The organism is Streptosporangium sp. NPDC049078 (assembly GCF_040648855.1).
In the GTDB taxonomy this organism is placed as follows: Bacteria; Actinomycetota; Actinomycetes; order Streptosporangiales; family Streptosporangiaceae; genus Streptosporangium.
Genome location: NZ_JBEZEL010000013.1, coordinates 1 through 57,671 on the forward strand (window position 1 = coordinate 1; position 57,671 = coordinate 57,671).

Annotated in this window: 46 protein-coding genes (1 of these 46 running past the window's edge); 18 read left to right on the top strand and 28 right to left on the bottom strand. The window is 65.4% G+C overall.

The features are described from left to right. The 5 genes from AB0B90_RS22545 to AB0B90_RS22565 all read left to right on the top strand — a co-directional run. Nucleotides 1-216 (top strand): hypothetical protein (locus tag AB0B90_RS22545; protein WP_362924474.1); only part of this gene is annotated, 216 nt, incomplete at its 5' end. A gap of 109 nt (nt 217-325) precedes the next feature. Then, a complete protein-coding gene (locus AB0B90_RS22550; RefSeq protein ID WP_362924476.1) occupies nt 326-1,066 on the top strand; it encodes a Crp/Fnr family transcriptional regulator in 741 nt (246 codons plus the stop codon). A gap of 78 nt (nt 1,067-1,144) precedes the next feature. Then, on the top strand, nt 1,145-1,930 hold the full coding sequence (locus AB0B90_RS22555) for a hypothetical protein (RefSeq protein ID WP_362924478.1): 786 nt from the start codon (nt 1,145-1,147) through the stop codon (nt 1,928-1,930). Further along, the gene (locus AB0B90_RS22560; RefSeq protein ID WP_362924480.1) at nt 1,927-4,110 is read left to right on the top strand and encodes a hypothetical protein; all 2,184 of its coding nucleotides are present in this window, start codon (nt 1,927-1,929) and stop codon (nt 4,108-4,110) included. Before AB0B90_RS22555 ends, AB0B90_RS22560 begins: the two co-directional genes overlap by 4 nt. A gap of 3 nt (nt 4,111-4,113) precedes the next feature. Next, on the top strand, nt 4,114-4,887 hold the full coding sequence (locus AB0B90_RS22565) for a hypothetical protein (RefSeq protein ID WP_362924482.1): 774 nt from the start codon (nt 4,114-4,116) through the stop codon (nt 4,885-4,887). Between the two features lie 54 nt (nt 4,888-4,941). Here AB0B90_RS22565 and AB0B90_RS22570 read toward each other — a convergent pair whose 3' ends face one another. Together AB0B90_RS22570 and AB0B90_RS22575 are read right to left on the bottom strand one after the other, a co-directional pair. After that, the gene (locus tag AB0B90_RS22570) at nt 4,942-5,457 is read right to left on the bottom strand and encodes a hypothetical protein (protein ID WP_362924484.1); all 516 of its coding nucleotides are present in this window, start codon (nt 5,455-5,457) and stop codon (nt 4,942-4,944) included. Between the two features lie 432 nt (nt 5,458-5,889). Continuing rightward, the gene (locus AB0B90_RS22575; RefSeq protein WP_362924845.1) at nt 5,890-6,288 is read right to left on the bottom strand and encodes an ATP-binding protein; all 399 of its coding nucleotides are present in this window, start codon (nt 6,286-6,288) and stop codon (nt 5,890-5,892) included. Here AB0B90_RS22575 and AB0B90_RS22580 point away from each other — a divergent pair. Next, entirely contained in the window at nt 6,211-6,402 is a 192-nt protein-coding gene (locus AB0B90_RS22580) for a hypothetical protein (RefSeq protein ID WP_362924486.1), read from the top strand. The genes AB0B90_RS22575 and AB0B90_RS22580 overlap by 78 nt on opposite strands. Before the next feature lie 57 nt (nt 6,403-6,459). Here AB0B90_RS22580 and AB0B90_RS22585 read toward each other — a convergent pair whose 3' ends face one another. Further along, entirely contained in the window at nt 6,460-6,843 is a 384-nt protein-coding gene (locus AB0B90_RS22585; protein WP_362924488.1) for a hypothetical protein, read from the bottom strand. A 773-nt stretch (nt 6,844-7,616) separates the two neighbouring features. Between AB0B90_RS22585 and AB0B90_RS22590 the strand changes: the two genes are divergently transcribed. Continuing rightward, entirely contained in the window at nt 7,617-8,894 is a 1,278-nt protein-coding gene (locus AB0B90_RS22590) for a helix-turn-helix domain-containing protein (protein ID WP_362924490.1), read from the top strand. Further along, nucleotides 8,891-10,639: a prolyl oligopeptidase family serine peptidase gene (locus AB0B90_RS22595; protein WP_362924492.1), complete on the top strand. Its 1,749-nt coding sequence runs from the start codon at nt 8,891-8,893 to the stop codon at nt 10,637-10,639. The genes AB0B90_RS22590 and AB0B90_RS22595 overlap by 4 nt, the downstream gene beginning before the upstream one ends. Before the next feature lie 3 nt (nt 10,640-10,642). Here AB0B90_RS22595 and AB0B90_RS22600 read toward each other — a convergent pair whose 3' ends face one another. After that, on the bottom strand, nt 10,643-11,443 hold the full coding sequence (locus tag AB0B90_RS22600; RefSeq protein ID WP_362924494.1) for a hypothetical protein: 801 nt from the start codon (nt 11,441-11,443) through the stop codon (nt 10,643-10,645). Between the two features lie 355 nt (nt 11,444-11,798). Here AB0B90_RS22600 and AB0B90_RS22605 point away from each other — a divergent pair, with 355 nt between their 5' ends. Then, nucleotides 11,799-12,482: a DUF4352 domain-containing protein gene (locus AB0B90_RS22605; protein WP_362924496.1), complete on the top strand. Its 684-nt coding sequence runs from the start codon at nt 11,799-11,801 to the stop codon at nt 12,480-12,482. Nucleotides 12,483-12,552: 70 nt separating this feature from the next. Here AB0B90_RS22605 and AB0B90_RS22610 read toward each other — a convergent pair whose 3' ends face one another. From AB0B90_RS22610 to AB0B90_RS22670, 13 genes are all read right to left on the bottom strand, one after another. Next, entirely contained in the window at nt 12,553-12,741 is a 189-nt protein-coding gene (locus AB0B90_RS22610) for an ATP-binding protein (RefSeq protein WP_362924498.1), read from the bottom strand. Between the two features lie 111 nt (nt 12,742-12,852). Then, the gene (locus AB0B90_RS22615) at nt 12,853-13,098 is read right to left on the bottom strand and encodes a hypothetical protein (protein ID WP_362924500.1); all 246 of its coding nucleotides are present in this window, start codon (nt 13,096-13,098) and stop codon (nt 12,853-12,855) included. Between the two features lie 4 nt (nt 13,099-13,102). Continuing rightward, complete coding sequence (locus tag AB0B90_RS22620; protein ID WP_362924502.1) at nt 13,103-14,212, bottom strand: hypothetical protein; 1,110 nt, start codon at nt 14,210-14,212, stop codon at nt 13,103-13,105. 2 nt (nt 14,213-14,214) lie between these two features. After that, a complete protein-coding gene (locus AB0B90_RS22625) occupies nt 14,215-15,183 on the bottom strand; it encodes a thiopeptide-type bacteriocin biosynthesis protein (RefSeq protein ID WP_362924504.1) in 969 nt (322 codons plus the stop codon). After that, complete coding sequence (locus AB0B90_RS22630) at nt 15,165-16,331, bottom strand: lanthionine synthetase C family protein (RefSeq protein ID WP_362924506.1); 1,167 nt, start codon at nt 16,329-16,331, stop codon at nt 15,165-15,167. Before AB0B90_RS22630 ends, AB0B90_RS22625 begins: the two co-directional genes overlap by 19 nt. Continuing rightward, on the bottom strand, nt 16,328-19,408 hold the full coding sequence (locus tag AB0B90_RS22635) for a lantibiotic dehydratase (RefSeq protein WP_362924508.1): 3,081 nt from the start codon (nt 19,406-19,408) through the stop codon (nt 16,328-16,330). The genes AB0B90_RS22630 and AB0B90_RS22635 overlap by 4 nt, the downstream gene beginning before the upstream one ends. An 83-nt stretch (nt 19,409-19,491) precedes the next feature. Next, on the bottom strand, nt 19,492-19,683 hold the full coding sequence (locus AB0B90_RS22640) for an FxLD family lanthipeptide (RefSeq protein WP_362924510.1): 192 nt from the start codon (nt 19,681-19,683) through the stop codon (nt 19,492-19,494). A gap of 58 nt (nt 19,684-19,741) precedes the next feature. After that, entirely contained in the window at nt 19,742-20,980 is a 1,239-nt protein-coding gene (fxlM, locus tag AB0B90_RS22645; protein ID WP_362924512.1) for a methyltransferase, FxLD system, read from the bottom strand. A gap of 243 nt (nt 20,981-21,223) precedes the next feature. Continuing rightward, complete coding sequence (locus AB0B90_RS22650) at nt 21,224-22,072, bottom strand: DUF5753 domain-containing protein (RefSeq protein ID WP_362924514.1); 849 nt, start codon at nt 22,070-22,072, stop codon at nt 21,224-21,226. A 25-nt stretch (nt 22,073-22,097) separates the two neighbouring features. After that, on the bottom strand, nt 22,098-22,622 hold the full coding sequence (locus AB0B90_RS22655) for a DUF6879 family protein (protein WP_362924516.1): 525 nt from the start codon (nt 22,620-22,622) through the stop codon (nt 22,098-22,100). Further along, entirely contained in the window at nt 22,591-22,830 is a 240-nt protein-coding gene (locus AB0B90_RS22660) for a hypothetical protein (protein ID WP_362924518.1), read from the bottom strand. The genes AB0B90_RS22655 and AB0B90_RS22660 overlap by 32 nt, the downstream gene beginning before the upstream one ends. Before the next feature lie 317 nt (nt 22,831-23,147). Beyond that, the gene (locus tag AB0B90_RS22665) at nt 23,148-23,774 is read right to left on the bottom strand and encodes an ATP-binding protein (RefSeq protein WP_362924520.1); all 627 of its coding nucleotides are present in this window, start codon (nt 23,772-23,774) and stop codon (nt 23,148-23,150) included. 48 nt (nt 23,775-23,822) lie between these two features. Then, nucleotides 23,823-24,104 carry a hypothetical protein gene (locus tag AB0B90_RS22670; protein ID WP_362924522.1) on the bottom strand — a complete coding sequence of 94 codons (282 nt, stop codon included), beginning with the start codon at nt 24,102-24,104 and terminating at the stop codon, nt 23,823-23,825. Nucleotides 24,105-25,056: 952 nt separating this feature from the next. Between AB0B90_RS22670 and AB0B90_RS22675 the strand changes: the two genes are divergently transcribed. The 3 genes from AB0B90_RS22675 (at nt 25,057) to AB0B90_RS22685 (ending at nt 28,405) form a co-directional block, all read left to right on the top strand. Continuing rightward, nucleotides 25,057-26,280: a helix-turn-helix transcriptional regulator gene (locus tag AB0B90_RS22675; protein WP_362924524.1), complete on the top strand. Its 1,224-nt coding sequence runs from the start codon at nt 25,057-25,059 to the stop codon at nt 26,278-26,280. A 143-nt stretch (nt 26,281-26,423) separates the two neighbouring features. Beyond that, nucleotides 26,424-27,248: a BtpA/SgcQ family protein gene (locus tag AB0B90_RS22680; RefSeq protein WP_362924526.1), complete on the top strand. Its 825-nt coding sequence runs from the start codon at nt 26,424-26,426 to the stop codon at nt 27,246-27,248. 74 nt (nt 27,249-27,322) lie between these two features. Then, a complete protein-coding gene (locus tag AB0B90_RS22685) occupies nt 27,323-28,405 on the top strand; it encodes an SIS domain-containing protein (RefSeq protein WP_362924528.1) in 1,083 nt (360 codons plus the stop codon). A 126-nt stretch (nt 28,406-28,531) separates the two neighbouring features. Here the strand turns inward: AB0B90_RS22685 and AB0B90_RS22690 are convergent, their stop codons facing one another. The 7 genes from AB0B90_RS22690 to AB0B90_RS22720 form a co-directional block, all read right to left on the bottom strand. Then, entirely contained in the window at nt 28,532-28,732 is a 201-nt protein-coding gene (locus AB0B90_RS22690) for a hypothetical protein (protein WP_362924530.1), read from the bottom strand. Nucleotides 28,733-29,425: 693 nt separating this feature from the next. Then, complete coding sequence (locus AB0B90_RS22695; RefSeq protein WP_362924532.1) at nt 29,426-31,180, bottom strand: DUF1998 domain-containing protein; 1,755 nt, start codon at nt 31,178-31,180, stop codon at nt 29,426-29,428. Next, nucleotides 31,177-34,332, bottom strand: coding sequence for a helicase-related protein (locus tag AB0B90_RS22700; RefSeq protein ID WP_362924534.1), 3,156 nt, complete (start codon nt 34,330-34,332; stop codon nt 31,177-31,179). The genes AB0B90_RS22695 and AB0B90_RS22700 overlap by 4 nt, the downstream gene beginning before the upstream one ends. Continuing rightward, nucleotides 34,329-36,149 carry a UvrD-helicase domain-containing protein gene (locus AB0B90_RS22705; protein WP_362924536.1) on the bottom strand — a complete coding sequence of 607 codons (1,821 nt, stop codon included), beginning with the start codon at nt 36,147-36,149 and terminating at the stop codon, nt 34,329-34,331. Before AB0B90_RS22705 ends, AB0B90_RS22700 begins: the two co-directional genes overlap by 4 nt. Continuing rightward, nucleotides 36,142-40,848: a DEAD/DEAH box helicase family protein gene (locus AB0B90_RS22710; RefSeq protein WP_362924538.1), complete on the bottom strand. Its 4,707-nt coding sequence runs from the start codon at nt 40,846-40,848 to the stop codon at nt 36,142-36,144. The genes AB0B90_RS22705 and AB0B90_RS22710 overlap by 8 nt, the downstream gene beginning before the upstream one ends. Before the next feature lie 229 nt (nt 40,849-41,077). Further along, the gene (locus AB0B90_RS22715; RefSeq protein WP_362924540.1) at nt 41,078-41,722 is read right to left on the bottom strand and encodes a hypothetical protein; all 645 of its coding nucleotides are present in this window, start codon (nt 41,720-41,722) and stop codon (nt 41,078-41,080) included. Nucleotides 41,723-42,160: 438 nt separating this feature from the next. Beyond that, the gene (locus AB0B90_RS22720) at nt 42,161-43,252 is read right to left on the bottom strand and encodes a DNA cytosine methyltransferase (protein ID WP_362924542.1); all 1,092 of its coding nucleotides are present in this window, start codon (nt 43,250-43,252) and stop codon (nt 42,161-42,163) included. A 200-nt stretch (nt 43,253-43,452) separates the two neighbouring features. On the opposite strand from AB0B90_RS22720, the gene AB0B90_RS22725 reads away from it, so the two are divergent. The 3 genes from AB0B90_RS22725 to AB0B90_RS22735 all read left to right on the top strand — a co-directional run bounded on the left by AB0B90_RS22725 (nt 43,453) and on the right by AB0B90_RS22735 (nt 47,150). Next, nucleotides 43,453-43,896 (top strand): very short patch repair endonuclease, encoded by a 444-nt coding sequence (locus AB0B90_RS22725; protein WP_362924544.1) that lies wholly within the window; start codon nt 43,453-43,455, stop codon nt 43,894-43,896. A 71-nt stretch (nt 43,897-43,967) separates the two neighbouring features. Next, nucleotides 43,968-44,753 carry a hypothetical protein gene (locus AB0B90_RS22730; RefSeq protein WP_362924546.1) on the top strand — a complete coding sequence of 262 codons (786 nt, stop codon included), beginning with the start codon at nt 43,968-43,970 and terminating at the stop codon, nt 44,751-44,753. Nucleotides 44,754-45,620: 867 nt separating this feature from the next. Next, a complete protein-coding gene (locus AB0B90_RS22735; protein ID WP_362924548.1) occupies nt 45,621-47,150 on the top strand; it encodes a 3'-5' exonuclease in 1,530 nt (509 codons plus the stop codon). Between the two features lie 135 nt (nt 47,151-47,285). On the opposite strand, the gene AB0B90_RS22740 is transcribed toward AB0B90_RS22735, so the two are convergent. After that, entirely contained in the window at nt 47,286-48,092 is an 807-nt protein-coding gene (locus tag AB0B90_RS22740) for a hypothetical protein (RefSeq protein WP_362924550.1), read from the bottom strand. A gap of 646 nt (nt 48,093-48,738) precedes the next feature. On the opposite strand from AB0B90_RS22740, the gene AB0B90_RS22745 reads away from it, so the two are divergent. Continuing rightward, on the top strand, nt 48,739-49,614 hold the full coding sequence (locus tag AB0B90_RS22745) for a phosphotransferase (protein ID WP_362924552.1): 876 nt from the start codon (nt 48,739-48,741) through the stop codon (nt 49,612-49,614). A 103-nt stretch (nt 49,615-49,717) separates the two neighbouring features. Here the strand turns inward: AB0B90_RS22745 and AB0B90_RS22750 are convergent, their stop codons facing one another. After that, nucleotides 49,718-51,112: a hypothetical protein gene (locus AB0B90_RS22750; RefSeq protein ID WP_362924554.1), complete on the bottom strand. Its 1,395-nt coding sequence runs from the start codon at nt 51,110-51,112 to the stop codon at nt 49,718-49,720. 393 nt (nt 51,113-51,505) lie between these two features. Between AB0B90_RS22750 and AB0B90_RS22755 the strand changes: the two genes are divergently transcribed. Continuing rightward, nucleotides 51,506-53,092, top strand: coding sequence for a hypothetical protein (locus tag AB0B90_RS22755; RefSeq protein WP_362924556.1), 1,587 nt, complete (start codon nt 51,506-51,508; stop codon nt 53,090-53,092). A gap of 79 nt (nt 53,093-53,171) precedes the next feature. Here the strand turns inward: AB0B90_RS22755 and AB0B90_RS22760 are convergent, their stop codons facing one another. Then, the gene (locus AB0B90_RS22760; RefSeq protein ID WP_362924558.1) at nt 53,172-54,053 is read right to left on the bottom strand and encodes a TIGR03619 family F420-dependent LLM class oxidoreductase; all 882 of its coding nucleotides are present in this window, start codon (nt 54,051-54,053) and stop codon (nt 53,172-53,174) included. A gap of 657 nt (nt 54,054-54,710) precedes the next feature. Here AB0B90_RS22760 and AB0B90_RS22765 point away from each other — a divergent pair. Continuing rightward, complete coding sequence (locus tag AB0B90_RS22765; RefSeq protein WP_350945655.1) at nt 54,711-55,301, top strand: hypothetical protein; 591 nt, start codon at nt 54,711-54,713, stop codon at nt 55,299-55,301. 206 nt (nt 55,302-55,507) lie between these two features. Here the strand turns inward: AB0B90_RS22765 and AB0B90_RS22770 are convergent, their stop codons facing one another. Beyond that, nucleotides 55,508-57,671, bottom strand: partial view of a tetratricopeptide repeat protein gene (locus tag AB0B90_RS22770; RefSeq protein ID WP_362924560.1) — the 3' portion only. The gene runs 710 nt beyond the window's last position; only the last 2,164 of its 2,874 coding nucleotides appear in the window; its start codon lies off the right edge, out of view; its stop codon occupies nt 55,508-55,510.

Genomic DNA, 57,671 nt, shown 5'->3' on the forward strand with positions numbered 1-57,671 from the left:
CGGCCTGCCCAACACCGCGACCGGCAGCAACGGCTCCAGCACCGCCCACTGCTCATCAGAAAGATCCCCTCGCCCCACACCGAGATCATTACGGTGCGGAGCAAAGGACAGCGTCCACTTCTAAAACACGCCCTAGCCGATCCATCCGGTTATATTGATCTTTCTTGCGAAAAGAAGGGGTGCAATGGGCTCGCGATTTCTGAAAAGGAATTCTAATATCTGCAAATAAGGGTGCCCGTTATGGCGAAAAGGTATCGTTGATTCTTTTCCTGGATATCATATTCGCGCTGAAAGCGCGTTCGCCTTGTCTCCTGGGAGGGCCTCCATGCGGCGGGTTCCGGCTTCATCGGGAACATCCCCTTGGCCGTCGGGAACCTTCCTGAAGCGGCTATCGGAGCCATCCCGACAGGCCTTACTCGCGCTGGGGGTTACCCGAACGTATCCGGCTGATCATGTATTGATCCGCCAGGGCGATGCCGGAAACCTCGTCTTCGTCCTCACGCATGGCCTGGTCAAGGTGACCGCGCGCACGGAAAACGGCAAGGAGGCGCTGCTGGCGGTGCGGGTCCGGGGAGATGTGATCGGTGACATGGCTGTGCTAGACGGCTCGGCCCGCTCGGCGACCGCCCTCACGAGCGCGGCGACCGTCATCAAATTGATCAAGGGCGAAGTTTTCCTGGAGTACTTGCGGCGCTACCCTTCCGCCGCTCTGACACTTAGCACTCTGATCAGTGACCGGCTGCGCTGGGCCAACCAACGTCGACTGGAGTTCGCCGGATACGACAGCGACGTATGCCTGGCCCGACTGCTGCTGGCCGTGGCCGCCAGGCATGGCCGCCTCGGCCCTGAAGGTGTGGACCTGGGCGTCCCGCTGACCCAGATCGAGCTCGGCGGCCTGATCGGCGCCAAGGAGAGCACTGTTCAGAAGATCCTGCGTGCTCTGTCAGCGCGAGGGCTGGTACGCACCGGCCATCGGCGAGTGATCGTCACCGACCTTGCGGGCTTGACGGCTTTTGCCAATCTCCCTCCACTTCCTTTGGGAAATCATCCGGCAAAACCCTATTAATCCGGGTCTTCGAACGCCGATCGTCCGCACAATCGACGCTGGCACGCGACCGCGGAGCCGAGAATCCAGGAGGGGCAAATGCGCGATGAGCGAGAATACCGTCTGATGATCACCTCGGATATCGAGGACTATGGGAGTCGCCGCGATGGCGACCAGGTGGAGCTGCAAAAGACACTCATCTGGGTGTTTGACCTGGCTGCTGTGGCGGCGGGGCTGGCGTCTCTAGAGTGGAAGCGGCAACCACAGGGAGACGGTGAGTTCACCGTCTTACCGTCGGGGACCGATACCACGGCCGTCCTGGGACCCTTCGTCACCGCTCTCGCGCAAGGCATCGAGGCTGTCAATCGAGGACGGTTTCGCACGCGCCTACGCCTGGCTGTGCACGGCGGGCACATCCATGTAGACGGCGCGGCCGGGTCGCCGGGCGGCCACGCCGTGCAGTCGGGGCGTTTGGTGGGGGCCGATCCGCTGCGCGCTGCCATGAGCGCGTGTTCGGAGGCCAACCTCGGCGTGATCGTTTCAGATCGGATATTTGAGGACTTCGTTGGACAGGGCTACGGTGGCCCCTCCCCCGAGGACTTCCGTCACGTGCAGGTGAAGGCCAAATCCCAACAGTACCGCGCTTATGTCCATCTTCCCGGACACAACGTGCACCGGCTTTCGGAACTGGATGACTACGACGTCGTCTCCAGGACAGGTGGTGCGGGGGATCCGGAGGAAAGCACCGGCACCGGCAAGGTCAGCGCCGGCCGCGATTACTACGGCGGAAGCATCAACACTGCCAGCGGTAACGGCGTTGTGGTCTCGGGCGGCAGAGACGCCTTCTTCGACGGGAATCAGCGGCGGGAAAGGCCCCCTCGATGAGTGAGCCCGCACCTGGACCGGATGCCCCCACCACACAGAGCCGCGGGCAGGAAGATACGCCCCCGCCGGCCGCAGAGCCATCGCAGGTATCCGATCGCGACGAGCACGACCATCAAGACCAGGATGACCAGGATGACGATGAGCGCGACAGCCACGATGAGTACGAGGAAGACGACGCGTTGGCCAGCCGTATCCGGAAGGAGAAGGAACACCTGCGGCTGCGGCTGGCCAGCCTGCGAAAACTGAAGGCCGGACAGGACACGACAGCGGGACGTGATTGGTTCGGTGGCCCCGTCAATCACGCCAGCGACTACGCCCGGGTTTATGGCGCCGGCCGCGATTTCTACAACGTCTCTTCATCCGACGGCCCGCCTGTGCAGAGCGCCCCGGTCACCGCAGAGCGCCTGGAACGCCTCAAAGCCTGCCTGGTTCCCACCGAATCGCAGACTCAGCTGGCCAAGCTGCTGGTCGACGAACCCCTCTTGCTGCTGCGCGGCCCCCGCAACACCGGCAGGACTATGACTGCCATCGCTGCGCTGCTGGAGGTCACCCAATCGTGCCACCGACTGATGGTCAGAGGGGAACCCATCCACGTCGACATGAGCCATCTGGACAAGGGCATCGGATACCTCCTGCTCGCCGATGAAAGCTCCTGGACAGCGCAGTTGGAAGAGGTCGCCGACTATCTATCGGCCGTGGCGGCGCGCCGTGACTGCCGCATCGTCGTTTTGGTCGGCCCCGGCTACGATCTTCCCCACCGGGTGGTGGACCACACACCGCCCACCGCCGACCAGGTCTTTCGAAAGACCTTCGCCTACCTGCTCAGCGATCCGGACGCCTGGCAGGCGCACAGGCTGGACGAGCATGACATCGTCGGGCGACTGGCGGATTGCCAACCGGCCGAGGCGTTGCAGCTCGCCCAGCAGTTGGCCAATGGCGTACAGCGAAACCAGACCATAGCCGATGTGCTCAACGCTCAGCCGCTGTTCACCCGCACGCGGTTTCACAAGCATCTCGACAAAGAACCAACGAGATTCGGCCGGTATTTCCTGGTGAGCAGCGCCGTGCTGCACGGCCTGTCCGAACCGGTTGTGTCCCGGGCCGCCCTTAGCCTCTCCCAGCAAATTCGCGACGGAAAGGAGGAAAGTGAGGACGACGACACTTCGATATGGGAGCGACTCGGCAACTGGCTGAGCTACTCGGGGATCAGCACAGTGCAGGGAGATCGACGAGGTGAAGGGCGTCGCCTGCAACTGCGTGATGAGCTCGCCCCGTTGCTCTTGCCGATGATCTGGGAAGAGCTGCCTGCCGTTCGCGACCACCTCTACGTGTGGTTGCGCCATCTCGGTGAAAGCACCGACGAACATGTGCGGATCAAGGTCGCGCACGCCGTCGGCCTGCTCGCGACCTGCGATTTCGATCTGATTGAAAGAGAGTTCCTCGACGAATGGAGCCGCTCCACCAAGGTCAGACCGAAACAACTCGCCGCGTGGGCGCTGGAGGCCGCAACCAGCGATCCGGAGATGAGAGATCGGGTGCATGCGTTGCTCCGGACATGGTCCGAAACCGGCCCTCATCAGCGGCGAATCACGGCGGCGATCGCCTACGGTTCGCGAACAGGGATGCAGAACATCGACGAGGTGTTCAAGTCGTTCCGCGTGATCACACTGACCACGAAAAACTACTGGCTCTGCGATGCCGTGGCCCGCTCCATCTCCGATATCTATGGCGCCGACACCGCGCGCCCCATCGCCGAGGAGCTGGCCGGATGGGCGCGCGCGGACAAGTTCGGCGGATGGCTCGCCGCCGCACTCGCGCTCGCGCGGCTCAGCCCGCTACGCCACAACGGCGCCCGGCCTGTCCTGCTCGACCATGCCGCCGAGGCCGACCTGATCGCCTTGTGGACCCGCTCTTTGGAACTGAGCCTGTCTCCTGACGAGATGGCAGGGCGAGGATCAGGCCTGGCCGGCCAGCTATGGCAGCTGTTCACCGACTGGGTGAGGGAATGGGAGGAGCGGCCGTCGCTGCGGCCGGTCCTCGAAGGCGTCTTCAGAGCCAGCAGGTCAGGCACCCTCCGGCTGCGCCGCACCTACCAGCTCTACCTGCTGCTATGGCAGCACGACCAGACTATTTCCGCCCCGCTCTTTCACCATCTGACTCGCATCCTGAAGGACGGTTGACCGATGTCGTTCCTCATCCAGCGCTTCAACACCGCCCCCGAACCCTCCCGTCCTGAGGTGAGCGATGCTCTGACCTTCTCCGCACCCGCGTCAGGAGAGGCGTTCGACTTCACCGTGGCAGTGCGCCTGTCTCGGCTGCCCAGCGGCAGACGCAGCGCATGGACACCCGACCGAGAAGAGATCGACTGCGTTTACGACCTCGTGCGGCAGACAGTCCGTGCCACGACACGCAACCACTCCATCTTTGAATCGAGCGCAGCCGAGAAGGCGGTCAACGAGGTCCTTGAGCGCCGCCTCGCCACAGCACCGCACGCTGACAACGCGATCATCTCCCGCTGGAGAGCAAAGGCCGAGCTCGGACTGCCTGAGGAGGTGAAAACGATCAGTCGTGCCCACCTGATCAACATGTACGAGATCGAGGCGCAAGCAGAGGCCACGAAGTTGCGTGTGAAAAAACTCAGAGAGTCCAGCGAGGTCTATGCGGAACTCCTGTCAGAAGCCACCAAGAGCTCGTTAGCCCGCTACGCAATACGGCTGACCGAGAACCCCGGTAACACCGCCGACATCTTCGAGCAGATGCTCGAAACCCGCCGGGAGGACGCCGAGAAACTTCTCACTCTTGTCGCAAAGATCGTGGATGCCCAGCACTCGGCGAACGTCTACGATCTCGTACTCGCCAGCGACAGCGCGCTGCGTGAGGCCTTCGCACGACTCGGGATTCCACTGCCGGCGGCTGGCCCCGACTCCCTGTTCGCTCCTCTCGAGGAGATCTCCTAACCTAGCGACCCACGACCTCGCGCAGAAGTAGCTGCATTCTCACCCAGCGGATGGTCAACCGATCAGTGCCGTCAGCGCCAGCCAGGCAACAGTGGCAAAGGGCATCAAGGCCAACCAGGGCAGGCTGCGCCGAATCCGCTCGTGCTTGCGTAGCGCGATGTCAGCGAGAGTAGAGATCAGCGACCACACCTCACGCTGCTGCTCCGCCGCGCCGGCGGGCGAGGGAACCTCTGTCGGCCGGATCAAGCCGAACCTGTTGGGTCCTGCCGGGCCAGTGAGACGAGGACGCAGGGCGGCAACGAGGTGGTGTCCGGAGACGAAGCACCCGACCGCAAAGAGCACAGTCAAGATGGCCGTGGCGACCGCCAGCGGCGGACCACTCTTCCACGCCCCACCCAGGTCACCGGCCTGGGTGGCGGCGACTGCGGTGAATCCGAGATGGACGGTAGCCATCGTGGCCAGCTTGGCATCAGCCTGCTGAACGTAACCATGGAAGATCGTGAGAGTTTGTAAAGCGATGTTCAGAGACTCGACCGCTTTCAGTTCATCGTGCGCTTTGCGTCGTACCACCGTGACCCCCAGAGAGCAGTTCTACCGAGACATTTCCAGCCTCAGCTCTTCTCCGGCGCGCACACCCGCATTTCTGCTGCCTTGCAGCCACTTCTTACTTTTCGATTGTTACGGCAGGGCGGGCCCGTACCTCAGGGGCTCTGGCTCACTTTCGATGGTGACCGAGCGCGGTCACAGGTGATGAAGACGCGCTTGAGACGAATCAGCTGGCAGGGAGGGTGTCGTGGCGCGGTCCGACGATTCGGTTGTCAGCACGTCGTGGCCGAGCTGACCCCGCTGCACGACCGGCTCGCTCGCAGCCGATCCGCCCAGCCGAAAGTCGGTGAATTCCGCATGATACCCAGGTAGGTGTGGCCATTGCCGGTGCTCGACCGCCGAGCGGGACCGGGTGGCGGCGCGGCTTCTTCAGGCTCGCGCCGCCACATCGGTTTGTCAGGTGAGTTCGAACCAGATGACGGTTGTTGTGGGGGCGCGGTGGAAGCCCCAGCGGGTGGCGAGGTCGTTGACGAGGAGGAGTCCTCGGCCGCCGGTGGCGTTCAGGCTGGGGTTCTTGACGTGGGGGATCTGTGTGTAGCCGGGGTCCTGGACGGTGATGATGACACCGTGCGGGGTGAAGGCCACCGTGACGACGAACTCCCGTGGTGGGGCCTTCGGCTCGGGGGCGGCTGTTCCGGCGTCGGCTGGTTGGGTGCCGGTCGGTTCGGTGTCGACCGGCTGGATGTCGGTCGACTGGGTGTTGGTCGGTTTGGTGGTGTGTTCGACAGCGTTGGTGGCGAGTTCGCTGGTGAGGAGGGTGGCGTCGTCGCGGAGTGGGTGGTCGTCGCCGAGGATGTCGGCGACGAAGGTACGGGCGCTCCTGACCTGGTCAGGGGTGGCCGGGAACCGCTGGGAGATGACAGGGGGTGGTTCGGCGTCGTCGACCAGCCGGGGATCCGGCCCGGGTAGGGCGGCCAGATGGTGGTGGCCGGTCCGTTGGGGTCGTAGGTCGCCGTCCGGAATCGGTCAGCGAGCACTCCGGCGAGTACGGACAGCAGTCGTACGGTCATCCCGGTCACCTCCCTTGCCGGTGGTCTCGTTGCCTGTGTTGTCTTCGTTGTCTTCGGCGGCACTGAGGTCCCCGTTGGTCGTCTGGTGGGTCTGTTCGGGGTGGGGATGGAAGTCCTCGATGTGCTGTATCCGGGCGGCGAGTTCGGCGGGGGTGTCGGCTTCGAGGAGGCCGATGCGTTGGCGGTATCGGGTGGGGGAGAGTGCCCACCAGCGTCCGGTGGCGTGGCCGTACCAGGGGCGCCAGTCGGGGAAGCGGAGCGTCAGGGTGCGCAGCGCGCGGGGATCGTCGCCGGGTTCGTGCCGGAGGTTCTCCGTTTCGAGGGAGAGGGTGCTGCTCATGCCGTCACTCCCTTCCGGTGCGTCTCGCGCCTGCCGGGCCGAGTACCCGGCGGCGATTCACGTCCGTACGGCGGGGTGGCCGGTCGCGCGTGGCGTCCCCGGCTGATGGGGGAGCCTGGGAGGGGGTGGATCGGTGGGCGTGGGGTCATGGTGGCCGGTGCGGAAGGCGCGGGCAGTCGGCCGCAGAGGCCGAGGCGGCGCCGGGCCGTCATGCGGGTACGGACCTGGGCCGAGGTGGGCTGCTCCCACAGGTGCCCCGGCCGGTGCGGCAGGCTGGCGGCGTCGTGCGCGTACGGGGGATGACCGCACCAACGGCAGCCCAGGGGCGAGGGCGGACGCTCGGCATGCCAACGGATACGGATGATTTTCGGAGTTCTACTACTGTGAGACACAGATCGCGCACCTCCAGAGTGCGGTCGAGGCTCTGCCAGGCGACGCCATTCGCCAGGCAGAGCCGTTTTTGATGTTCTTGGGCTCGCCGGTCGTGAGCGCCCGCCGTTCCCCGCCGGATCGGGTCGCTGTTCTTTCTCGCCGCTGCTGCGGGCAGTGGATACGCGCGGAGAAGTTCTCGCCGTACCTCGGCGCGCTTCGTCGGGCAGAGCGGCGTCGCCCGCGTGCTCGGAGGCGCGTTTCTTCAGCCGATCGAGGGCATGTATCGAGGCGGTGCTCATGGGCGTCCATCTCTCACGATCCAGCTTGCTCAAGGTGCTGACAGCAGACCGCACGACCTGATTTGTTCGCAACGAACAGCAAAAACAGCAGGGAGTGTTCGGATGGCTACCGAAAGGAAAGGCGGTCGCGGGCGGCCGGCCAAGCCCCTCGACCCAGGCTCGTCACTGCTCGCCGCGCTGGGATCCAGGATGCGCGAACTCCGCAAGGCGCGCTCGCTCACGCTGATGGACCTCGGCGAGCTGACCGGATACTCCTGGCAACACCTCGGCGCCGTGGAACGGGCCTCGGTCGCTCCCTCGGAATCCGTGGTCCTCGCATGCGACACCGCCCTCGGCGCGGGCGGAACGCTCAACAACATGCTCCCGGGTGTCATCCGGGAGCAGGCGCATCTCCGTCACCGCAGCGAAGCCGCGCGCAGGCCCAGTTCGGAGGCACCGGATTCCGGTGTCGACTGGGGACGGCTCAGCACATGTGGCAAGCACGCTTCGGCGATCACCTCCGCCGTGGTGGAGGACATCGAAATGATCACCGTGCGCCAGCGCCGCCTCTACCACGAACTGACATCGGCCGAGATGCTCGTCCCGGTCGACGGACACCTCGCCCTTCTGTGCTCTCTCCTGGAGGCTCCCGCCCCTGACAAGCTGCGACGGCGAATCGCCTACGCGGCGGGAGAAGCGGCCGGGTTCGCGGCGTGGATCTGGTTCGATCTCGGTGACCACTTCGCGATGGGACACAGGTACGCCACCGCCTTGGACGCTCTTGGGGAAGCGGGCGACAAAGGGCTTCGCTCCTACGTCAGCGCTTACCGTTCCATCACCGCGGATACGGCCGGACGGGCCGATGAAGCCGTTCGACACGCTTCAGCGGCTCTGGACACGGCCGGTCGTTCTGTGACCCACGTGACGAGGTCCTGGCTGCACGCCGTGAGCGCCACCGCACGCGTCCACGCGGGCGACGGCAGAGCGGCACTGGCCGAACTCAACAAGGCGAACATGGCCCTGGAACGGGCCGGTGACGAGCGGGACGAATGGATGTACGACTTCGACCGCGAGCGACTGCTCGGCTACCAGGGCAACTGCCTCCTCGAACTCGGTGACTACACCCAGGCCTCCCGTTCCTTCGAGCAGGCCATCGGCGGGGTTCCCGCCACGTGCGTGCGCCGCAAGGCGGAACTCACCGTGGACCTGGCGCAGGCACGCCTCGGAGAAGGCGAACCCGCCGAGGCCGTACGGCTGGCCCAGGAGGCGATCGTCGTGTTCGCCCGGCGAGGATCGGTCGCCGGGATGTCCCGGGTCCACCGCTTCCGGGACCGGGTGGCGCCCCGGCAACCCGGGGTCGCTCGCGAACTGGATGACTTCGTCCGATCATTGCAAGAGTGAGCCCTATCCCCGCTGAGGTCGTCGCCCGCGCCACCATCTCGTACGACGCGGTCCAAGCGGTCGGTGAGACCGTCTACTGGATCGAGGGACGGTCGGACGGGGATGTGCTCGTGCGCTGGACCGCTGCCGAGGGCCGCCAGGACGTGCTGCCGGAGGGCTTCCACGTCGCTTCCTACGTGCATGAGTACGGCGGAGGTGCCTATCTGGCCACCGAGCGGGATCTGTGGTTCTGCAACGCGGATGACCAGCGGGCCTATCACGTACGCGACGGCGGACACCCCGTGCCGGTGACTCCCGCGTCGTCGGGAACCTGGCGCTATGCCGACCTTCGTCTTCTTCCGGGCACCGGCGAGTTGGTCTGTGTACGGGAACGTCACGAAGAGAACGGCATCCACAACGAGCTGGTCGTTCTGTCGGCCGAGCCGTCGATCATCGCCTCCGGCGAGGACTTCTACATGTCCCCGGAGCCCAGCCCTGATGGGAAGCAACTCGCCTGGGTCTCATGGAACGTGCCGCTCATGCCGTGGGACGGTTCCCGGCTCTGGCTGGCCGACATCGGGCCTGATGGTGCGCTTACCGGTACGAGGCTGGTCGCGGGCGGGGATGAGGAGTCGGTGTGCCAGCCGCGGTGGAGCGACGAGGGGGTGCTGCACTTCGTCTCCGACCGGTCGGGCTGGTGGAATCTGTACGCCTGGCGCGACGGCCATGCCGAGCCGGTCATCACGGGGGCGTTCGAGGTCGCGGCGGCTCCCTGGGAGTTCGGGTATCGCACTTATGTTTTTCAGGGTGACCAGGTCATAGCCGTCGTCCAGCAGGGGGCGCTGCACTCCTTGGTTGTGAAGCGCTCTGGCGGTGATGTGGAACGGCTCGCGTTGCCGTACACCTCGATCAAGCCTTACCTGGCGACGGCAAACGAGAAAGTCGCCTTCATCGGCTCCAGTCCCACTCAGTTACCTACGGTCGTGTTGGCCGAGATCAGCGGTGCCGTTCGTGAGCTCACACCGGCCGACGTCGCTCTTGACCAGGCATCGCTCGTCCGGCCGGAGCCTTTCACTTTCGGCACCCGCGACGGGAGTGAGGCGCACGGCCTCTACTACCCGCCCTTGGGAGGAAGCGATGGGCCTCCGCCACTGCTTGTACGGGCTCACCCAGGGCCGACAGCGAACTGGCCGCTACGGCTGGATCTCCACGCGCAGTACTTCACGAGCAGGGGTTTCGCCGTCGTCGATGTCGACTACCGGGGGAGCACCGGGTACGGCCGCGCGTATCGGTTAGGTCTTCGTCATCAGTGGGGGATGGTCGACGCCACCGATTGCGCCGATGCGGCTCGTCAGTTGGTGTCCGCCGGTCGGGCGGATCCTGGGCGGGTGGCGATCTGGGGGGCCAGCGCCGGCGGGTACACCGTCTTACGGGCCTTGGCGATCACCGATGTGTTCGCGGTCGGGATCGCCAGGTCGGCCGTGGTCGATCTGGAGAGCTGGAGCAGAGCCGCACCTAAGTTCCAGGCTCATCACGCGGAGTTGCTCCGGGATGAGCTCTCCGGCGAATCAGAAGCCGCGATTCGACGTCCGTTGCTTCTGATCCATGGAGATGAGGATCGGGTAACCCCACTTGACCAGGCTCGGACTCTTAGTCGGCACTTGGGTTCCGGCTCGCGTCTGGTCGTTGTCACCGGGGCAGGACACAGCCTGCGGAGAGCTGCTGACATCCACCATGTGCTCCGCCTGGAGTTGGAGCACGTTTGATTGTCACTCCTCGTCTCTGTCCTCAAGCTTGGTCGTCACCTTGTTCACGGGCGGCGCCTTAATGGAGACCTTGCCGCCCCAGCCGGTGAAGCGGGTCTCGACACTGATCGTATTGCCCTCCCACCCGGTGCTGTCGTAGATGCCAGTGGGTGGGAAGGACGTGGTCAGGCGCTGTGGCAGGTGGTTTCTGTCCAGGGTGAGCTTGAACGTCACCACGGTCTTGTCGCTCGACCGGAGCGGCAGGGTGGCACGGAACCAGGGCGAGACCTTGGCGAGCTTGCCGAAGGTGGTGGTGCCGCTGTAGGTGGTACGTGACTTCTTGGCGCCCTTGAGCAGGCTTGCCAGGGTCGCCGGCTCTGCGACGTTCACCAGCTGGCTGAACCAGCCGCCCACGCCGCCCGTCATGCCGTCCGAGCCCTTGTACCAGCTTTTACCGCTCGGCATCTTGTCGCGGTAGGTGCCGCCCTGAGAGTAGCTCGTGGTGCCGATCCGGATCGTCCGCCCGGAGACGGACGAGGTGAAGACTTCATCAGCTGGGCCGGGGCCCTTCGAGCTGATGTCGGAGGCGACGATCCCGCCTCGGCCAAACTGGAAGGAGCCGGTGCGCCGCAGGTAAGGCTGCCCCTTGCCCTCTTCGATCATGGTGGTCCGGTCGGTGAACCTCACCCCCTTGCCCGGAACGAACTGGCTCTTTAACGCCTTGACCGGGTCGGCAGGGGCGGCTTGAGCGTGGGCTTGGGCGGGTGCCCCGGTCACGAGCGCGACGGCCGTGACCGCGGAGATGCTCGCGATCATTCGCTTCATAGGGGTTCCTTGATAGTCCGGGAAAGGAAGGGCAATCTTCCCCGACCTTGATCACGGACGTGTCTCACCCCTGTGGGCCGTCATAGCCGAGCATCAGGAACACGGCTCGTTTCACAGGTGTCGGTCGTACCGATGCCTCGACCTGCTCGTAGGACGGCACGTCGTCGGTGATTGTGGCCCCTTTCCTCCCCGCCGCCGTGTTCGGTGAGATCCGCTCGGCCGTAGGCGGGGTCCACGGTTGGGCAGATGGGACGGCGAGAGGCACCTCTGAGAAGACCGAACGGGCATCCTTGCTGGTACCCCTCGGAACTGAGATGGACCTGGCCGAGTAACCTCGCTCGAACCGAGGTCGCGCATGCCGTACCTTCTCCATCTCCGAGGTATGAGGGAAGGAACCACCATCCACAACTACCAGCAGCCTGCGAAGAAGCCGGGAGGCGGATGCCTGAAACTCCTCTTGCTCGGTGTGGCGGCCCCCGTGGCACTGCTCGTGTACGTACTCATCGGGGCCGGTTCGAGGGACGAGCAGAGTCTCGCGTACACGCCCGCGGGTACCCCATCGCCCACTTTCTCGCCAGGCGTGCCCGTGCAGAAGGCGGAGGAGGTCCTCGCTGAGATGTCGACCCCGAAGCCGACCCCGAAGGCGCCCGGAATCGGGGATGTGGTCAGGGACGGGAAGTTCTCATTCAAGGTAACCAAGGTAGAAAGGCGGTCGGCGGTGGGACAGGGACTGCTCGCCAAGAAGGCTCAGGGGCAGTTCGTTCTGATTCATGTGACGGTGAAGAATGTCGGGGGCAAGGCCGCGACGTTCTCCGATTACAACCAGAAGCTGTTCGACAGCAAGTACCGGGAGTTTAAGGCCGACTCTGGAACTGCGGTTATGCTCCTGAAGAACTCCAACGCCTACCTCAAACAGATCAACCCCGGCAACGGCGTCAAGGGGATTCTGCTGTACGACGTACCCAAGAGCGCCAAGCTCACCACGCTGGTGCTGCGTGACTCCGTCTTCTCCGCCGGTGCCAGGGTCGGCCTTCGGTAATCGGTGGTAGGCGTTCACTCACTCTCGAAGAGGCGACGCTTGTCCAACCTCGCGTCGTCATGTCGGTCTGTCAGGTGAGCTCGAACCAGACGGTGGTCGCGGTGGGGTCGCGCTGAAAGCGCCAGGGGGTCGCGAAGTCGTTGACGAGCATCAGTCCTCGACCACCCGTGGCGTCCAACCCGGAGTTCTTCACGCAGGGAATCCGCGAGGAGCCGGTGTCCTGGACGGCTATTAGCACGCCGTGCGGGACGAAGGCCACCGTGGCGACGAACTCTCTCGGCTGTTCGGCCGGTTCCGTACCGTCCCGGGCGGTGTGGGCGGTTGCGGTATCGGTCGGTCTGGTGGCGTGTTCGATGGCGTTGGTGGCGAGTTAGCTGGTGAGGAGGGTGGCGTCGTCGCGCAGGGGGTGGTCGTCGCCGAGGATGTCGGCGGCGAAGGCGCGGGCGCCTCTGACCTGGTCGGGGGTGGCGGGGAAGCGCTGGGAGATGACGGGGATGTGCTTCGGTGTCGTCGACCAGCCGGGGGCAGAGCCGCGGCCCATCACGCGGAGCTTCTCCGCGATGAACTCTCCGGTGGCGGCGTAGTCCGGATGACGATGCTCCTCCAGTGGAGGCAATGGCTCATATCGACGCGGCCAGTGCCTCTTTCGCGATCCGTGTCGAGTTGATGAGCGAATCGAGCAGCGGCTCCGGCAAGATCCCGGATCCCAGACCGGAGCGGGTCACCAGCTCCGACAGTGCCTCGCGTCGCACGTCGGTCAGCCCTATGCGAGGGCTACGGTATCCGAGCACGTCGCGTGCGGCGTATCCGTCGCCGGCCTCGACCGTCTCCGCGACTACCTGGGCGAGTACGCGGTCGGCCGCATCGGCGTCGGCGACGTCGGCGAGGGTGGCCACGGTCAGCCCGAGCCGGGCACGGAAGACCGCGTAGCCGGGCACAGGCTCCCGCCCGAGAAAGTGCCCGACCATCGCCGTGACGTCCCGGCTGATCGATGCGTCGTTCGGGGCCGAGCACATCACGTTCAGGCAGGAGTAGACCTGCTGTTCCCACGGTTGCGTCGGAGTGCTCTCTTCCAGTTCCGCGCGCGCCGCCAGCGGAGCTCCGCGCAGGCAGTGGGCGATGATCGCGGCTTGCCGCCCCTCCATGAGGTGCAGTCCGACGCCCCTGTGTGCCCTGGCGTGCGCGACCGCGTCGTCCCAGCGCCCGGCGAGGGCCAGGGCGCGGATCCCGTCCGCGAGATACTGCAGCCAGACCCACTCGCGTAGTTCGCGGTGCTCCTGCCGTGTGCCGGTGAGGTCGGCCAGCGGCAGCGTGCGCTCGTCGACGACCAGTTCGGTGTTCGTGATGACGGCCTGATACATCGCCTTCAGCAGTCGCAGGGCCTGCCCGCCACTGTCGGCGCGGATCTGGAGACGGGCGAGGTTGAGGACGGGTTCGAGCATGTATCTGGCTTGCGGCACGGTGAGCCGAGGGCCTGCCGCGAGGTAGACGTCGATGTGCTGCCTGCACAGTTCACGGGCCAGATCCGCCAGGCCGCAGTCGCTGGCCAGCAACGCGGCCTTGTTCAAGGCATGGGCTCCTTCGGCCATGCCATCCGAGCCCTGTCGTCCGGCCGCGCCCGCGATCTCGGCGATCTCGGTAACCCGTTCGGGAAGTGATGGGCAGGCGGGCCGGGGACGGCCCAGGAGCGGGAAGCGGCGCGTGGCGGCGCTCAGCGTCGCGATATCCATGATCAGCTCCGGGGCAGGATGGCTTCGATCACCGCGCGGGCGAGAACGCCTTGGGTGGTGGCTGACAGGCCGAACCGGTTCCAGTGGAAGATCAGCACGTGGGTGAGGACGGCGCGCACCCCACGGTCGAGGCGGCCCTGAGCAGCCGCATCACCGAGTCGGCGGCCGGCGACCTCGAACGCGGCGAACCAGGGCGCGGCGAACTCGACCGGCCCGCCGGGTGCGAACAGCGGGCTGTCGACCTGTGCGGGCAGGGCCAGCAGGGCATGTACGCCGTCCGCCAGCCGTGCGACGCGCGCGGCGTCGACGGCGGAAGGTGTGGGGCGCAGCCGGGCCACCCGGCCGAAGACGTCGCCGCGTTCGAACCAGTCCAGTCCCGCCGCGTGCAGCAGGCCATTGATCAACAGGACGGACAGCTCGCGACGGCCGAGGCCGGGAGCACTCCGGCGGGCGTACTCCAGCACGCCGCGGCTGTCGGCGCAGAACAGGTCGTGGACGGCGTTCACACCGGCCGGTCCGCCGAAGGCGGTGATTTCCGGTTCGTACACGGTCGGCCACCAGCGTGCGAGCACTCCGGACGCGGTCAGCTCGTCGAGCACCTGATCCACCGCCGCAGTGTCCGCTCCGCGCAGGCGTAGCCGCCAGCAAGGGTGCTTGCGCAGGAACCACCATCCGGCCACGGCCCCTTCGGCCTGAAGCCGGTCCAGGTGCGGCCCGAGCCACATGGCTCCGGCCGTCTCCGCGATGTCCCAGCCGGGGAACTGAACATGAAGCTGATACCACCCCGTTTCCGCGCGCCGCTCCAGCGCGGTGAGCCCGGCGGCCTGATACACCCGCAGAGCTTCCTGGAGGTCGGCCGGGTCCAAGCCGTTCTCGGCCGCGCTGGTTCCAATGGCGGCGCCCGCGAGGACAGCGAGCACGCCGTCCGCGATCTGGTAGGGCGGGGCGTCGGTCAGGTGATCAGCAGGCATGCGTCCCATCCCGAGCGTGGCGGCGTGGCGTGCCGCGTGGTCTCCAGCACCAGGCCCACTCCGGCACCTCCGGTCAGCAATCCGGTCTTGTCGTCGCGTACGGTCGCCGTGTGCCGGGTCAGTGCGGCGGCGACTACGGGAAGCCGCTGTTCGATCGCAGGGTTTCGCGCGTCGCGGGCGGCTCGGTAGGCGGTCTGGTAAACCCCGGCCATCCCGTGGCACAGTCCCGCCTCGGTGATCCGGTGGAGTTGCCGGTCGGACAGGCACGTGGCCAGGACCTTCTCTGCGGCCTCGCGCCGCGTTGAATCGTCGGTGGCGATGGCCGCGAGCTGCTGGGCGCGAGCGATCCCGATCGCGCCGTAGCACCAGGACGGACGGCCTGGGCTGTCTCGGCAGGGACGGCCGGTGCGCAGTTCCTCACGGGTGACCCACTGCGGCCACCACGGCCCGTCCGCCGAGTCCTGCCGCCACCGGTCGAACCAGACTTGCAGGCACTCGATCGCCTCGTCTTGGCCTTCGACCACACGGCTGCGGGAGGTGGCGAGGGCGAGCAGGGCGAGCAGCCCGCCGATCCCGTGCGCCATCCCGAAGTTCGCGTGCCCGCCAGGGGTCGGCAGGGTCGGGTCTGGGTCGTGAGCCACCCACCAGCCCGGCAGTTCGAGCCCATCGTCGTGACGCGGCTCGGTCAACCGGATGACGTAGCGCAACACGTCGGCGAGGATCTCGCTGCCGGGCATACGGTGCAGCAGGAGCGCGCCGATCCCCGTCAGCCCATAAAAGAGGTCGTACTCGCCGAACGTGGCGGCCTCGCCGCGTTCCATCCGGCTTGCGGCGGTCGTCAGACGCCGGTGAGTCAGGCGTAGTACGTGCCGGTCCAGGGTCGTGGTCGTGGAGCGGTAGCGGGAATGCCCAGCTGCGGCGGCGTGCAGCACGAAGTCGATCGCCGGAGCTCCGTAGTACAGCCCGGCGTGCGCGGCGGCGTCGATCGGACCGGCCGCAGCCTGCCGGATGTGTGTGTGCGCGCTCGCCCAGCCCCCGGAGCCGTTCAGGGCTCGCTCGATATGCAGGAGCGCGGTCCCAGCCGTCCCGGTCGCCAGGGACTGGCCTGCCACTTCGTCGGTGGTGAGCGTGACCGGGTCGGTGTTCACAGGGCATCGACCAGGGCCAGGCGGCGCAGCGCGGCGGCACGGGCGAGGCGACCGGTCACCCGCTCGAACGCCGGATCGACGCCGACGGCGCGCACGTGGTGCTCGTGCAGCAGGGTGCGCAGCGCGGTGACCGGGTCACGCTGGGAGGCGAGAGCGCGATGGTAGGAGGTCAGGGCCGCGTCCCGGACGCGCCATGCGGCGGCCACCGCGTCGCCGCCCGGCAGAAGCCGTACGGCTCGGAAATCCTCGGCGGGGTCGGCCAGGTGGAGCGCGTGGTCGCGGAGCGTCCGGTCCAGCGGCCCGGTCTGCTGTTTCAAGCACCGGATCAGCGCCCGGTATCCGGAGGTGGTGTCGGCGGCGAAAGCCGCGGCCAAGTGCGCCATCGAGGCGGCGGCCAGGGCCTGGGCGGCGATCCCGGCAGCCTCGGCCATCGCGATTTGGGCGATGGCGGCCACCGTGTCGGCGGCGAACACCCGCTCGGCCGCGATGAGTGCCGGACCCTCACCGTAGCGTGCGGGATGCTGCGGGCAGGAAGCCAAGGTGAGCTGAGCGGGCAGGCCACGCGCCTGGAGGTCGGCGGCGAAGGCAGCCAGGTGGTCGGCGGCTGAGCCGTACTGTTCGGGGGCGGTGAGCCGCAGGAACACGGCGAGGTGCTGATCGGCTTCGAGCCGGATCATGTCGCGGTGCCGACGCACCCACCAGCGCTCCACCAGTGGGCCGAGCATGTCGACGAAGGCAGGCAGGTGACCGGTCAAGATCTCGTCGAACCGCGCGGGATTGCCTACGACCTGCGCGTGCACCAGCGCGGAAGCACCTGGCAGCAGGACGGCTCCCGGCGCCGTGGTCACCGGCAGCCTGCGCGGTGGCGGGGTGATCGCGGTCATCGGGATCAGCAGTTCCGTCGGTCGCCCGATCCAGTCCTGACAGCCGGGCGGGCCGTCCTCGGCCAGCTCGATCCGCCCGGCTCGCTCCAGCCGCGTACGCAGCAGGGTGCGGTCCAGCGCGTGCTCCAGATCGAGTGGAAGCCGTAGCTCCCCAGCGCACAGCACGACCCTTGCCGGTACCCGCCACCGCTGCCGCCAGGCGCCCACAGCCGCATCCCACCGGTCGCCGATGAAGGCGCCCGGCAGGTCGGCGGAGCTGAGGATCCAGCGGGCGGAGGCCAGTACGGTGCGCCGGTAGCGGATGCGCGGGACGTACGGCAGGGTGCGCGCGGCACCGAGGTCGAAAGGCCCGAAAACCGCGCTGCGCGCGTCGGCGACCTCGGCGAGAAACCGTGCCAGCGGCGGGCTCTGGACGGAGGTGTCCAGCGCATGCGGTATCCGGGGGACCACGCGCCGCCCGGTGGAGCGCTGAACCAGATACATCTGGTCGGCATCGACGGTGACCGCCAGGTCGTCCACGTCGATCACGTCGCCGTCAGGGTGCTCGGACAGGGACACGACGTCGGCCAGCAATCGCGGTAGGCGCACCACGTTCTCGTTGTGCGGGCGGCGAGGCGGGAAGGACAGCTGCACCGCCGTCGCGGCGTCCTGGTCGTCCGCCGCATAGGACGCGGCCAACAGTGCGCGGTCGGTGTCACCGAGCAGAGGAGCGAATCGTCCGGCCATGCTCGTATGAGCGCGAGGTGCGGCGGTGACCCGTAGCTCGAAATCACCCCGGTCGATCGCCTCGATGGAGGTGGCATGCAGCGCGACACCGAGCTCGATGCGCTGCGGCGGCACGATGTCGGCGTACTCGCCCACGGTCAACGCCTGGATGTCGGTCTCGGTCAGCTCGATCTCCTCGGCCCCATCCAGGACCGCCTTCTGGATCAGCGCCAGCAGGACGGCGTCGCGCTCGGTCAGCGTCCGCCAGGCAGGCCGGGCGCGTGGCGCGCCGAGATAGCCACCGGGGTAACCGAGCCCGGAGTCGGCGACCAACTCCCGCACCGGCACCAGAGCACCGGGGCCGTAACGGGCGCGGAAGCGGACGTGGTAGTCGAGCCAGGCCGCCGAACCGAAGGGCCGAGGGGAAAGGCGTAGCAAAACGCCGGCGGCGAGTGTGGCCTCGGCCAGCACGTGCTCGGGGACGGTGATCCGCGCGTCCAGCCGCATGTCGGCGGCGAGCACATGCCCGGTGCCGGGTACGAGCGCGGTCATCCGCGCGGCGACCGACGCTCGGATCGCCGCGGCCTGTTGTGGGTCGACGCCGGTGTTGTGGCGGACCAACTGCGCGCTGATCTCCTCAAGCCGATGTAGCAGCGCCGCGATGTCGGCCAGGTGCTCCGCACCCGCCGTGTGTAGCGCGCCGATCAGGTGGGTCAGCCCGTCGGCGGCCGTCATCGGTGGACGCAGGCCGGTGATCAGGATGCGCCGGTCGACCAGGCCGTGCAGCAGAGTGAGGACCTTGTCCGGCGAGGTGGCCGGGAAATGGGAGGTCAGCTGGGCGGCAAGCGTGTCGAACCGTATCGGCGAGGTGGCCGCGGCCAGCGCGACCCGCACGGGCCGGGTGTGGCGTACGGAGATCTCTCGTAGCGGTCCGGGGGCGCGGGCACCCACCTGTGCCCGTCCGGCCACGATGAAGCGGCCGTCACGCACGATTCCGGCGCTGTCGGTCACCACCGTCAGATGCGGGCGTAGGTCCGGGCACCGCTCGATCTCGTCGATCAGGGCCGTGAGCCATTCGGCATCCGCGCGCACCAGCGCACGGTGTCGGGCGCCGACTGCCGCCGTCGCGAGGCCGACGCCGGCGGTGGCGACCCCGGCGAACATCCCGAACGGGGTGGCACGCCGTTGCCAGCGCAGCAGGTAAGAGGCCACAGACACGATGGCGCGACGCAGGTCGCCGCCGATGGCCGGGCCGGTGTCGGCGCGTAGGAGCTGGTCGATGCGTGATCCCAGGACCGGGCTGGCCATCCGCAGTGCCTCGCGCACCTCACCGCGACCCCACATCTTCGCCAGCCACGCCAGGTCTTCCCGTTCGATCGCGGCCGGGTCGGATACGTCCAGGTGTGTCGGCGGGTCCAGGTCGCCGGGGTCTGTCGTCGCGCGCACCAGTACCAGGCCGGTGTGCCGATAGCGCGTGGGCACGGTCACGGTGATCCGACTCCTTCTCGGCCGGTCATGGATCGTGCCGTCGGCGCCTCGCGTGCGAGGGCGCCGACGGCAGAGGGACTGGTTCAGGACGGGTCGTTGGAACTGGTGCTGCACGCACTGGTGCCACACGTGGCACCGCACCCGTCACTGGTGTCACACATCATGATCACGAGCGGCGTGGTGGCCTCGACCACGCGCATGTCCAGCTCGAACTCCTCGTCGGCGACGACGGCGACCTCGGCTTCGGCGGCGTCGAGAGTCAGCGGTGGAGCCATCGGATCACACTCCTCACATTGCAGGGTTGGGGGTGGTGCGTCCTGGCCCGCGCGTCGCTCAGCTCGTCGCGGGCCAGGAGATCGTGACCAGTCCATGGGTCTTTTCCAGGACCGCCGAGCCTTCGGGGATCCGGGTGAGGTCGCCGCCGGTCGGCCAGAAGGCGAACGTGGGGGCCGGACCACTTCGGGCCTGCCGGTCCCACGCCTGGATCTGCTCGACCATCGCGGTCGCGGCCTCCTGACCGTGCGCTCCGTAGGCGCGCGCCCCGAACTCGACTCCGGCACCTTCCACGGCCGGGCGCACCGCCAGATAGGCGAACGAGTCACCGCGCACGACCCCGAAGGGAAACCACTTCCCGCGCTCCTCGGCCAGCTCGGTTCCCTCATCTGCGGCGAGCTTGCAGAAGCCGGGCAGGAAGCAGGCGAACCACAGGTGTAGGTCGGCGAACGAGATCCCATGCCCGATCGTGACGCCGGACCACACCGCGGTGCGCTGGGTCGCGAGCACGCCGTCGAGCAGGCTCGGGTTCTCCGGCACTCCGGTATCGAACCGGAGACTGACGTGGCGGCCTTGGGCGTCGGGGAGTCGGAAGACGGGCTCGGAGTGCTCGCCATCGCCCCGCATCGCGACGAACCCGCACACCTCAGCGGACGTGCTCACCAGATGGTCCGCTACACGCCGGAACGCGATCGAGCGGGTGACCCCGTTCATCCGCAGCGGCACGACGATCACTCCGCCCTCGGCCAGCTGATCCAGCCAGGCCGGAGGCAGATCCCACGCGCCCACCGTCACGATGATCCGGTCGAACAACTCGGACGCGGGCACACCGTGCTCGGCGTCGGCCAGCACGACCGTTACCCGCTCGCCGTACCCGGCCGCCTCCAGCAGGACCTTGGCCCGGTCGGTCACCTCCGGGTCGATGTCCACGCTGACCACACGCCCATCCGGGCCGACGACCTCTGCGAGGAGCGCGGCGTTGTAGCCGCCCGAACCGATCTCCAGCACGCTCATCCCCGGCCCGAGCCCCGACTGCTCGATCATCAGGGCCTGGATGAACGGGGCACTGATCGAAGAGACGATCACGCCGTGCTCGTCCGTCTTGGTCGCCACCGAGTCGTCCACGTTGTACGTGGCCTCCAGCGGCGTACCCTCCGGCACGAACACGTGCCGCTCCACCACCGCGAACGCGTCGGCGACCCGGTCGTCGCGGATGAATCCTCGCTTGCGCAACTGCTGGACGAGAGCCTCGCGCAGCAGCTCAGCGGAAGGGGAGTCGTTGTGCCGGGACGTCATCATGAACGAGCTTCCTTCGAAGGGTTGGCGAGGACGGCAGACCGCCGTCAGGGCGATCATGTCCTCGTTTCTCAGGCGGTATAGCTGTCTTCACCGGACATCGGGGCGCGGTGCTGCGGCGGCACTTGGTCGCACCGCCTTGACGTGCACCCACCGGAAGGTGACGGACCGTAACCGTCCAGGTTGACGCTAGGTGGCTCCGCGTTCGGGCATCAACGAACTTCTACGAACTTGCAGACGAGTCCACTATCGGAGATCGTCGATGGCTTTTGTGATCAAGGCTCGGGCGGCCCCGCCATACACGGCCATGTCGGCGAGCCCACCGAACGCCTTGATGTAGAGGGTGATCTCACGGGGCTGTGTGACAGTCACCTGGGCCGAGAGCAGTTCGATGTTCACTTGCATGTCATCAAAAACGCTGAAGCCCTCCAGCGGCCACACGGGGCGCCCGCTCGTGGCGAACGGGACGATTCCCAGACTGACCGAGGGCAGAGCCGCCATGGCGATCAGGTGGCCAAGCTGCCCCGCCATCACCTCCGCGTCGCCGACCTGGTAGCTCAGCACCGATTGTTCGACCAAGACGGCGAACCGCGCGCCGGAGTGGAGCACCTTCTGACGCTCCATACGGACGGCGACCGCCTGCTCGATGTCGTCGGGAATCTCACGGAAAGCCGTGATGGCCCCCATCAGCGCCGTCGCGTAGCCAGGAGTCTGAAACAGGCCGGGGATCAGGAGCGAATGATAGAAGCGGAAGTGACGGGTCCGCTCGTAAAGAGGGATGGAAGACCTCTGAAGCCGCCCGAGGCCGGTGCGCTGGACCCGGCGCCATTCGACGTACATCGAGGAAACGGCTCGGGCGGAGGCGATCAGATCTCTGGTCTGCTCGGCAGCCTCGCACACCTCGCACCAGGTCCTGATGTCCTTGTCAGACGGTGAGGTCCTGGCGTTCTCGATCCGAGATGTCTTCGACTCGTGCCACCCTGCCGCCGCCGCCAGTGCCCGAGCGGACAGGCCCGCATCGAGGCGGATCTCACGAAGACGGCCGGCCAGTACTTCCCGGGCCTGCTGGACGCTGGACGACGGTGACGAGGACATGACCGTGTGGGGGGTGAGCAGCAGGTCAGGCGGGACGATAGTCGTGGTGGTCGACGGCGCGTTCCCACACCCGTTCGAAGGCCTCGACACACAGCTTCACGACGGCGGGATTCTCGGTCATCTCGTCCTGGACGAACTCTCCGTTGCCGCCGAAGTGACTGAGCCGAACCAGGCGGCCGTCGAATACCCAGAAGTCGTTGCCGGGAAGCGCCAGGTCCGAAGCCCGGCGCCTAGGCAGCCACCGCACCTGTTCGCCGGCCGCGATGTTGGAGAAGGTGACGTCGTACTCGAACTGGACATAGTCGCTGACCGGTTCGGACACGACACGGGCGCGACGCACCTGGACGCCGCGGGCGACGGCTTCAGCGATCACGCTGTGAAAGGGGTTCCACCACTCGTCACGGTTCGCCGGATTCTCGCGATGGCCGGACCGCCAGCTCGCGAACCGGCGGGAGCCGGGATCATAGACATCACGCATCTCCAGGTGCACCGCCGACCGTTGGGTGCCGGAGATCAGCTCACTGAACGCCGGGACCGGAGCCGTCTCCATCGTGTGCCTCCAGAACGAACGGGATCATCCGTACCGGAAATCGTATGACCGTCTCGTTCTCGGGGACGACGCCGATCTCCGCCTGGGTCTTCACGTCAGTGATCTTCCAGCCTTGCAGGATGAGGTCGCCGGTCGCCTCGTCGAGCCACACCGTGGGCGAATGGTCGTTGTCGCTGTCTGGGTCCTTGCCGATGAACCGTAGTCCCATGAAGATCTCCATGTGTCCAGGTGTGCACGGACTTGCAGAATCGACCTTCACCCGATGCGGTGAACCGGTCAAGGATTTCAGCATGTCAGCCGCTGTTCTGACCGGAATCGGACAACCTTCGGGTCACCGCGTTCAGGGTGACCTCGCCCTGATGACCCCGCTGCGTGACCGGCTCGCCTGCCATGGACCCACTTAGCCGAGAGGTACGCGAAGCGCTCATCACCGGTAGACGGCCGACGCCGGTACTCGACCGCCGGGGGGATGGTTGAGGACGTGGCGGCGCTGCTCCTCCAGACTCGCGTCGCCACGCCGGGTGGTTAGGTGAGTTCGAACCAGATGACGGTTCCTGTGGGGTCGCGGTGGAAGCCCCAACGGGTGGCGAGGTCGTTGACGAGGAGGAGTCCTCGGCCGCCGGTGGCGTTCAGGCTGGGGTTCTTGACGTGGGGGATCTGTGTGGATCCGGGGTCCTGGACGGTGATGATGACGCCGTGCGGGGTGAAGGCCACCGTGACGACGAACTCCCGCGGTGGGTCCTTCGGCTCGGGGGCGACTGTTCCGGCGTCGGCTGGTCGGGCGCCGGTCGGTTCGGTCTTGGCTGACCCGGGCTCGACCGGTCGGGCGTCGGTCGGCCTGTCGGTCGCTCCGGTGGTGTGTTCGACGGCGTTGGTCGCCAGTTCGCTGGTGAGGAGTGTGGCGTCGTCGCGGAGTGGGTGGTCGTTGCCGAGGATGTCGGTGACGAAGGCGCGGGCGTTTCTGACCTGGTCGGGGGTGGCGGGGAAGCGTTGGGAGATGACGGGGGTGTGGTTCGGTGTCGTCGACCAGCCGGGGATTCGGCCGGGGTAGGGCGGCCAGATGGTGGCGGCCGGTCCGTTGGGGTGGTCGGTGGTCGTCCGGAATCGGTCAGTGAGCACTCCGGCGAGTACGGACAGCAGTCGTACGGTCATCTCGGTCACCTCCCTTGCCGATGATTTCGTTGCCCGCGTTGTCTTCGGCTACCCCAAGGTCCCCGTTGGTCGTCTGGTGGGCCTGCTCGGGGTGGGGTGGAAGTCCTCGATGTGCTGCATCCGGGCGGCGAGTTCGGCGGGGGTGTCGGCTTCGAGGAGGCCGATGCGTTGGTGGTATCGGGTGGGGGAGAGGGCCCACCAGCGTCCGGTGGCGTGGCCGTACCAGGGGCGCCAGTCGGGGAAGCGGAGCCTCAGGGTGCGCAGTGCGCGGGGGTCGTCACCGGGTTCGTGCCGGAGGTTCTCCGTTGCGAGGGAGAGGGTGCTGCTCATGCCGTCACTCCCTTCCGGTGCGTCTCGCGCCTGCCGGGCCGTGCTCCTGGTGGCGATTCGCGTCCGTACGGCGGGGTGGCCGGTCGCGGGTGGCGTCCTCGGGGGACGGGGGAGCCCGCGAAGGGGTGGCTCGGCGAGCGCGGGGTCACGGTGGCCGGTGCGAGAGGCGCGGGCAGTCGGCCGCACAGGCCGAGGCGGCGCCGGGCCGTCATGCGGGTACGGACCTGGGTCGAGGTGGGCTGTTCCCACAGGTGTCCGGGGCGGTGTGGCAGGCTGGCGGCGTCGTGTGCGTACGGGGGATGACCGCACCAGCGGCAGCCGAGCGGTGAGGGCGGACGCTCGGCATGCCAACGGACTCGGATGATCTTTATGGCTCTACTAGGGTTGAGCACAGTTTGCACCTCCGGTGTGCAGGCGAGGCTCTGCCAGGCGAAGCCACTCGACTGGCAGAGCCGTTTTCTCTGGCGGTATCACCGGCCATGTCCGTGTCTTGGCTGGTGACGAGGAGTTTCCGTGTGAGGGCGGCGCATTCGTCAGGTGGGTTTGGTCACCTGCTTCGGCGCCTGATGTGCTTTGCGGAGTTCGGCGTATCGGAACGCGGGACGCCCTGGTCGACTGCACGCATGGGCGACATGCCCGCGACGAACGTTCCAGCCGATCTCCTGCCCGACGATTCCGTCCATCGCGCCACACGACGGGTTCGCGCTGCACGAACAGGAGCGTCGGCCCGTTGTGTTGATGCGCCTCCGTAGAGACCCAGCACCACGGGCTTCCACCGGAGTCCGTTCGACAGCTGCTCCGACCGTCGGGTGACGGGAGTATCGGCCACTCCCACACTCATCTCTCCTCACGGAAAGTGAAGTTATGAGTGCGGAGAGGTGTGGACATCAACGCCCTTGATACTTTGACGAGGAGGGGAGTCAAGAGAGTCAAGGCGGGTTACCGTGAGGCCATGACCTACTCAGACCCGGCGGCGGAGAGCGTGGGAAAGCGCGTACGACGTGCTCGTAAGCGCCTGGGCATCACCCAGACCGAACTCGCCCGGCGCGTCAGCCGAGCGCAGTCCTGGGTGTCCGGCGTCGAGAACGACAGCATCCCTCTTGACTCCATCGCGTTGATCAACACCATCGCCCGAGTGTTGCGCGTGCACCCGAACGAACTCACCGCGCGCCCCTACCGGGGCGACACCCCCGCCGAGGATCGGGGGCACTCTGCGATCCCCGAGATTCGCCGCCATCTGGAGCGCTACGACCTCGACCCCGAATGGGTCGGCGAAGTACGGTCACTGCCTGACCTCCAAGCCGCGACTGAGCACGCTTGCTGGCTGCGCCTGGAAACCCGCTACGGGGAACTGGCCGATGCGCTGCCGCCCCTGTTCTCCGAACTTCAGGCGGCTACCCATCTGTACGCCGAGCCTGACCGGAGCAAGGCGTTCGGACTGCTCGCTTTCGCTTACCAGACGGCGAACTCGGTCGCTCACAACCTTGGGTACGCGGACCTCTCCCTAATCGCCACCAGCCGAGTCCGCTGGGCTGCGGAACGCTCGGGAGATCCGTACCACGGTGCTGTATCCGCTTACCTGCGGATACGAAACCTGTGGACCAGCACCTCGTGGAACGACGCGCTCGCCGTACTTGACGCGGCCTGCGCGAGCATCGAGGACGAGTACGTAGCGGGTAAGCCCGAGGCTCTGGCTGTCTGGGGTGGCCTTCAGTTACGGGCCGCGATCACCGCGGCTCGCAAAAACGACGCCGACGAAGCATGGTCACGGCATCGCCTCGCAGCCGAAGCGGTCACCCGACTCGGTGCTCGACAGCGCACCAACTACTACGAGCTGTGCAGCAACCAGCACAACATCGACATCCACGGTGTCGCCGTCGCCGTCGAACTTGGTGACGGCCCCCGAGCAGTGACCCTGGGAAAGAAGGTTCGCCTACCGAAGGGCCTTCAGGCCAATCGCGTCGGACACCACCATCTCGACCACGCCCGAGGCTTGCTCTGGTGTGGCAAACGCGACGACGCCCTGGCCGAAATGGAGTACGCGGAGAAGGTGGCTCCCCAACTCGTCCGCAACCATCCGATGGCCCAGCAGGCCGTACGGACCTTGCTGGACCTGGAGCGGTACAGCTACCGGGAGCGGATCCGTCGGCTGGGTGTTCGGATGCATATTCTCTGATATATCCGGGGTGGCCGGTTGTGGACATCGACACAGCCGTGCTCTGTCGCAATCGGCGAGAAGGTGAGAACGTGGAAGCGCTTCATCGATCTTGACGCAGGTCAGGCGACGTGGGCGGTCGCTCGCATCCCAAGGAGGTCCATGTGCTGGACAGGGACGATGCGCAGTGGCTGGGCCGCAAACCCGTCGTGCTGGGCATGATCCATCTGCAGCCGCTGCCGGGCACCCCGTTTTACCACGAGGGCAGCTTCCCGCAGATTTTGCGAACGGCGGTGGAGTCGGCGCGCGCCTTGTACGACGGCGGCGCGGATGGAGGTCTGATCCAGACTGTGGATCGGGTCTATGCCCCCGGTGAGGAGAGTGATCCCGCGCGGATCGCCGCGCTCAGTCTCATCACCCGTGCGGTCACCGATGCCGTCGGCCCCGACTTCCGGGTGGGCGTGCAACTGATGCGCAACGCGGTACAGGCATCGCTGGCCGTCGCCAAAGTCGCCGGCGGTGCTTTCGTACGGGCAGGCGCGATCGTGGGGGCGACCCTCACCACGCACGGCATGGTCGAAGCCGATCCGCTGGCGGTGATGGAGTACCGCAAGAAGATCGATGCCTGGGATGTGAAGATCATCGCCGAGGTGGAGTCGATGCACTACACCTGGTTCGGCGGTGGCAAGACGGTCGCCGACGTCGCCAGGGCGGCTCGGCAGGTCGGCGCGGACGCGGTGTCGCTGTGCCACCCCGATGAGGCGCGAGTGCTGGAGATGATCGCCTCGGTGCGTGCCGCCGCGCCGGATCTGCCGATCATCCTGGCCGGTCACACCAATCACGACAACGCTGCCAGGCTGCTGGCTGCGCCCGAGGGCGCCGACGGTGCGTTCGTCGGCACCTGCCTGGAAGGTGACGGCTGGGGCAGCGCCATCGTCGCCGACAAGGTCAAGGCGTACGTGGACATCGTGCGTGCGGGAACGCGGTGATCTCGGCCCTCGGCGATGACGCCGAGAAGGTGAGCTTCCGGTGCTGACGGCGGCAGAAGACAAGGAGGAACACGATGACCCCCTCCTACACCCTCGCTGAGATGCTGCGCCAGGCAGACGCCCTGGCCGGGGACCTGCGCACTCTGCACGGCCAGGCGCTGGAACAGATCCGCAGCCTGCCAGTTGTTGGGGACCGGCTGGCGATTTCACGGGTGTACCTGGTGGGCAGCGGCGACTCCTACCACGCCGCGTTGGCCGCGCAGATGGCCTTTCATCGGTTGGCGGGGGTGTCGTGTGAGCCGTTGAGTGCGCTGCGCATGCTGGAGTACGGTGCCGCCTGGGAGCAGGACGACGCGCTGCTCTCGGGTGCGCTGGTGATCGGGATCTCGGCCTCCGGCGGTAACCGGCGCCTCATCCAGGGGCTGGAGCGAGCCGCTGAGCACGGTGCCCGCACCCTCGCCATCACCGCTACCGCGCACAGCCCGCTCACCCAGGCGGCCGACCATGCTGTGGTACTTCCGCTGGCGGGGTTACGGCCCTGCCCCGGGATCCGCACTTACCAGGCCAGCCTGCTCGGCTTGCTGCTCACCGCCGTCGAACTGGGCCGACAGCGCGGTCACCGATCGGCGTACGCCGATGCGCTCAACCGGGAGGTGCTGGCCGCAGCCGACGCAGTCGAGGCCACCACCGGGGCACTGCGCTCGCGGTGCGACCAGCTCGCTGACCGAATCGCTGACGCGCCGGTGACGATGGTCCTCGGCAGCGGCCCCGGCTACGGCACCGCCCTGTTCGCCGCTGCGAAACTCATCGAGGCCGCTGGGGTGTTCGCTGCTGGGCAGGACTTGGAGGAGTGGGAGCACGTCGAGGTCCTGGCGCATCCTCGCGACATGCCGACCTTGGTGATCGCCACGCCGGGTCGCAGCCGCAGCCATGCTCTGCGGGTGGCCGCCCGCGCACGCGGTTATGGGCGAACTGTTATCGCCGTGGCCGACGACGGTGACCACGACCTGGCCGAGACCGCTCATGTGGTGTTGCCGGCGCTCGGCACGGTCCGTGAGGAGTTCTCCGGGCTGGTGTCTCACCTGTTCGCCGGCCCGCTGGCCTGCTTCGTGGCTGAACGCCTGAACCGACTGCCGTTTACGACCAACCGCCCGTAAGAGCATGAAGGGGTGACGCATGATGACCTCACCCTCTGACCTGGTGGCTCAGAGGGTGAGGTGTAAATCACGTACAGCGCAACTCTCGGTGGGGATGCCCCGGCTGAGCCTGCTGGGACTGCTCGTCTAGGACGGCGGTCCCATCAGAAAATGGGCGAGTGCCAGGAGGATGGGAATCGTAACCCCGGCGCCACCTGCCCCTGCCAGGATGGCGTTAGGCAGGCTCATTCCCCCCTGCTGCGCCAACCAGACACCAACGATGCCGACGATCGTGGCCAAGATGAGGATGATCGCGGCCAGAAGTACACGAGCAACCAACTGTCCCATAGGTCCTCCAGATCGAGACTTACCGGACCTGGATTGCAAGACGAGTCACGAACTGGTTAGTCTACTTGTGGGTACAAGAGTTCAGCATCTGACCCGCTAGCCGGTCCGGTGATGAATTTTCTTCAGGGCTCGGAGCCGCGCCAACGGTTTCGAGCCCTTTCCTTTTTCGCTCGTCCAACGTCTGTTGGCGGGCTTTTCTCCACGAGCATTCGATTCGAGGCGGGGAGCGCCCTGTGCTCAATGAGGCGTAGTCGCCCACAGTCGGCATCGTAATTTTTCTCCAACAAGTTTCGGATGACGTTTCGGATCCGAGAAGTGCATCCTAACCGTATCAGCTCATTGGTGGGGGTGGTGGGGTCTGTCGGAAAAAAAGAGAGTCTGAGCGGGTTTGACCGGGGGTCAAGCAGCTTGTTAAAAATACAAAAGCTTCCATTCTGTACAGATATCGCCCTTCTGTGTGGGTTGCTAACGGGTCTACGCTTGTGTATTGTTTGTCGTTTGGACAAGCGGGCAATACTGAAGGTGATTAATGATCAACTAATAGTGACGATCCAATTAATCGATGTGGTTAAAAGTTCCCAAAAATGGACATTTTACCCCTAGTGTTTCTCTGTGTGATCAATGAAACACTCTTTGTGTTGGTGAATTTCTGTGCAAGTATACTGTGATGGCTGCGGTTGAATGTGTTAAGGTCTAGCTGGCCGTGAGGCCTGGGGCTTTCGAAGAAAAGAAGCCGACTTGCGGTTCTTCGTGTGTTCCTATTAGCATGCCTCGGTCTAGTAGTGTGTTGTATTCTTCGCAGCTGGTCTCCGGCAGCAGGACACACGCATGGCAAGCCGCTCGATTGAGATTGTCGATCCCGGAAACCTGGCTCTCAATGCACAGCGGGTCGGCTGAGCACCACGAGACTCGGTCAAGGGCCCGATGGATTGACGCGCTGAGGTCGCCGGACTCGACCTGTGCGACGATGCCGCCGAGGCTTCCCGCTGAGTCACTCGTTGCGGTGTAAATGAGTAGCCCGGCCATGGTGTCCGAGACGTAGAGTCGCTCCCGCAATGAGGCCGCCGGATAGCCGGAGTCGAGGCTCCATTCGTTGATGATGGCGTGGGCGAGTGTGTGGATGAGGACCAGGCGCGGAGTGACCAAGCGGTCCGGCTCGGCTCCCCGGCTCAAGAAGCGTTGCCGATACCCTTCGCCGAGGGGTGCGATGCGATCGACTACCTCTGGGCGCTTTTCCCATTCGGCGAGGCGCTGCTGGTCGAGAGTGAGGAAGACGCCTTCGCCGATGACCTCGATGGCGGGCAGCCAGTCAGGGCGGTCGTCGTCTCGGTGGAGCGACGCCAGACGCTTCCTGTCTCCCGGGGTAGGGGATTCGATGCGCGTGAACGCCTCCAGGACGCGCACCTCACGAAGACGTTTGACCCGCATCACCTGGTCGACGGCCAGGGCCGGGTCGAGTACGAGGTTGTCCGGCGGGACACACACGAAGTCCTGGTCTCCGGAGGTCTCCGGCGTTGTGTTAGCAAGCGCTTGGTACTCCTGGGTTTTGAGGTCGGCCTCGGAGTAGTCTTCCAATCCAGCCTCAATGCGACGCCGTTGCTCGACGGCCTCCACAATGTCGTCGATACCGAAGGACTTTCCTTTGGTCAGTTCCATGTCTTCGACGGTGTCACGAAGGTGGCGAGTCTTACCCAGCGTTTTCCAATGCTTCTCGATCAGCTTGTGAATCGCCTCAGACCAAGGCGGGATCGAGAGCGCGGAGCGGACCGCCGAGAACCAGACTCCTGAAGCACCTCGCTGCATGCCTCGCGGGATTTCGTCGCATTGTTGAGCCTGATCGCTTCCAAGCCAGGGACGTTGTCCTGTGCACCTGGCAATCCCTTTCAGAGCGCCCTTGCTGAGAGCGCCTTCCAATGAGACCCGCTTACCACACTTGCAGGCGACGACGATGTCGCGAAGGGCGGCGCTGCGTCCCGTGGCCTCAATGGTCATCTCATGTTCGGTCCCCGTGCCCGGAGAGCCGGCGTGAACCCAACGAAAGTACGGGAAGTCGTCGATGTGACCGTTTCCGCAGCACACCACGAATCGAGAGGGTACGAGTTCGCGATCGTGCACCTTGCACTTGGCGGTACCGCGATGATTTCCCCACTTCCAGTGCTCCTTGAGGGTGCCGGACTCGGGGCAGGAATGCCATACCGGGAAGCGGATCACCGGCACGTCGCCTTTGCCCTCGTACTGCGATGCCGGGGGCAGGCGGAATCCGCGAACCTGAAGCTGTCTCTGGAGTCTGGGTTCACGGATGAAATGTTCGTCGTCGTCACCGGAATCGGACCAGCGATCAATTCCAGCGATCATGTACGAGTTGCTCTCGACTGCGATAAGCGAGCCGACGCCGTACGTGGTGATGAGTTGTGCTCGTCGCACACCACCGATGGAGTTTCGACTCATCGCAGTCCCCTGTCCAGATAAAGCATGGATTCTACATCCACATCACGCAGACTCCACAAAGTCGGCATGGTGTCCGAGATCTCGTCGTTGGATTGGTCGTATCGGCCGGCGTCCATCAGAAGGCCGTTGCCGGGATTCCTGAAGTCGTCGTAAACGAGATTGGGTTCGTCGTCGGCGCGCTCAAGCCATTGGCCGATGACCTCGTCGATCTGCTTTGCGGTGGCCGCTCGCTCGGCTTCGTCCGCGACCTTCTCCACCCGATCAAGAACGGTGTCGCAGTGTTCTCTCAGCTTGCTCTCGAAGTCGCCGATCGACGCCGCAGCGTTCTTAGGCCGCGCCTCCGGGATGAGGAGTCGCGCGAGTCCGATGACCACGGCGTGGATCGCACGGTCACGGGCACGCGCTGAGAACGGCGTGACGCTCGTGGCCTCAACCTGTCGGTACAGCGCCGAATGGTAGGCAGTGAAGTTCTCGTAGTGGGAGCGGTCACGTGAGCGCATCGAGTTGAACAGCGTTGTGACCAGGCCGGGCCATGTGCGGCCGACTCGACTGGTTGCCTGGATGTACTCCGATGTCGACTGGGGTTGTCCCATGACGACCATCAGCCCAAGGCGATCGACGTCGACTCCTACAGAGATCATGTTGGTCGCGAGGATCACATCGATGGCTTCCTCGGGGAGGGACTTCGCCATGTCCTGTAAATGCCGAGGTATCGCACTGGAGGGTTCGCGGCTGGTGAGTTCAATATCCCAGAGGATCTCGCGTTCTTCCTGGTCAAGCTGTTTGGCGAGCAATCCCAACCGATCGCTCACGTCGTCCTGGACCTGTAGCTTGGCGCCCGCGAGGAGACGCAGGCTGTTGAAATAGCCGAGCAGCGTCCAGTAAGCGTCTCGAACCTGATCCGTGCCCTCGATCGCTTTGGAGTGGTGTAGGAACGAGGCGTACGCCCTGACCAGGAGGGTCGTCTGGCTGGTGGCAGGGGCGAGCAGCCCCACGTACAGCCGACTTGCCTTTTCCGTCGGAGGTGTTTCCACGGAGAAGTACGAATCTCGGGCATCCAACCCTGGGGGAGGGAACTGGCTGACCCGACGGTTGAAAAGTGCCAGCCCCTGCCGGGAAGCTCGGCGGATCGTGGCCGTGGATGCCACGATCTTCGGGTGTTCGGCGGCGAGATCCACCGCTGTCTCGTAAAGGCCGGCGAGGGTGCCCAGAGGGCCGGATATGAGGTGTAGCTCGTCCTGAATGATCAGTTCCGGTGCGGGCTCCTTGGTCGTGAGGTTGAAGAGTTTCGCGACCTGGTCCCCTCTCCAAGGGATGCTCGCGAACTTGTCCGCAGTGGCGATGATCAAAGTCGGTCTCGCCGCATAGATGGTCTCGTCCACGACATGGACAGGGAGACCGTCCTGGAATTCGCATCCGTCGGTTCCACATGCGATCGTCAGCCGGTCGACCGTGATCACATAGTTGCGGTAGTCCATGGCATGGCCGCACCATGGGCAGGACCTGATCTGGACGGGGTTCTTTTCCTGTACTTCTTCCCGTCGGCCAAGCTTTCTGAGGGCGGTTTTCGCGTCGTCGAGGCTGTTGGGGGTCGAGCCCTGGCCGACCCACATGCCTATGGAGATTTCCGCACTTCCGAGCGATGAAGGCTGTCCGCGGCGAATCGATTCCATGCAGCACATGAGCAGAGCGGCTCGTTCGAACTGCTGGACCGTCAACAGTCGCAAGGTGTAGCGCATGAGCACGGTAACCCCTCCGCCGTTGCCGGGGTCACGGAGGCGCCGGAGGAAAACCGTGAAGGCGATCAGGCCAAGGTATGCCTCGGTTTTGCCGCCACCGGTGGGAAACCACAGGACGTCGGCAATTTCGCGGTCCGGCGAGTTCTTGTCCACCACTCCACCGAGTGAGAGCAGGACGAAGGCGATCTGGAAGGGGCGCCAGATGCCCTTCGACTCGTCGGGCCCGCCGGCGGGGCGTCCTTTCTTCAACCAGTCCGTTCTCGCACGTTGCATCGCCATGGCCCGGTTGGCCAATCGGAACGCCTCCATGACGGAACCGGTCAGGAGCCCGATGCCGGCTTCCATCCGATCGCACGCCTCGTCGCACACCTTGAGGTGTTCAAGCGCGATCTTCCTGAAGTCGGTGTCGACGAGTTGTTCGGCCTGGACTCGGCGGTCTCCGATCCAGCCGCGATATCCGGAGGTGAGGCCCTTGAGGGCCGAGACGATTTCCGAATCAGTGGCGCTCGCCAAGTACGCCATACCCAAGGATCGTGTGTCGATTTCTGGGTTCGAGTCGGCCAGTCGGAGGTCGTAGGTGGGAACGAAGGTCGTTCGGATCCGTTGCGCGGCCCGGATCGAAGCCACATCGTTGACCTCGTTCGGCGCGTGTTCCCACTCGACGGCGCATCCGTGGCCGGTGGCGAAGGTCGGTGCGTGGCGGTAGAGCAGCCGGTACGAGTTCAACTCCTCGTCACCGTCCGACTTTCCGGGGGGCATGCGTTCGACGAACGCCGCTGCCTCGTCGGGCGCCGTCACAGTGATGCGCGGCTGGAAGAACGACACCGCGTCTCGATCTCCTCCGTGTGAGACCTCGACGGTGTTCAGGAGAGCTATCGTGACGGCGACAACACCCTGATCGTTCGCCGGACGGATGCGCGTAAAGAGTTCCAGGCCCTCCGCGGCCTCGCTCCGACACTGACCGGGTGTGGTTACATCCACCGACTTAAGTGGGATGGGCAGCGGACGGCGTTGCCAACGCTCGTCGATGTTGTCCGTGGACCGCTTGCGAACCCGTTCTACGGAGCTCTCCGACACATACTGCGCGGCTTCCACCAGCACGGTAATCGTCTTGCTGACGTTCGTGTCGACGGCGAAGGTCAGACCCATGGAGGAGGGGTAACGGACGTTGGCCATGGTGACGGCAGGGTCCGGTACAGAGTCGGGGTCTTGGCCTTCCGTCTCCGCATCGAGCGACATCTCCGCTTCGGCGGACTCGCTCTCATCCTGCGGGAAAAGGATCCCGGCCGCGTACTTGGTGATGGGACGGTCGGTGATTACCTCGCTGTTCTCGGAGTCCATCGGTCCGACGAGATCAAGCTCTATCTGTCTGACCAACTCGGACCTGAACCGGTAATGCTCGGAAAACTTCACTTCCGCTCCCTGGGGGGCCATTCGAATCTTCCCAGTCCCGCAATCCGCGGACGTAGCCAGACACCTGACCAGCCCAACCCGCTGTTCTCTCCTGCGGCGTCGCTGCCGACAACGGTCTCGACGCAGTCCACGTACAAATCGTTGATCGACAGTGGCCACTCATGCCGATCACGTCCGGGCAGGGTCTGCTTGAGCACCTGAGAGAAGGCGACCGAGGTCACTCCGACCGGAGTGCCGTCGTGCTTCACGATGTACGAAGGCGGTCCGTCATAGCCTGAGGATGATGCCCGGACCAATGACACAAGATCGCCGGAAGCGACTTTGGTGGCAAGGTAGAGCTGAGTGGCCAAGGGGTCGGCCGTGAAGCCGGTGGTTCCCGCCGGGTCCTCCGTATGGATGTCCTCTGCTTGAATCTCAATGCCAAAACGGGCGTTTTTGTATTTGCCGAAGCCGGCTTCGCCCCAGCGTCCGTGTGAGAACTTCCTTAGATGGCCGTTCTGGAGTGTATTGACCGACCGAATGTGAAGGAGAAGATCGCGGGGACGGGTCATGGCCACATACAGTGTTCGGGCGTTCTCGGCCTGCTCTACAGGGTCTTTACCGGCCTCACTCGGGTCGACCACGATCACCTGATCGAACTCCAGCCCCTTGACCCTGTGAATGGTGGAGACGACAAGTGTGGCTGGGGGCTGACGTGTCAGCTCGTCGGGCACGTCACCTCTGGCAAGGTGATTTCGCACATCCGACAGGTTCAGGCTTTTGCTGCGTCGGTTGGTGTCCATCCGCTTGAGGAGCGGCCAGATCTCGTCGGTCTCGAGGCCGTTCTCCGTGAGGACGGAGGCGACGTCGTTCTGTCCGACCCTCGAATCGGGTCGCCGGAAAAGCTCGGCCATCCATTTGGGGATCACTCTGTCCTGTGCGGACCGCTGCAGCCTGTGTGTGACTCCGCTCCTGTGGAGTTCGCGTGAGACGAGAAGTGCCTCTCCGTTCGTACGGCACAGCAGCGCGGTGGGTGTCGTCAGTTCGGTGAGCAGGGGGACGGCGTCCTCCAACGAGCCGAGAGGCATGCTGTCGAGCAGCTCGGTGCGGAGCCTTCGTTGTATGCCCGCGTAGTCGGCGTTCTCCTGCCCCAGCTCCGAACCTACGGCGAGTGCCACCCGAGCTTCGTCGTGTCGCGCACGGAAGTTCTCGGTCAACTCCCTCTCGATCAGCTTCTTCCCGAAGCGGGCTCGAACCCAGGAATAGAGGGCGGCGGCACCGCGAATACGGTCCTTCGGGTCGTCGAGTTGGAAGCCGTAGATTCCTTGGGCGGGATCACCCAGCAGCGTGAACCCCCCGGAGACCCTCTCCAGCAGCACCTTCACCAGCTCGGCCCGGATACCGATCAGGTCCTGGACCTCGTCGACAACAAGATGACGAATGTCGGCCGCGAGGTCACCGGCCTGGTCGTCGTCGCGGAGAAGGCTCGTCGCCTCGCGGATCCGCTGATCGTAGGACGAGTGCTGCCAGGTGCCCTCCGGGGTGATCTCAGAAAGCAGCTGGGTGGCGTACGAGTCAAAGGTGCGCACTTCGACATGTTGAGCATTTTCGCCGTACACAGCCAGCCGGTCACGGACCTCCCGAACCGCAGCACGGGAGAAGCTGAGGACAAGAACCTCGTCCGCGCCCAGTCCTTCGTCTTCGATCAAAAAGCTCAATCTGCGGATCAGCGTGAAGGTTTTTCCGGTTCCGGCGCCTGCGGTGACGAGTAGTCGAGCGTCGCCCGGTTGCTCGGCGACGTCACGTTGCTCGTCGGTGAGTTCCATCACCTCACTCACCGTTCCACAGATACTCGAACTGTCGGAAGGCGAGTTGCTCACCGTACTGCGCGATGTTGTCGGCGACGTTGACGATAAGGCACTCCTCCTTGCCGCCGTTTCTCGGTCCTCGAAGACCACGACCGATCATCTGCTGGTACACGTTGGGACTGTACGTGGGGCGGGCCACCACCACGGCCCGCGTCGCCGGGGCGTCGAAGCCCTGGCTGAGGACGCCGTAGTTCGTCAGCACGCGGATCTTCCCTTGGCGGAACTGTTCGATGCTGTGGCGTCGCAGGCCGTCGTCGGTACTTCCGGAGAGCGCGGCGGCTTTCACACCTCTACGAACAAGAAGAGCGGCCATGGCCTGGGCGTGGCTGACAGACGTGGCGAAGAGGAGGATCTGCCAGTCCTCGGGAAGGTCGCAGATCTCGTCGAGGAGCATGTTGTTGCGCTCCTGGTCGGAACCGAGCCTCTCCTCGGCGCTGGCCGGCAGGCGGCGAAGCTGCTGCAAATTCTCCTGTTCGTTCTCGGTTAGTTCCAGCGTGGCCCCTTTGAGGACCTTGTGTTGAACACGAGCCAGGACGCCCAGTTCCTGAAGGGTGAGGTAGGGGTTCTCACCAAGAATTTCCGAACCGTCTCGATCGTGGTCGAGGCGGTTCTTCAGATACCGGCGGGCCAGACGTTCGGTCTCGTCGACGCTGACCCCTCGGAAGGGAGTCGCACTGAGACCGATCAGGGGGCATCGGGTGCGGTGCGGTGTCAGGCCGAGTTCCTCCAGCATCCGCGTGTATCGAGGGCTGATGGAGGTGTGTGCCTCGTCGACGATTACCGCCTGGGCGTTGCGGAGCCACTCGTACCCCTCGGTACCGATCACGATCTCGAGTTTGGCGTCGGTGGCGACGACCAGATGGAACCCCTCGGTTACCGGATCGGCCTCGTTACCCGACCAGAGACGACTGATGGTGAGAGGTTTGGTGGGGCCGATGTTCTTCCACACGAAATGCCACGTCTGCACTGCCTGCTCGCACAGTTCTTCCGACTGGGCAATCCACAACACCGGTTGGGACGCCCGCTCGTCTGGAAGTGTGCGCAGTGTGCGTGTGATGGCTTCCACTGCGACACGGGTTTTGCCGGCACCGGTCGGCAGACTGAGCATGCCGCGTTGTTGTTGTGGATCTTTACTCTGCAGGACCTCGCACATCCGTTGGACCATGCGTTCCTGGTACTCGTGCAGGGGAGGGAAATCGACCGGTCCCTCCACCGTGATGAACGGCTCCAGCGACGGACGGCGGAATCCCGCGAACTCCGCAGGGAAGCCCAGGTCCTCGGTGAACTTCCTGGCCTCGTGACCACCCGCCATCTGGGTGGGGAGTGTGAAGCCGCTTTTTTCCAGCTCGGGACGATATTCCCTGAGAACCGCCGTCCCGTGGACGGAGATCGCGAGCTCAGCCGCGGTGCGGTCGTCAATCTTTCCCTCTTTGGCCTCGACCGCGTCGATGACGATCTGAGGGATCTTCTCCTTGATGGTCTTGGCAGGAAGCATGGCGAGGAGTTTGTCGGCAGCGTTTTTCTCGTTACGGACCTTGACGACCCGCTTGCTTCGTCTGGCCTCCTCCTGCTGACGCAGCACCTGCCGACAGCGCTCCTCGGTGAAGCCGAGATTGAGCAGCGCACTGAGCCTGCGTATGAGTTCGAGGTCGTCCTCTCTTTCACGCCAGTAGACGGTGTCATCCTGGCGGCCTATGTCGAGAGGTTGTGAGATCTGACCGGAGGGCGTGCGGATCAGTTCGTCGAGTTCTTTGCACCGCACCAGAGCCAGGCGCTGCGCGGGTCGGCCGGCGACAAGCCGTAGGGCGGGAAAGACGTCTTCCAACGGGGTCGCCTCGCCGAGAGGGGTCGCCCGAAGTTCGGTGACGAGCGCCTCGTCGAACGACTTCATTCCCCACTCTTCGACGAGCCTCGCGCAGATCTGGGAGTCGGGGGCGAGAACGGCGGGGACGTCGTGGAAAAGCAGTCGTTTGTACTGGGCCTCGTCGGCGGTGACGGCGACGTCCGAAGTGGGAGACACGGTCCATCCGTCTCGCTGCCGACACCGGACCTCGTCGGGAGCGGACAGGACGGTTTCCGCCAGTCCGTAGAACGCCCCCACCTCTGCAGCGTCTTCACTTGTTGCGATTTTCTCGAAGAGAACGGACCAGAGGCTTCCCGGAATCTGTTCCAGGCGCTCCGGGAGCTTGAGAGCTGCGGAGAGAGCCGCGTCGATCTTTGCTACGGGAAGGATGTGGGAATGCTCTTCGAGCCCAAGCCCGAGGCACTGTCGCACAGGTAGAAGTCCGCGAGATGTCGGCAGTGTGCCGTGCCGTTTCACCATCCAGATCAAAGGAGAAACGACCGCGAGGGGAGCGTCAGTTCGCCGTGTCCTGGCGCGGACGTGCCACTGGGTGACCAGACCCACGGAAGGTATGGCTGTGAGGAAGCGGGCGCATGCTTCCTTGCTCAGGCGTGGGAGCAGACCCAGTGGTCCGGATGGGTTGGTGCCCTCCAACAGGATGCTCTGTTCGCTCGGCCTTCCCACATTTGAGGGAAGCTTTTTGTAGTAGAGATCGAGAACCTGTTCCCGATATGTCGTGAACCAAGCTTCCTGCGACGGATCCACGGAGACATGCGGGCCGTCCAACATGCCCAGGGCACGGAGCATCCCGATGTCGGCCTGGTGGAATGCGGTGTCGACGACGAGGTCGTGATCGGACGCCGAGCCCTCCGGAATCACACGGCCGGGCAGCAGGCAGTTGTGCAGGGGCAGAAAACGGTTTGCCCGCACCCGAACCTTAAGTTGACGGGGACTCACTCCGAGCTCTTGGAGGTGTCCAACGGCTCGCTCGGCTCCCGCCTGGCGGGCGAGCTGCCAGAACCTCTCCCAGTCGGTGTCCTGATAGTTTCTGAACCCCTGCTTGACGACTGCGGCGAACCGTCCCAGTGCGTCTGCTTCACGAATTCCCAGTACTCCCAAGGCCCATGAGGCCGTTGAATCCTCTTCCAACTTCGGGTCGACAAAGATCAGGTCATCCGTGGAGAGATCCAGTGAAGTGCGCCTGAAGACCGTATCCGCGATGGGCGCAACCATCTCGCCCGACTCTGTTCGTAGAATCCGCGCCTGTCGAGCCTGCTCGGCGTAGGTGGACTCTCTGTGGGCCATGTCGGCCACGATCGACAGTGCTACCGCGGACGCGGCGACACTGCCGTCCGAAACGAGGGCCTCCAGCCATACGCGGACGCTGCTGGACTTTCTGCCGGCACGCTCCAAGATGATCTCGGCTCGGGACCTCCGAGTGGTCTCTTCGATCGACTCGTGGCACCAGTCGACAGGGCGTCCGGGATAAGCGGCCCAGAGGGTCAGCCACTCCTTGTTCAATTTCTCCGGATGCAGCTTGATCTCAATAGGCTTCCTGAGGCGTCCTGTCTGGTCGGGAAGCGAAGGGCGCTTGGCCGCGAAATCGTAAACCAGGTTGGTCAACATGCCGTCCGCCCAGTTTCGGGCTTCCCTACCGCGAGCCGTGATCAGAGTCAGGTGGCGGGCCGGATCCTCCGAGGTGGACAACTCGGAGAGGGAGTTGACGATGAGTTCGGCTGCAGCCGCCATCAACTCTTCGTTGAACGTGTTGTTCTGGAGCAGGTTCTGGCGATCTTCGTTGGTCTTCCACGGAGCATTGAGCACGCCTCGGAGCGTGGTCTCGTAGGTTGTCGGGAAGAACGCCCAGAACTGGCCCGGTCCTGGTTGGCCCGACGTAGGGACCGCCCACGCCAATGGAATCCGGGTGCGATCGTGATATTCACCCGCGTCCTGCCGAGCCTTGTCCGTCGGTGTATGGATGGTCTCGAACACCACCCACTCGGTGGTGTTCGTGCCACCGTCCTCCTTGGTGAGCAGGGTGCGCCGGGCTCCCTCACCGGTGACGTGGATCTCGCGGCGGATCACATTCCGAAGATCTTTGCGATCTTCGAGGATCACCTTCCCGACATGCGGGGAGAAGATCGCGAATTTGGCAGGGAAGTCTTTGAGGTCGCGTGCGAGTCGGGCGGCGTGATCGCCGGTGAGTGGAAGCTTTATCACCGTGGTGGCCCACGTCATGAGCTCGTCGAGGACGGAGTCTCTACGACGTTCGGTGGCAGGTTCCAGGAGATGTGCGATTCGTAGGACAGGCGTCGGACCGCTGTATTCGACCCTGCTGGTGATGCTGTGACGAGCCTGAACGGCATCCCAGCCGAACGATCCGGTCCTACTGAAGAACTGCGGACGGTTGGAGATGCTCAGCACCGACTTGAAGCCAAGCCCGAAGCGGCCGATCTCGGTGCCACGCTTCCGTGACAGATGGGAGGCCAGGATCGTCTGGGCACCTTCGGGGGTAACCGGCGTACCGAGATTGGCGCAGTAGAGGGTGTCCTCGGTGAGGACAACCTGGATGCTTCCCCCTGGTTCGTTTTGGAGTTCGTCCGCACCGTTCTGAACCAGCTCGTACAGCTGGCGGCGACCGTATCCGCCCTGAGTGGTCGACCGCTCGATGTTCGCATGTTCTTCGATCAGCGTCGGGTTGGCCTCGTAGGAGCGTAGGCACATCTCCGATTGACGCAGGACGATCTGTGACACCGGGGTATCTGCGCCTGCCCACGGCCGTGCGTTGTCTGAGTCGGCAGCAGGTGAGGGGCGGGCGTCAGTCACTGATCTGACTCCTTGTACTGGAACGAATACTTGGAGGAAACGTCGACGTGTCGGTAGGAGGTTGAAGCGGTCGGCACCCAATCTTTTCATTGGTCGCTGATTGCGCTTGCTGAATCATCGTATTGAAGCTTTGTTGGTTTGGGGTTTCCCGAGAATCAATATTCGATGATACATTCGAAAGAATGTTTTCTTATCGAATGTCAGATCGATTCCATCGCGACTGGAACTCTCAATCCTCGATCTTGGCGAGGCGATAGAACCCCGGAGGCAATGCCGAGTCGTCCTCGTGCGAAAGGATCAGCCATCCTTCGTCCACGAGGTCGCGGATCTCCTGGCGCCACGTTGGCACCCCCGCTACCTGTTCAAGCTGCTTGGGGGCTGCGGGCCAAGGGCAGAGGTGCAGCAGGTATTCGATGATTCTTTCCTTGGGTTTGGCGCCTTTGATCGAATCGATAATCCGCTGGCTCTGTGCCACCTCTTCGGCGAGCTGAGCGTCGTCGAGCCGGTAGGGGGCGCTTGAACCGGAACCGAGGCAGTTGATGTCCCAGCCGACAGCCCTCAGTTCACGGATGCGCCGCGCCCACTCGCGGATGCCGGACACGCCTTCCAGGGCATGAGGGGGAACGGTTTCGGCCACGTGGCCGCGGAGGTAGAGGAGCAATGCGCTACGCGCTCCTCCCAGGAGGGTCTGTCGCACGTCGGCGGAGGCGTCCCGTGCGTCGGAGAGAAAGCCGCCAAGCTTGGCCGCCGTTTCCAGCCAATCGACTGCGGTCAGATCGTCTCTGGGTGTGGTTCGGACCAGTTCGAGCGCTTGTTCCAGGGACTTCTCCAGGTCGTCGAGCTGTGCTCCAAGTCCCCGTGATGTTGAGCTCATGTGATTACTCCTCGGCCGATGCTGCGCGCTTTGGGCTCTCCTGCTTGTTGCAACTTCTCGCGGTCAGATTAGGCAATGCGTCTGACAGGATTCGCGTGAAGCGGCCGTTTGAGGGAGAAACCGACAGTGAGGTGTTCCGGATTCCCGGGTAGGTCGATGAGCTGCGATGTCCAACCTGACCGTTGGCTCCTCGCCACACACGCTCAGGGGAAAACGTTCGCGCCGCCGGCGCTCAGCTTCCATCATGATGTCTGCAGAGAGGAAGGGTAAACGATACAGGCATCAAGGATGCGCTGCAGAGTCGGATGGGACTTGGAGCCGACACCGTCCAGTCTCTCCGGGCTGTGTTGCTCTGGACTCCTGGAACAGGTCAAGTGTGTCGGCCACCTGGGAAGTTTAAAGGCTCCACGCAGCCGAGCAGCAAATCGTTTCCGACCACTATGACTCAGGGGCGAGGGCTTCGTTCTTGAAGGCGAGCTGGTACACGAAGCGCGCGAGTGCCTCACCGAGTTTGGGAGGCACTGCGTTGCCGATCTGCCGGGCAACCTCGGTTTTGGATCCTACGAAGATGAAGTCGTCGGGAAAGCTCTGGATTATCGCCGCCTCGCGATGAGTGATCGGGCGATCGTATTCAGGATGTAGGTAACGCCCCTTCTCCGGCTTGTAGAACTCCGTCCTGATCGTGACGCTGGGCCTGTTCCACCAAAGTCGGCCCATCACATCGGTCGTCCCGGTGGGCTTGTTCGCCCAGCACCGAGGTTCCAGATCCGGACGGTTGCGCCGAAGGTCGAAGCGGTTGCCCCCTTCGGGGATCGCACGATAACGCTCCAGGGACATCTGCGTGGGATTGCGCCTGATGTGGAGGTTTTGGCGGCCCTGATCGTCGAAGGTGATCTCAGTGTGCTCGGGGTGTTCGGGCAACTCCGCGATCTTCTCCCGCAGTGTCACATATGGGGTCTTCTCTTTGGATTCAGGTCCATGAGTCGGTTCCGGAGGCCAGGGAACCTCGTCCATGTCGCGTATGGCGACGAAGATCCCCCTTTTGCGCGTCTGTGGCACTCCGTAGTCGGCGGCGTTGAGCACACCGAAGTTGTACCCGTACGCCTTGAGGTCCTCATCGGTGGCCATGAGCTCCAGCAAGCGAGCGAACTGCGCGGACTTCTGGAACTCCGGCACGTTCTCGATGACGAATGCCTTGGGCCGCACCTGTCGGACAGCCATCAGGTACTGCTGCCACAACTCGTTGATCTCGGCACGGCTCTCGTCGCTGCGATCACGTCCCAGAGGGCTGAATCCTTGGCACGGAGGACCACCGATGAGGACGTCGGCGGTCGGATAGTCGTCAAGGGGCACGTCTTCGATGGGGCCGTCGTGGACAGGGCACCCGAAGTTCTGCTTGAAGGTTCTTGCTGCGGCCCCGTCGATCTCAACCGCGTACACCGGCTCGAATCCGAGGTTGGCCTGTTTGAACCCCTGGGCCAGCCCGCCCGCCCCTGCGAACAGGTCGATCGTGCGGATCACCCTGGTCATTCAAGCCTCCTGTGTCTGTAAGGGTCGCCCTGTACCTCTCGACACCCGCGAGACCGAAGTCTCTCAGGTGTCAGGTGATCCTGAAGACGACCCGAGAGACAGTGAACACCTCCAAGGCGAAAAAATCGAGCGCCTGTTCGCACTGGGTCCAACGAACCGCCTTACAGTCGGACGTCGACAGAGGTCGTACGGTTGTCGCCGTGACCAGATCCACGGAGTCATGGGCGTCGAGCGAGGCCACGAGGGCGAGTATGAGGTCCAACAAGGGCCGTGATACCAAGCCTGAACTGGCCTTACGCCGTGCTGTGCACGCGCTGGGGTTGCGCTACCGAGTCTCGTACCGTCCGCTCAAAGCGATTCGCCGAACTGCGGATCTCGTATTCACGAGGGCGAAAGTGGCGGTCTTCATGGACGGCTGTTTCTGGCACGGCTGTCCTCAGCACCACACGGTGGCGGTTACGAACGCCGGCTTCTGGGCCGAGAAGGTTCGGCGAACGCGGGAACGCGACGCGGAGACCGACCGATTGCTGGCCGAGGCGGGATGGCGCGTAGTTCGCGTCTGGGAGCACGAGGATCCGGTGCAAGCAGCGCGACGAGTCGAGACGATGGTCCGGCCGTATGCGGCCGATGCACTTCATAAGTGAAAAAATCGACATAAGAGCATATGGTTCATCACGTGATCTAGAAAAATCGGGTCGTGTGATCGGAGGACCGAATGTCTCTGGTGACCACCGCTCTCGAAGTCGCGAAGCTCTTCGTGGCAGCTCCCGATGCTCGCCATAAGTTCAACGGTTGGAGCACGAACCCCAGACGTCGCCACGTGGTCAAGCATGTGATGGCGCATCGTACAGAGACTGTTTATCGCCTCTCACCTGCAGACATGGAGGTTCTTCTCCATCAGGAAGGACATGCTCTTGGGAACACCGTCGGCACGCAGGCGAGAGAAATCGAAAGCATCGATCGGTGGAACCCTGCGTTCGCCTTCACACACGTCTTTCACTACATCCTGGAGTCGAAGGGGGCGTTCCCTACCTGGGACGACGCGCGCGCTTTCCTGCAGAGCGACGAGACGGCTCGGAGCATGCTGTGGGACCCTGCGCTGGAGAAAATCCAGGAGGTCTGCCGTGAAGGGTGGAGCCGGGAACGCGTTGAAGCCGCAGTCACGTGGCGCGTCGGAAACTTCTACTACTCGTTTTTGAGGGAAATCTATACGGTGGTTCTCCTCCGTGCCGCCGGGTTGGATGTTCGCGTCCATCCGTTGGCCGACGCACTCTTCAGAGCGGACGCTTGGTGTGGACGCACCGTAGTCACGATCTACGTCCGTAACCCCCAATACCGGGATGGGCGTGTGGGGCGTAAGCAGCCCGCCGAATCAATCCTCGCAGGCGCCGATCCGCCGTTTTCCTTCCACGCGATTGCGCTTCCACCGGCTTCCGAATTCGGGGAGGCCCACCTCCCCGATGACAATGAGATCCAAAAGGCGATCACAGCTATGAGGTAAGAAAAATGCCGGTATCGGAACGGGCTCCACTGTCGATGAAGCCTGTGCTGCAACATGATACGTCGCGGCGAGAGCATAGACATTTTGACGAGCTATGGGTCAACAGGTTCATGAAGAGCTCAGGCGAGGGTGGCGATTCATAGCATGGAATATTTCTTCCAAGGTCGGGGAGCGTCTTTGAAGTCGGCCAACAGGTCGAACAGTGCGGCGGCCTGAACCACGAGTTCGGACGGAAGCCCGCCGTCGTGGAGTTCTGAGACCGCCTCGCGTGGCTCGTCGCTCCATCGCCGACTGCGGTCGGCCACGCTGGGGAAGTGCTCAGGGGTGGCGCCGGATGAGACCACCGGTTGATCTCCTCGGCCAGTTCAGAGGATGGCCCATGCTCCTGGGCCGACACGTGCCCGAGTAAGGCGAGTGTCCGGTCGGCCTTGTGGGCCGGCATCGGTGCTGATGCTTGGCTGAGGACTTCACCCAGCACGACGGTGCGGAGCTTCTGCACCGCGAGTAGCGCGGTGGTGTCGGTGCACGGCCTCATGCATTGTTGCGCGTGCGGGATACCGCTGATCACGAACAGCCTGGTTGTCGAACACCAATTGATCTCCAACCATGTGGAGTTTGATGAATTATGCAGTTGGCGACCTTGAGGGCGACATGTGTAGATTTGACTGAATCCGGTACCCCTTGCCAGAAAGTCTGACAGATATAAACACGTCTTGTGCGTGAATGGTCTCAGGTGATCCGCTATATTTGCGAGCTTAGCTATCGCCTGTTTTTTGTTTCATGATCTTTATGTGAGGTAGCGACATCTTTGCCTTCGGCCGGCTCACCCGGGCAAACGGAATCGACCCCCGTGGTTTCACCTATGCCGTGATCGATCTGGAGACAACGGGGCTTAACCCTGCACGCGGCTCGCGGATCTGTGAGGTAGGCATCGTTCGGATGCGCGGGGACGGCGTGGTCCTTGACGAATACTCCACACTCGTCGACCCCGGCATGCGAATCACCAACGACGAATATCACGGCATTACGAACGCCGACGTCAAAGGTGCCCCGACCTTCGAGCAGGTCGCCGGCGACCTACTTGCTTATGTCAGTGGAACGATCGTCGTCGGCCACAACCTGGAGTTCGAAGACAAGTTCCTCACAGCCGAGTTCGGTCGCCTCGGGATCAACCTTCCCGCGATCCCGGGCCTGTGCACGCTGGTGATGTCTCGAATGCATCTCGACCTATACGGCTACCGCCTCGACGAGATTGCCAACCTGGTCACCGGTGAGTGGCCCCGCGCCGCACACTCCGCGCTTGGCGACGCTCGAACGTTGGCATTGACCCTGTCGAAGTTCATCTCTGAGGCGCCACAGCGTCTCGTCTGGGCCGGTGGGGCGCCGGTTCCTCTGCCGCCGTATCCCCGAACCGGATTCATCGCCCCTCGCGCCGCAGGACTACGAAGGGGTACGGAGGGCTGGCTGGCCACGCTGACAGCTCGTTTACCTCTCATGGCGCAATCCCCCATGCCTCGCCCGCAGGGGGTGGCGGAATATCAGGCCATGCTTGGTCACGCGCTCGCCGACGGTCGCATCGTGGGAGAGGAGGCCGGACAGCTCGCGGTGCTCGCGGCACGGGCGGGCCTGACCCAGACAACCGCGCGTCAAGTACATGAACACTTCCTCGCCACCGTACGCGCCCGAGCCGAGGCAGACGGGATAGTGACACCCGTTGAACTCAAGGAGCTCCAGCGCGCGGCGAAGGAACTCGCAGCCTCTCACTTGATCAGCGACCTGGAGGAGGTCGCCAGGGCCGACCGGGCAAAGAAGAACGGACCGCTCAAGGGGTGGCGCCTTCTGCCGGTAGGCGACGCCTCCGGCGAGGTTATGGACTTCGCGGTCACGAACGGAGCCACGGCCGCAGTCAACGTGACCAAGACCGTTCGTTTGGTGATCGCTGCTGATGCGGCTGACGATCCGCGTGTGATGAAGGCGCTGGCCGAGGGGATTCGGGTGGTCACTCCAGAACAGGCGCTGGAGATTCTGCAGGCTGAGATCAGTGCCAAGCGTGGGGGGTTGTTCGCCAACCCCGAGGGACAGGTGTTGTCGGAGCGGTTGGCAGCCGAACGTGAGCAGCAAGCCCGACCAGGACGCCCGGAGTGGCATGAGGCTTGGCGTCGACGGGAGCTGAGCCCCGCCGATTACAGGAAGGAGTTCGTCGACCGCCACACCGAGTGGAACAGGACTCCGAGGGGTGAGCGTGTCGTTCATGTGTCTGTACAGCCGCAGTCCTCTCCCCGTGCCCAGCGCGTAAACAAGACGGCGGCTAAGCAGAGTGGCTGCGCAGGCGTCCTGCTTGTCATCGGGGGAGTCGGCGCGGTACTCGCCGAAGTCCTACGTCAGGTCCTCGCCTAAACGGTGCGGCTTTCGGCCAGAGCGTGATTGAGGCTCACCCGGTCTCCGCTCGGCAACCAGAAGTCGTTGCCGGGCAGTGCGATCCCGGACGCTGGGCGCCGAGAAAGCAACTGGCCCTGCTCATTCGCGACATGGTCAGACTTCGCCGGGCAGGCTGATGGTGAATGCCAGGCCGTCGTCGTAGTCGAGGTTCAGCTGCAGATGGGACTTCATTACTTCGAGGTCGCTGAAATCGACGACGTCGCGGCTGTAACGGAACAGCGAGAACGCCGTTGGCCTGTCATGCCGTACGTCGTGGGCGAGGGGGCGAGCCGCGGCGAGCACGTCCAACAGGCGGTCGTCCTCGTTCTGTGGAATGCCGGTGCGGGCGGTGTCCTCGTCGGTCCACATCACGGTGTCGGCCCACGCTGCGGCGGTGAACGCGACGGGCGGGAAGCCGATATCGGTGCGGAGTGCTTGAGGGACGTCGATGAGGGTGCCGTCGGCCAGGGCGTCGGCATGGCTTCGCCGGTCGGTACGCCGTACGTCGTCTCGTGACGGAGTGATCCACTCGATGTGGACGCCGCTCAGGACGTCGTCCCGGGCGCGGCCGGTGTTCCGGACGATTGTGTATGCCGTTCCGCAGGAGCAGTGGGCAATGCCGCGAACAGTCCATCCAGGGCCGTGGTATCGAGTCTTCGTGCCGTGGTAGGTGACGGTGCTGCCGATTGGCGCGTACGCCTTATAGGCGGTACACGCGGCGGCGGCAGCGCTGCTGAAAGCGGTGCCGAGCAGCTCGCATTCGACACACAGGAGAGTCTGGCCGATGCGGCAGACGCGGGCGTGGGCGGACCAGGTGGCCCGGGCGGCGTTTGCGGTGGTCCGGGCGGTGAGGGCCACGGTACGCAGGTCGGTCGTCACGGGTGCCGCCGGGGCGGTGGTCTGGTTCTTGTCGCTGTCCATGTAGCCCTCTAACATTGTCCGACTAGATGGACAATGTTAGAGGGTGAGACTTTGTCAAAGGGGACAGACAAAGAAAAAGAGTCTCGCTCAAACGCAAGACTCAGCGACTACCTTTTCGGCTTCGGGCCCCCGCCCGCCCCCTGCCCCGGTCGGCCTGCACTCCATGCGCGCCACTCCGCTTCCCGTTCCGGCAACCAGCCTTTCACCGCCGACCTGCCCTCCCCGATCTCCGCGTCCGGCTTCGGATGCGGGTGTGTCTCCGCGTATCGATCCAGCCACTTTGTCACCGTGCTCGGTGACACCTCGAACCACGCGGCGACACCGGCCACACCCACGTAGCGGATCACCTCCGCCCTCTCGTTCCGCTGTCCGCTCATACGGACAAAGTAACCCAAGGGTGGCCTCCCATCGACCGTCCCACTCGTTGATGACCGAGTGAGTGTCGCCGTAGCCCCGTGCCTGCGGGGAGAAGGTAGGCGGCCAGTCGTGCCCACCGCCCAGATCTCCCACCCCGTAACCGCGATCGGGACTACCGTCGAGGCCATACGAGCCGCTGGCCTGGCAGTCATCCTCGAAGGGGGATCCCCGCAGGCGAATGCAACCAGTGCTACACGGCCTGCGCCGACGATCCCAGGGAGAGCTGATCGTGAAACCCCAGTGGGACGACCTCCCCAGCAACGTGCGCGCCGCCGTCGAGCAGCAGGTCGGCCAGGTCCTCAAGGCCGACCCCGTGACCAAGGGGCTCATGCCAGGGCTCACTGCCCGCCTGTACACCGATGACTACAGGATCGTCTTCCTCAAGGCCGTCCCCACCGCCAACCCGGCCGCGCCCCTCTACGAGCGCGAACGACGAGCCGGTGCCGTACTGCCACCCGGCCTGCCCGCGCCCCACCTGCGCTGGAGCGGCGAAGTGGACGGGTGGATCGTGCTGCTGCACGAGTACGTCGACGGCCGCGACGCCGATCTGTCGCCCGGTTCGCCGGATGTGCCGCTCGTGCTGGACACCCTGGTCGTCCTGAACGAGGCGCTCACCCCGTGCCCCGGCGGGCTTCCGGAGGTCGCGGTGAACATCGCGGGACTCCAGGCCAAGGCCGCGGCCCTGCTCGCCGGGGAGCTGCCGGACCGGGCCATGTACGAGACGGCCCTCACCACGTTCAGCCTCGACGCGCTGGAGGGGGACACCCTTCTCCACTACGACCTGCACCCCGGCAACTTCCGGATCGACGACGGGCGAGCGTACGTCATCGACTGGGCGTTCGCGGTGCGCGGTGCCGCGTGGGTGGACGCCGTTATGCTCGCTCCCCGCCTCATCGAGGCGGGCCACACCCCGGAGCAGACCGAGGCGCTTCTGGCCCGCGTACCGGCCTGGCAGTCAGCACCCGCGGACGCGGTCACCGGCCTGGCCGCGCTGTGGACGCTGTTCCGCCTGCACAAGGCGCGGTTCGGCCCGGAGGAAGGGCGCGGTTTCCGTGCGCGGGCCGCCGAGGCAGGGCGAGCATGGGTGCACCATCGCTCCACCTGACCGGTTGCCACGTCATTCACCGGTCCCGAGCCCTCCTCAGCGGTCAGAGCGACAGAACGCCCTGTTCGGCGGGAGAAGGGCTCGGAAGCCCGGGATAAAAAACTTACGGTTGGTTGGAACAGAAGAACCAATAGCGGGCCTGGCCGGACACGCCCGTGTACGGCTCGTCGATCTCAAGGCGCCAGTATCCCTGCTCCCCCTGCCGGGAGAAGGGCACCGTCCATTGCTTGGGCACGTCGACCGTGCCGGCCGAGGTGAGCGTCAGCGAGGTCCACGGGTCGCGGACCCAGGCGTTGTTCGTCTGGGCGCTCTTGCGTGCGTACGCGTAGCGGATGGGACCCGGCCCCAGCGCGGTGATCGAACCCTTCAGCGTGAAGGTGGCGGGCCGGCGCAACTCGCAGGACTCCTCCTCGCCGGTGAACTCGACCTGGGTCAGGTTCGGTGTCGCGAGGGGGCGGCAGGTCGTGGACCAGGAGGTCAGGCCGATCACGTCCGTACGCAGGTCGGGGAAGACGATTCCCACCTTTCCGCTCCCCGGGCGCTGTCTGGGCAGCCGCGGGCCGTCCACGTACCGCGTGCCGCCCTGCTCCGAGATGTTCACGGTTTGCACGCCGGTCCCGGGCAGCGGGGTCGCGTTCTCGTCGACCCACTGGTAGCGCGTCTCCCCCTTGCCGCTGGTGATCATGGCGCGTGTCGGGGTCGAGAAGTCCGGACCGCACGGGCCGTCGTAGTTCAATTGGCTCGCGCCGGCGATGTCCACGGGCGGGGTCGCGCAGGTCGTCTGGGTGATCACAGCCTGGCTGGGGTTGGGCGAAGGCTCGATGATGTTGATGTAGTAACGCCTGGGCCAACCCGACGAAGTGCGCGGCAGGAAGCCGGTGACCTCACGGGCCCCGGGGCTGTCGAAGACGAGCGTCTGGATCTCGTGACCGGGTACGGGGGAGCCGCCGTACGTGATGGCGTAGTACCACTGGTAGCGGACCGTCTGCGCGATCGGTGAGGTGATCACCCCTTTGATCGGGGTGGTGGCCTCCGATCCGCACAGCCCGGTGTAGTCGCCCACGGGCTCGACGGTCGCCTTCGCGTCCTGGCAGGTTCGGTCGATCGTGACCTGTACCGGTGTGCCGGTCTCGACCGGCTCGCCGCCGTTCCACACCAGGCCGACCACCTTGAGCTGCCTGGTCCCCGACTCGGTCAACGGAATCCGGAACTCGTACGTGCCCGGCCCGTTCTGCTCCTGCTGATGGACGTGGTGCACGTATTCGTCGCTGATCCCGCTCAACGTGTAGGACACATAGGCCCAACCCGGACCGGTGTAGGTCAGTTGCACGGTTACCTTGAGATCGTTCTCCCTTCCATGGCACGGCCCCGCGTAGGTGGGCTTGTCGACCTGGACGCTCTGGACGACCGCCTGGCCGTACTCGTGGTCCGCGTGGGCGGTCCCGGGTAACAGCGCGGCGAGCAGGCCGAGGACGAGCAGGGTCGTGACACGTTTCATGAGCACCTTCGTTTCACGATGGGCGCGATGGAATGCCGTGGACGGCGGTGGCCGATGCCCTGAGCGGCACCTCGCCGTCTCACGCTCATGCCACGGTGCCGAACGGTGATGGGAGACGGCTTGCATCTCAATGGTGGAGAAGCCGGCCCGGGATGCGCGGTTCAAGGCGGCCCGGCGCCGTCCGGGCGCACGGCTCGGCGGCCGGGACGTGCGCCTTGGAACCACTCCCCGGGGAGCCCTTTCAGGCCGGTGGCCGGCATGTGATCCGGCGGTCACCTCATGAGTGACGGCACCGGTCAGGACCCGGCTGTGAGGTCCCATTCGCACACAAGTGAGCGACAACCGGTGGTTGAGATCTTCGGTCTGATCTCAGGTGTTCCCGATGGAGGACCCATGCGTTTACGAAGATCGTTCCTGACCGCCGCGGTCACGCTGCTCACCCTGGTCTGCGTGCCCGCCCTACCGGCACAGGCGTACCCGGTGCAGGGTGACCTGCCCTGGTCGGTGCTGCTGTGCAAGTTCGCCGACCATCCGGATACGGAGCCCAGGCCCCCGCAGTTCTTCCGGGAGTTGTTCACCGACGCGGGCAGGGGACTCGGCGGGTTCGCCGACTATCTCGCCGACCAGTCGCACGGGCGCACGAGTGTGTCCGGATCGGTGGTGAAGGGCTGGTACACGATGCCCGTCACGGTCGCGCAGGCCAAGGCCAAGGACCGGTGGCAGCGGACCGAGGACTGCGTCCGGACGGCCGCCGCCGCGGGCTACACCGTCCCGTCCAACCACCGGGTCGCCGCCATGGTCAACTACGCGTGGGACTCGGGCTCCGCGGGAGGGGGCCGGATACTGCTGGACCCGCTCGCCTGGAACCTCGGCTTCACCACCCACGAGATACTGCACGGCTACGACAGGGACCACTCCTTCTCCGACGACCCCACCTACCGCAACGCCGACTGGGCACAGTTCGGCGAGTACGACGACCAGTGGGACGTCATGAGCGCCATGCACATCCACACGTACGAGACGCAGAGGTTCGGCACCAGCGCGGTCGGCTTCAACGGTCCCAACCGGGACGAGATGGGCTGGCTGGAACCCCACCGGATCGTCACGCTCGGCGCGGACGGCGTGGCCGACCGGACGGTGCGCCTCGCACCCCTGGACCAGCCCGGCTCGACGGGCACGCTGTTGGTGCGCGTCCCGTTCAACGTCGCCGACCCGTTCAACTACTACACGGTGGAGTTCCGCAAGAAGACCGGCCAGAGCAAGGGAATCCCCGGCGACATCGTGCTCCTGCACGAGGTCAGGGAGGGCAGGTCGTACTTGTTGAGGGAGCGCAGCAAAACGCGTGATCCCGTGACGTCGCTGAACACCAACGGGGTCAGCGTCTCCATCGACTCCGTGGGCCAGGACGAGGCGGTCGTCACGGTCAGCACCGACATCACGCGGAAGTGCCTGGCAGGCTACGTCCACCGCAAGGCGACGCCCAACGACCTGGTGTGCGTGACACCGGCCGTCTACGAGGAGACCCAGGCCGACACTGCGGACGCGCCGAACTGGGAGGAGAACGGCAAATGCCTCCTCCAGCGTACGCGGCGGCTGGCCACGCCCTCCGACACCGTGTGCGTGAGCTCCGCCGCGCGCCGGCAGGTGATCGCCGACAACGCCGCCGCCTCCTCGCGGGTCAACCCGGCCAGGTTGGTCCTGGGCCCCAACGCCTGCAAACCGGGCTACGTCTGGCGGGGGGCCGACAGCTTCGATCAGGTCTGCGTCACCCAGGAGATCCGCGACCAGGTGATCGCCGACAACATGATGGGGGCCGGTCGCTGGACGAACGGCCCGGACGGGCCGCGCTCCTGCATCCAGGGCTACGTCTGGCGTGAGGCGTTCGCCGGTGACAACATCTGCGTAACAGTCGACCGGCGCGAACGCGCCCTGCACGACACGCACACCTCCTGGCAGCGGGTCCTGCGCCCGGCGGGTTAGCGCGGCAGGCGGCCGGGCTCGGTGCGAGGCCGGACAAGCGGCGAACCGGCCGGGCCCGGTTCGAGAGGCGGGGCAGGCGTCAGGTGCGCGTCCCCGCCTCGGTGGTGTCGGGAAGGGCGAACCGCTGGGCGAACGCGGACATCTCCTCGCGTTGCCGTTCCGGTTCGGTGGCGGTGGCACTCACGACGATGCGGGTCACGCCTTGCGCGGCGAACGCCTCGACCTGTTCGGCGGTCATGTCGATCGCCCCTGATCGCGTGTACTCCAGCGTTTCCGGGCTGCGGCCCGCCTCGGCGGCGGCGGTCCGGGCGAGGTCCATCTGGAGGGCGCGTTCGTCCGGGGTGAGCGCGCCACCCGGGAAGTAGCCGTCGCCGCGTCGTCCGGCGCGGCGTGCGGCCGCCCGGCTCGATCCGCCGACGTGGATCGGCAGGTGGGTGACCCCGTATGGCTTCGGAAACTGGCACAGCTCGTCGAAGGCGAAGAACTCCCCGTCGAAGTCGACCCCCTCTTCGCCACCGGCCCAGAGCAGCCGCATCACGTCGATCGCCTCGTCGGCGCGACGCCCACGGGTGCCGAAGTCGACGCCCGTCGCCCTGGCCTCACCGGGCAGGGTGCCGAGCCCCACGGTCAGCAGCCGCATCCGCCCCTTGGACAGTACGTCGATGGTCGCCAGGCGCTTGGCGAGGATCACCGGATGGTGGTACGGCAGCAGCAGCACACCCGTCCCGAGCAGGATCCGTCGCGTGGCCGCGGCGACGAAGCTCAGGCAATCGAGCGGATCGAAGTACGGCAGCGACGGCGGGAGCTCGAAGTGCCCGACCGCCGCGCCGGGGTACAGCGCGATGTGCTCGGGCAGATACAGCGCCTCGAAGCCGCAGTCCTCGGCGTGCCGGGCGTAGGCCACGATCGTGTCGGGGTCGACGCCGTGGTAGGGCGTGCTGTAGCTGACGGCGAACTTCATCGTCGTTCCTTCGGTCGGCCGGTCGGTGCGATGGATGGGCGGTCGCGGATCGGCATGGGCCGGTACCGAGGCGGCGTCATGGCCTCACCATGCGTCGACGACGTCCCCACCCGTCTGTCGCGGCCACACTAGAACCCTGTCACCGGCGTCAAGGCAAGGCGGAGCGAGCATGGATGCACCACCGCTCCACCTGACCGACCGGCCACATCGATCGAAGCCGCCACCGGCCTGCCGATCACCACGGCTCGCGCCGATCTGCTCCTGGAGGAACGACCGTGACCGTGGTCGAGCGGTTCACCGCCACACAGGCCCGTTTCGGGGTCGGCGGGATTCTCGCCTCACTGCCGTGTCGGTACGTCAGCCACCCGTGGGCGATCACGGCGGCTGAGGCGCCCGCAGGTGCTCGCCCGAGACGGCCGGAGCATTGGCGAACACGACAGAAGGGCGCATACTGGCCACCACCTCGCCGGCCGGAGTGAACGAGGAAGGCGACTTCGATCCAACCTCCGGCGAGGCCCCTGTCAACGTCTGTCCACTCCGGCGATATCGCACCCGGTTACGTGCAGAACTTCTGGACAGGCGCTTGGTTCTACACTCGGTACGGCCGGTCCACCGGCCTCGTTCCATCTGGCATGACACGAAAAAGCGGAAGGGAACATGAAAGAAAAAGAGGAGCGCGCCGCGCGGGTTTACGAAAGAACCAGCACCCTCGCGACGGGAAACGTGTTGGCACAGGGTGCGAGCGGGTTCTTCGGCGGCGGAGCGAACCTGGTCGTCGACGTGATCGCGATTCCGTTCTACATCGACCTGTGGAACGACGTACGGAGCATCTACGGCAGGGGCCACATCACCGGGGAGGCCGCCAAGGAATACCTGAAGCCGAACATTCCCTTCCTCGCCCAGGACCTGCTCTGGGACAAGCTCGTCGGTTCCATTCCCATCGTGGGGATTCCGTTCAACATCGCCTTCGCCAAGGCCCTGACGTGGCGCCTCGGCGCATGGTTCGGCATGCTCTCGGCAATCGGCGGGGACAGTACTCCCAACGAGAAGATCACCGCGTCCACGATGGAACTCACGCGCAGAATCTTCCCCTCGCTGGGAGACACCTTCAGCTTCAAGGCCCCCGACAGGGACGTCTTCGTCTCCTTCGTCGCCTCCGTGGACGGCTTGACGCATCAGGAGGCCCAGAATCGGGCCGAGGAGGCACTCCGGGTGCTCCGCGGCGAAAAAGACACCCCGTCGTACTGAACAAGAAAGCCGGGGGTTACCCCTGACTTTCCCGGCTGCGGGCTCAAGGTCTGTGCGGACCGCGCGTCACGCACTCGAACCTCTCGTCAACCTCGCGCGCCTGCACATCCGCGACGGCGACGGTGACGCCGCACTGTGATTCCTCACCGGCTCGTACGAGGCCGTCACCGGTCGCGCCGACACCGTGCTCTCACGCCTCGCGATCCTCAGCCGAGGTTTTCGAGCGCGGCGGCGGCACGGCCGCGCTCGTCCTCGTCGCCGGTCTCGGCGGCGATCGCCAGCGCCAGCCGGTGTCGCTGCGCCGCCTCGCCGTCACGGCCCATGGTGTGCAACGCCTCACCGATCGCGTTGAGGACACTCGCCTCGCCGTACCTGTGTCTGGTCGACCGGAAGATCTCGAGCGCCTGCTCCAGGTGCCACAGGGACTCGTCGAATTTCGCCTGACGGCACAGGGCGGTCCCGAGGTTGCTCAGCGCGGTCGCCTCCCCGTCACGGTGCTCGATCTCGCGGAACAGGCTCAGCGCCTCGCGCAGTTTCGCGACGGCAAGCGTGTCCTCGCCCAGCGAACTGTGGATCTGGCCGAGGTTGGACAGGGCGATGGCCTGCCCGGCACGCTCGCCGAGCGCGGCGAAGATGTCGTGCGCGGCCAGGAAGTGCCGCGCCGCCTCGGCGTGCTCGCCGATCGACTCCTTGAGATTGCCCAGGTTGGTCAGCGCCGCCGCCTGGCCGAAGGGATCGTCGATCTCGCGGTAGAGCGCGACGGCCTCGCGGTGCCGGGCGGCGGAGGAGGCGAACTCGCCGAGGCGTTCCTCGATGATGCCCAGGTTGGACAACGAGCGGGCCTGGCCGTGGCGGTTGCCGCTGCTCCGGCACAGCTCCAGCGCCTCGCTCAGTTCCTCGACGGCCGAAGCGTACCGGCCGAGCAACCGCAGGATGACCCCGGCGTTGGTCCGCAGATGCGCCTCGCCCTCCTCGTCTCCCATCCCCCGCGCGGCGTCGACGGCGCACTCGTAGATCGACAGGGCCTCGGTGCCGTGCCCCGCTTCCAGGTAGCGGTGTAACGCGGCGGCAAGGGTGACCGCCCGCTCGGGCCGCCCTTGCCTGACCGCGAACTGGCAGATCGTGCCGAACGACGCCAGCTCGCTGTCCAACCACGACAGTGCCGCGCCCGGCGAGAGAGTGACGCCGCTGGGTTTGAGGGCGAGCCCGGCGTGCCGCCGGCTCCCGCTCCACCCGGGGTAGAGGGTGTCGCTCGCCTCGACGGCGGTCCCGCAGTAGTGCTCCAGCAGCCTGTCCACGGCCGCCTGCCGTTCGGCCTCGCCGTCCAGGGCAAGGCTGATCTCGGCGGCGTACGCACGCAGAAGGTCGTGAAACCCGTAGCGCCCCAAGGCGTCGCATCGCAGCAGGTGCGCCGAGGTGAGCCGGTGCAGGAGCCGGGCCGCGTCGATCTCGTCGACCTCCACCAGTGCCGCCGCGCAGGCCGGTGTGGAGTGCGGCGCCGGGTTCAGGCTCAGCAACCGGAACAGGCGCTGTGCCTCGGCGTCGAGCAGCCGGTACGAGCAGCCGAAGACGTGCCGGATCGCCGCCCCACCCCAGTCGAGCAGATCCAGCGGTCCGGCCAGGTGCAGCCGCGTCACCACGCCGGCCAGCGGCAGGTGCGCCTGCGCCCCGGCGTACTCGGCGGCCAGGCGCAGCGCCAGTGGCAGGCGGGCGCAGATGGTGGCGAGCGAGTCGACGCTGTCGGGATCGGTGCCCGCCCGCTCGCCCACCAGCCGGCGCAGCAGGTGGACGGCGTCGGTGCGGGGCAGCAGGTCCAGTTCGATGCGGTGCGCGCCGTGCAGGGCGACCAGGTTGGCCAGCCTGTCCCGGCTGGTGATCACCATGAGGGTGTCGTGCGTACCGGGCAGCAGCGGCCGTACCTGCTCGGTCGAGGCCGCGTTGTCGAGCAGCACGAGCAACCTGCGGCCGTCGGTCTCGGTGCGCCAGCGCGCGGCCCGCGACTGGGTGTCGGCCGGAATGTCCTGAGCGGACACGCCGACGGCGGCCAGCATGCGGCCCAGCGCCTCGTGCGGGGGTAACGCGTGTTCGGCGTCGTCGCCGCGCAGGTCGAGGTGGATGCGCCCGTCGGGGAACAGTTCGCGGTTGCGGTGACCCCAGTGGACGGCGAGAGCCGTCTTGCCCACGCCCGCGGTGCCGCAGACGACCACGACCCCCGGTGGGCGGCGGGCGCTCGCGGTGTCAAGCAGGGCCAGCTCGTCGACGCGTCCGGTGAAGTCCGGCACCGGCGCCGGGAGCTGACGCGGAATCCTTGGCACACCACGGCTTTCCTGCTCCTCAAGCAGATGCCGGTGCGCCCGTTGGAGCTCCCCA

Coding starts and splice junctions, on each gene's coding strand:
- AB0B90_RS22550 (WP_362924476.1), top strand. CDS start 326: ATGCGGCGGGTTCCGGCTTCATCGGGAACATCCCCTTGGCCGTCGGGA.
- AB0B90_RS22555 (WP_362924478.1), top strand. CDS start 1,145: ATGCGCGATGAGCGAGAATACCGTCTGATGATCACCTCGGATATCGAG.
- AB0B90_RS22560 (WP_362924480.1), top strand. CDS start 1,927: ATGAGTGAGCCCGCACCTGGACCGGATGCCCCCACCACACAGAGCCGC.
- AB0B90_RS22565 (WP_362924482.1), top strand. CDS start 4,114: ATGTCGTTCCTCATCCAGCGCTTCAACACCGCCCCCGAACCCTCCCGT.
- AB0B90_RS22585 (WP_362924488.1), bottom strand. CDS start 6,843: ATGAGCAGCACCCTCTCCCTCGAAACGGAGAACCTCCGGCACGAACCC.
- AB0B90_RS22590 (WP_362924490.1), top strand. CDS start 7,617: ATGGCTACCGAAAGGAAAGGCGGTCGCGGGCGGCCGGCCAAGCCCCTC.
- AB0B90_RS22600 (WP_362924494.1), bottom strand. CDS start 11,443: ATGAAGCGAATGATCGCGAGCATCTCCGCGGTCACGGCCGTCGCGCTC.
- AB0B90_RS22605 (WP_362924496.1), top strand. CDS start 11,799: ATGCCGTACCTTCTCCATCTCCGAGGTATGAGGGAAGGAACCACCATC.
- AB0B90_RS22620 (WP_362924502.1), bottom strand. CDS start 14,212: ATGGATATCGCGACGCTGAGCGCCGCCACGCGCCGCTTCCCGCTCCTG.
- AB0B90_RS22625 (WP_362924504.1), bottom strand. CDS start 15,183: ATGCCTGCTGATCACCTGACCGACGCCCCGCCCTACCAGATCGCGGAC.
- AB0B90_RS22640 (WP_362924510.1), bottom strand. CDS start 19,683: ATGGCTCCACCGCTGACTCTCGACGCCGCCGAAGCCGAGGTCGCCGTC.
- fxlM (WP_362924512.1), bottom strand. CDS start 20,980: ATGATGACGTCCCGGCACAACGACTCCCCTTCCGCTGAGCTGCTGCGC.
- AB0B90_RS22650 (WP_362924514.1), bottom strand. CDS start 22,072: ATGTCCTCGTCACCGTCGTCCAGCGTCCAGCAGGCCCGGGAAGTACTG.
- AB0B90_RS22655 (WP_362924516.1), bottom strand. CDS start 22,622: ATGGAGACGGCTCCGGTCCCGGCGTTCAGTGAGCTGATCTCCGGCACC.
- AB0B90_RS22660 (WP_362924518.1), bottom strand. CDS start 22,830: ATGGGACTACGGTTCATCGGCAAGGACCCAGACAGCGACAACGACCAT.
- AB0B90_RS22665 (WP_362924520.1), bottom strand. CDS start 23,774: ATGACCGTACGACTGCTGTCCGTACTCGCCGGAGTGCTCACTGACCGA.
- AB0B90_RS22670 (WP_362924522.1), bottom strand. CDS start 24,104: ATGAGCAGCACCCTCTCCCTCGCAACGGAGAACCTCCGGCACGAACCC.
- AB0B90_RS22675 (WP_362924524.1), top strand. CDS start 25,057: ATGACCTACTCAGACCCGGCGGCGGAGAGCGTGGGAAAGCGCGTACGA.
- AB0B90_RS22685 (WP_362924528.1), top strand. CDS start 27,323: ATGACCCCCTCCTACACCCTCGCTGAGATGCTGCGCCAGGCAGACGCC.
- AB0B90_RS22690 (WP_362924530.1), bottom strand. CDS start 28,732: ATGGGACAGTTGGTTGCTCGTGTACTTCTGGCCGCGATCATCCTCATC.
- AB0B90_RS22695 (WP_362924532.1), bottom strand. CDS start 31,180: ATGAGTCGAAACTCCATCGGTGGTGTGCGACGAGCACAACTCATCACC.
- AB0B90_RS22715 (WP_362924540.1), bottom strand. CDS start 41,722: ATGAGCTCAACATCACGGGGACTTGGAGCACAGCTCGACGACCTGGAG.
- AB0B90_RS22720 (WP_362924542.1), bottom strand. CDS start 43,252: ATGACCAGGGTGATCCGCACGATCGACCTGTTCGCAGGGGCGGGCGGG.
- AB0B90_RS22730 (WP_362924546.1), top strand. CDS start 43,968: ATGTCTCTGGTGACCACCGCTCTCGAAGTCGCGAAGCTCTTCGTGGCA.
- AB0B90_RS22740 (WP_362924550.1), bottom strand. CDS start 48,092: ATGGACAGCGACAAGAACCAGACCACCGCCCCGGCGGCACCCGTGACG.
- AB0B90_RS22750 (WP_362924554.1), bottom strand. CDS start 51,112: ATGAAACGTGTCACGACCCTGCTCGTCCTCGGCCTGCTCGCCGCGCTG.
- AB0B90_RS22755 (WP_362924556.1), top strand. CDS start 51,506: ATGCGTTTACGAAGATCGTTCCTGACCGCCGCGGTCACGCTGCTCACC.
- AB0B90_RS22760 (WP_362924558.1), bottom strand. CDS start 54,053: ATGAAGTTCGCCGTCAGCTACAGCACGCCCTACCACGGCGTCGACCCC.
- AB0B90_RS22765 (WP_350945655.1), top strand. CDS start 54,711: ATGAAAGAAAAAGAGGAGCGCGCCGCGCGGGTTTACGAAAGAACCAGC.